This is a genomic window from Hominiventricola sp. (genome assembly GCF_057604405.1).
Genome location: NZ_DBLYVB010000001.1, coordinates 1 through 56,430, shown reverse-complemented (window position 1 = coordinate 56,430; position 56,430 = coordinate 1). Strand labels below are relative to the sequence as shown.

65 protein-coding genes and 1 riboswitch (1 of these 66 only partly in view) are annotated in these 56,430 nt (G+C 45.6%); of the genes, 61 read left to right on the top strand and 4 right to left on the bottom strand.

Annotation, left to right across the window (positions count from 1 at the left end):
• The 8 genes from ACZMB2_RS00325 to gltA form a co-directional block, all read left to right on the top strand.
• Positions 1 to 36, top strand: partial view of a cell division protein SepF gene (locus ACZMB2_RS00325; protein WP_487594997.1) — the 3' portion only. 480 nt of this gene lie to the left of the window's left edge; the window shows 36 of its 516 coding nt (coding positions 481-516); its start codon lies off the left edge, out of view; its stop codon occupies positions 34 to 36.
• Positions 37 to 137: 101 nt separating this feature from the next.
• The gene (aroB, locus tag ACZMB2_RS00320; protein WP_487594996.1) at positions 138 to 1,253 is read left to right on the top strand and encodes a 3-dehydroquinate synthase; all 1,116 of its coding nucleotides are present in this window, start codon (positions 138 to 140) and stop codon (positions 1,251 to 1,253) included.
• Positions 1,246 to 1,767 (top strand): signal peptidase II, encoded by a 522-nt coding sequence (lspA, locus tag ACZMB2_RS00315; protein ID WP_487594995.1) that lies wholly within the window; start codon positions 1,246 to 1,248, stop codon positions 1,765 to 1,767. Before aroB ends, lspA begins: the two co-directional genes overlap by 8 nt.
• Positions 1,764 to 2,672: an RluA family pseudouridine synthase gene (locus ACZMB2_RS00310; protein WP_487594994.1), complete on the top strand. Its 909-nt coding sequence runs from the start codon at positions 1,764 to 1,766 to the stop codon at positions 2,670 to 2,672. Before lspA ends, ACZMB2_RS00310 begins: the two co-directional genes overlap by 4 nt.
• A 31-nt stretch (positions 2,673 to 2,703) precedes the next feature.
• A complete protein-coding gene (locus tag ACZMB2_RS00305) occupies positions 2,704 to 5,232 on the top strand; it encodes an FtsK/SpoIIIE family DNA translocase (RefSeq protein WP_487594993.1) in 2,529 nt (842 codons plus the stop codon).
• A 24-nt stretch (positions 5,233 to 5,256) separates the two neighbouring features.
• On the top strand, positions 5,257 to 6,171 hold the full coding sequence (locus ACZMB2_RS00300; RefSeq protein ID WP_487594992.1) for a chitobiase/beta-hexosaminidase C-terminal domain-containing protein: 915 nt from the start codon (positions 5,257 to 5,259) through the stop codon (positions 6,169 to 6,171).
• A gap of 134 nt (positions 6,172 to 6,305) precedes the next feature.
• The gene (locus tag ACZMB2_RS00295) at positions 6,306 to 7,190 is read left to right on the top strand and encodes a sulfide/dihydroorotate dehydrogenase-like FAD/NAD-binding protein (RefSeq protein WP_118770021.1); all 885 of its coding nucleotides are present in this window, start codon (positions 6,306 to 6,308) and stop codon (positions 7,188 to 7,190) included.
• Positions 7,190 to 8,578 carry an NADPH-dependent glutamate synthase gene (gene gltA, locus ACZMB2_RS00290; RefSeq protein ID WP_118770022.1) on the top strand — a complete coding sequence of 463 codons (1,389 nt, stop codon included), beginning with the start codon at positions 7,190 to 7,192 and terminating at the stop codon, positions 8,576 to 8,578. Before ACZMB2_RS00295 ends, gltA begins: the two co-directional genes overlap by 1 nt.
• Before the next feature lie 22 nt (positions 8,579 to 8,600).
• Here the strand turns inward: gltA and ACZMB2_RS00285 are convergent, their stop codons facing one another.
• A complete protein-coding gene (locus tag ACZMB2_RS00285; RefSeq protein WP_487594991.1) occupies positions 8,601 to 9,200 on the bottom strand; it encodes a pseudouridine synthase in 600 nt (199 codons plus the stop codon).
• Positions 9,201 to 9,205: 5 nt separating this feature from the next.
• On the bottom strand, positions 9,206 to 9,664 hold the full coding sequence (locus ACZMB2_RS00280; protein WP_487594990.1) for a hypothetical protein: 459 nt from the start codon (positions 9,662 to 9,664) through the stop codon (positions 9,206 to 9,208).
• A gap of 183 nt (positions 9,665 to 9,847) precedes the next feature.
• Between ACZMB2_RS00280 and ACZMB2_RS00275 the strand changes: the two genes are divergently transcribed.
• The gene (locus tag ACZMB2_RS00275) at positions 9,848 to 10,453 is read left to right on the top strand and encodes an ATPase (protein WP_487594989.1); all 606 of its coding nucleotides are present in this window, start codon (positions 9,848 to 9,850) and stop codon (positions 10,451 to 10,453) included.
• On the opposite strand, the gene ACZMB2_RS00270 is transcribed toward ACZMB2_RS00275, so the two are convergent.
• Positions 10,398 to 11,231 carry a transporter gene (locus ACZMB2_RS00270; protein ID WP_487594988.1) on the bottom strand — a complete coding sequence of 278 codons (834 nt, stop codon included), beginning with the start codon at positions 11,229 to 11,231 and terminating at the stop codon, positions 10,398 to 10,400. The genes ACZMB2_RS00275 and ACZMB2_RS00270 overlap by 56 nt on opposite strands.
• Positions 11,232 to 11,454: 223 nt before the next feature.
• Here ACZMB2_RS00270 and ACZMB2_RS00265 point away from each other — a divergent pair, with 223 nt between their 5' ends.
• The 50 genes from ACZMB2_RS00265 to ACZMB2_RS00020 all read left to right on the top strand — a co-directional run bounded on the left by ACZMB2_RS00265 (position 11,455) and on the right by ACZMB2_RS00020 (position 54,933).
• The gene (locus tag ACZMB2_RS00265) at positions 11,455 to 12,015 is read left to right on the top strand and encodes a M23 family metallopeptidase (RefSeq protein ID WP_487594987.1); all 561 of its coding nucleotides are present in this window, start codon (positions 11,455 to 11,457) and stop codon (positions 12,013 to 12,015) included.
• A gap of 71 nt (positions 12,016 to 12,086) precedes the next feature.
• A riboswitch (TPP riboswitch) is annotated at positions 12,087 to 12,196 on the top strand.
• A 114-nt stretch (positions 12,197 to 12,310) separates the two neighbouring features.
• Positions 12,311 to 13,120 (top strand): bifunctional hydroxymethylpyrimidine kinase/phosphomethylpyrimidine kinase, encoded by an 810-nt coding sequence (gene thiD, locus ACZMB2_RS00260; protein ID WP_118770028.1) that lies wholly within the window; start codon positions 12,311 to 12,313, stop codon positions 13,118 to 13,120.
• Positions 13,117 to 13,779, top strand: a complete 663-nt coding sequence (tenA, locus tag ACZMB2_RS00255; protein WP_118770029.1) for a thiaminase II — start codon at positions 13,117 to 13,119, stop codon at positions 13,777 to 13,779. Before thiD ends, tenA begins: the two co-directional genes overlap by 4 nt.
• 3 nt (positions 13,780 to 13,782) lie before the next feature.
• A complete protein-coding gene (locus ACZMB2_RS00250; RefSeq protein ID WP_487594986.1) occupies positions 13,783 to 14,532 on the top strand; it encodes an ABC transporter ATP-binding protein in 750 nt (249 codons plus the stop codon).
• Positions 14,533 to 15,294: an ABC transporter permease gene (locus tag ACZMB2_RS00245; RefSeq protein WP_118770031.1), complete on the top strand. Its 762-nt coding sequence runs from the start codon at positions 14,533 to 14,535 to the stop codon at positions 15,292 to 15,294. It abuts the gene before it with no gap.
• Positions 15,295 to 15,313: 19 nt separating this feature from the next.
• The gene (locus tag ACZMB2_RS00240) at positions 15,314 to 16,372 is read left to right on the top strand and encodes an ABC transporter substrate-binding protein (RefSeq protein ID WP_487594985.1); all 1,059 of its coding nucleotides are present in this window, start codon (positions 15,314 to 15,316) and stop codon (positions 16,370 to 16,372) included.
• Positions 16,373 to 16,505: 133 nt separating this feature from the next.
• Entirely contained in the window at positions 16,506 to 19,349 is a 2,844-nt protein-coding gene (recD2, locus tag ACZMB2_RS00235; RefSeq protein WP_487594984.1) for an SF1B family DNA helicase RecD2, read from the top strand.
• Positions 19,350 to 20,321: a TAXI family TRAP transporter solute-binding subunit gene (locus ACZMB2_RS00230; protein ID WP_487594983.1), complete on the top strand. Its 972-nt coding sequence runs from the start codon at positions 19,350 to 19,352 to the stop codon at positions 20,319 to 20,321.
• A 4-nt stretch (positions 20,322 to 20,325) separates the two neighbouring features.
• Positions 20,326 to 21,516, top strand: a complete 1,191-nt coding sequence (gene gltS, locus ACZMB2_RS00225) for a sodium/glutamate symporter (RefSeq protein ID WP_487594982.1) — start codon at positions 20,326 to 20,328, stop codon at positions 21,514 to 21,516.
• Between the two features lie 64 nt (positions 21,517 to 21,580).
• Complete coding sequence (locus ACZMB2_RS00220; RefSeq protein WP_487594981.1) at positions 21,581 to 21,784, top strand: hypothetical protein; 204 nt, start codon at positions 21,581 to 21,583, stop codon at positions 21,782 to 21,784.
• Between the two features lie 16 nt (positions 21,785 to 21,800).
• Positions 21,801 to 22,070, top strand: a complete 270-nt coding sequence (locus tag ACZMB2_RS00215; RefSeq protein WP_487594980.1) for a DUF1292 domain-containing protein — start codon at positions 21,801 to 21,803, stop codon at positions 22,068 to 22,070.
• A 168-nt stretch (positions 22,071 to 22,238) separates the two neighbouring features.
• The gene (locus tag ACZMB2_RS00210; protein ID WP_487594979.1) at positions 22,239 to 23,615 is read left to right on the top strand and encodes an RsmB/NOP family class I SAM-dependent RNA methyltransferase; all 1,377 of its coding nucleotides are present in this window, start codon (positions 22,239 to 22,241) and stop codon (positions 23,613 to 23,615) included.
• A complete protein-coding gene (locus ACZMB2_RS00205; RefSeq protein WP_487594978.1) occupies positions 23,597 to 24,328 on the top strand; it encodes a pseudouridine synthase in 732 nt (243 codons plus the stop codon). The genes ACZMB2_RS00210 and ACZMB2_RS00205 overlap by 19 nt, the downstream gene beginning before the upstream one ends.
• A gap of 21 nt (positions 24,329 to 24,349) precedes the next feature.
• On the top strand, positions 24,350 to 26,314 hold the full coding sequence (locus ACZMB2_RS00200) for a YgiQ family radical SAM protein (protein WP_487594977.1): 1,965 nt from the start codon (positions 24,350 to 24,352) through the stop codon (positions 26,312 to 26,314).
• Positions 26,314 to 26,913: a hypothetical protein gene (locus tag ACZMB2_RS00195; RefSeq protein ID WP_487594976.1), complete on the top strand. Its 600-nt coding sequence runs from the start codon at positions 26,314 to 26,316 to the stop codon at positions 26,911 to 26,913. The genes ACZMB2_RS00200 and ACZMB2_RS00195 overlap by 1 nt, the downstream gene beginning before the upstream one ends.
• Positions 26,914 to 26,930: 17 nt before the next feature.
• Entirely contained in the window at positions 26,931 to 27,911 is a 981-nt protein-coding gene (locus ACZMB2_RS00190) for an RluA family pseudouridine synthase (protein ID WP_487594975.1), read from the top strand.
• On the top strand, positions 27,911 to 28,450 hold the full coding sequence (locus ACZMB2_RS00185) for a Holliday junction resolvase RecU (protein WP_118769582.1): 540 nt from the start codon (positions 27,911 to 27,913) through the stop codon (positions 28,448 to 28,450). The genes ACZMB2_RS00190 and ACZMB2_RS00185 overlap by 1 nt, the downstream gene beginning before the upstream one ends.
• A gap of 85 nt (positions 28,451 to 28,535) precedes the next feature.
• The gene (hisZ, locus tag ACZMB2_RS00180) at positions 28,536 to 29,759 is read left to right on the top strand and encodes an ATP phosphoribosyltransferase regulatory subunit (RefSeq protein WP_487594974.1); all 1,224 of its coding nucleotides are present in this window, start codon (positions 28,536 to 28,538) and stop codon (positions 29,757 to 29,759) included.
• 21 nt (positions 29,760 to 29,780) lie between these two features.
• Positions 29,781 to 30,416 carry an ATP phosphoribosyltransferase gene (hisG, locus tag ACZMB2_RS00175; protein WP_118769584.1) on the top strand — a complete coding sequence of 212 codons (636 nt, stop codon included), beginning with the start codon at positions 29,781 to 29,783 and terminating at the stop codon, positions 30,414 to 30,416.
• Positions 30,417 to 30,428: 12 nt separating this feature from the next.
• Positions 30,429 to 31,730 (top strand): histidinol dehydrogenase, encoded by a 1,302-nt coding sequence (gene hisD, locus ACZMB2_RS00170; RefSeq protein ID WP_487594973.1) that lies wholly within the window; start codon positions 30,429 to 30,431, stop codon positions 31,728 to 31,730.
• 2 nt (positions 31,731 to 31,732) lie between these two features.
• On the top strand, positions 31,733 to 32,320 hold the full coding sequence (gene hisB / locus ACZMB2_RS00165) for an imidazoleglycerol-phosphate dehydratase HisB (protein ID WP_118769586.1): 588 nt from the start codon (positions 31,733 to 31,735) through the stop codon (positions 32,318 to 32,320).
• A gap of 1 nt (position 32,321) precedes the next feature.
• Positions 32,322 to 33,566, top strand: coding sequence for a bifunctional phosphoribosyl-AMP cyclohydrolase/phosphoribosyl-ATP diphosphatase HisIE (gene hisIE, locus ACZMB2_RS00160; protein WP_487594972.1), 1,245 nt, complete (start codon positions 32,322 to 32,324; stop codon positions 33,564 to 33,566).
• Positions 33,567 to 33,660: 94 nt separating this feature from the next.
• A complete protein-coding gene (locus tag ACZMB2_RS00155) occupies positions 33,661 to 33,909 on the top strand; it encodes a hypothetical protein (RefSeq protein WP_118769588.1) in 249 nt (82 codons plus the stop codon).
• A 116-nt stretch (positions 33,910 to 34,025) separates the two neighbouring features.
• Entirely contained in the window at positions 34,026 to 35,447 is a 1,422-nt protein-coding gene (gene miaB, locus ACZMB2_RS00150) for a tRNA (N6-isopentenyl adenosine(37)-C2)-methylthiotransferase MiaB (RefSeq protein WP_487594971.1), read from the top strand.
• A 26-nt stretch (positions 35,448 to 35,473) separates the two neighbouring features.
• Positions 35,474 to 36,337: a YitT family protein gene (locus tag ACZMB2_RS00145; RefSeq protein ID WP_487594970.1), complete on the top strand. Its 864-nt coding sequence runs from the start codon at positions 35,474 to 35,476 to the stop codon at positions 36,335 to 36,337.
• A gap of 145 nt (positions 36,338 to 36,482) precedes the next feature.
• A complete protein-coding gene (locus ACZMB2_RS00140) occupies positions 36,483 to 38,798 on the top strand; it encodes an anaerobic ribonucleoside triphosphate reductase (protein WP_487594969.1) in 2,316 nt (771 codons plus the stop codon).
• 19 nt (positions 38,799 to 38,817) lie between these two features.
• On the top strand, positions 38,818 to 38,976 hold the full coding sequence (gene nrdD, locus ACZMB2_RS00135; protein ID WP_118769592.1) for an anaerobic ribonucleoside-triphosphate reductase: 159 nt from the start codon (positions 38,818 to 38,820) through the stop codon (positions 38,974 to 38,976).
• Positions 38,954 to 39,496, top strand: coding sequence for an anaerobic ribonucleoside-triphosphate reductase activating protein (gene nrdG / locus ACZMB2_RS00130; RefSeq protein WP_487594968.1), 543 nt, complete (start codon positions 38,954 to 38,956; stop codon positions 39,494 to 39,496). The genes nrdD and nrdG overlap by 23 nt, the downstream gene beginning before the upstream one ends.
• Positions 39,497 to 39,651: 155 nt before the next feature.
• Entirely contained in the window at positions 39,652 to 40,542 is an 891-nt protein-coding gene (locus tag ACZMB2_RS00125) for a carbohydrate ABC transporter permease (RefSeq protein WP_308460201.1), read from the top strand.
• Positions 40,543 to 40,551: 9 nt separating this feature from the next.
• The gene (locus ACZMB2_RS00120; protein WP_487594967.1) at positions 40,552 to 41,403 is read left to right on the top strand and encodes a carbohydrate ABC transporter permease; all 852 of its coding nucleotides are present in this window, start codon (positions 40,552 to 40,554) and stop codon (positions 41,401 to 41,403) included.
• A gap of 42 nt (positions 41,404 to 41,445) precedes the next feature.
• Complete coding sequence (locus ACZMB2_RS00115) at positions 41,446 to 42,810, top strand: extracellular solute-binding protein (protein ID WP_487594966.1); 1,365 nt, start codon at positions 41,446 to 41,448, stop codon at positions 42,808 to 42,810.
• Positions 42,811 to 42,812: 2 nt separating this feature from the next.
• Positions 42,813 to 44,342 carry a CehA/McbA family metallohydrolase gene (locus ACZMB2_RS00110; protein ID WP_487594965.1) on the top strand — a complete coding sequence of 510 codons (1,530 nt, stop codon included), beginning with the start codon at positions 42,813 to 42,815 and terminating at the stop codon, positions 44,340 to 44,342.
• Positions 44,320 to 45,081: an HAD family hydrolase gene (locus tag ACZMB2_RS00105; RefSeq protein ID WP_487594964.1), complete on the top strand. Its 762-nt coding sequence runs from the start codon at positions 44,320 to 44,322 to the stop codon at positions 45,079 to 45,081. Before ACZMB2_RS00110 ends, ACZMB2_RS00105 begins: the two co-directional genes overlap by 23 nt.
• Positions 45,068 to 46,186, top strand: a complete 1,119-nt coding sequence (locus ACZMB2_RS00100) for an ABC transporter ATP-binding protein (RefSeq protein ID WP_487594963.1) — start codon at positions 45,068 to 45,070, stop codon at positions 46,184 to 46,186. The genes ACZMB2_RS00105 and ACZMB2_RS00100 overlap by 14 nt, the downstream gene beginning before the upstream one ends.
• A 20-nt stretch (positions 46,187 to 46,206) precedes the next feature.
• A complete protein-coding gene (locus ACZMB2_RS00095; RefSeq protein WP_308460206.1) occupies positions 46,207 to 46,530 on the top strand; it encodes a DMT family transporter in 324 nt (107 codons plus the stop codon).
• 174 nt (positions 46,531 to 46,704) lie between these two features.
• Entirely contained in the window at positions 46,705 to 47,397 is a 693-nt protein-coding gene (locus tag ACZMB2_RS00090) for an iron-sulfur cluster assembly scaffold protein (protein WP_158433583.1), read from the top strand.
• A gap of 19 nt (positions 47,398 to 47,416) precedes the next feature.
• Entirely contained in the window at positions 47,417 to 48,427 is a 1,011-nt protein-coding gene (locus tag ACZMB2_RS00085; RefSeq protein WP_487594962.1) for a GGGtGRT protein, read from the top strand.
• A 194-nt stretch (positions 48,428 to 48,621) separates the two neighbouring features.
• Complete coding sequence (locus ACZMB2_RS00080) at positions 48,622 to 49,035, top strand: EamA family transporter (RefSeq protein WP_487594961.1); 414 nt, start codon at positions 48,622 to 48,624, stop codon at positions 49,033 to 49,035.
• A gap of 21 nt (positions 49,036 to 49,056) precedes the next feature.
• Entirely contained in the window at positions 49,057 to 49,647 is a 591-nt protein-coding gene (locus ACZMB2_RS00075; protein ID WP_487594960.1) for a sugar O-acetyltransferase, read from the top strand.
• A 102-nt stretch (positions 49,648 to 49,749) separates the two neighbouring features.
• Positions 49,750 to 50,184, top strand: a complete 435-nt coding sequence (locus ACZMB2_RS00070; protein WP_487594959.1) for a hypothetical protein — start codon at positions 49,750 to 49,752, stop codon at positions 50,182 to 50,184.
• Between the two features lie 69 nt (positions 50,185 to 50,253).
• Positions 50,254 to 50,634 (top strand): SMU1112c/YaeR family gloxylase I-like metalloprotein, encoded by a 381-nt coding sequence (gloA2, locus tag ACZMB2_RS00065; protein WP_008402179.1) that lies wholly within the window; start codon positions 50,254 to 50,256, stop codon positions 50,632 to 50,634.
• A gap of 195 nt (positions 50,635 to 50,829) precedes the next feature.
• On the top strand, positions 50,830 to 51,174 hold the full coding sequence (locus tag ACZMB2_RS00060; RefSeq protein WP_487594958.1) for an LptM family lipoprotein: 345 nt from the start codon (positions 50,830 to 50,832) through the stop codon (positions 51,172 to 51,174).
• Positions 51,175 to 51,227: 53 nt separating this feature from the next.
• Positions 51,228 to 51,350 (top strand): DUF6440 family protein, encoded by a 123-nt coding sequence (locus ACZMB2_RS00055; RefSeq protein ID WP_487595288.1) that lies wholly within the window; start codon positions 51,228 to 51,230, stop codon positions 51,348 to 51,350.
• An 80-nt stretch (positions 51,351 to 51,430) separates the two neighbouring features.
• Positions 51,431 to 51,841 carry a hypothetical protein gene (locus tag ACZMB2_RS00050; RefSeq protein WP_487594957.1) on the top strand — a complete coding sequence of 137 codons (411 nt, stop codon included), beginning with the start codon at positions 51,431 to 51,433 and terminating at the stop codon, positions 51,839 to 51,841.
• 324 nt (positions 51,842 to 52,165) lie between these two features.
• Positions 52,166 to 52,306 (top strand): Maff2 family mobile element protein, encoded by a 141-nt coding sequence (locus tag ACZMB2_RS00045; RefSeq protein ID WP_487594956.1) that lies wholly within the window; start codon positions 52,166 to 52,168, stop codon positions 52,304 to 52,306.
• 180 nt (positions 52,307 to 52,486) lie between these two features.
• Entirely contained in the window at positions 52,487 to 52,810 is a 324-nt protein-coding gene (locus tag ACZMB2_RS00040) for a PadR family transcriptional regulator (protein WP_097772864.1), read from the top strand.
• Positions 52,807 to 53,394 carry a DUF2812 domain-containing protein gene (locus tag ACZMB2_RS00035; RefSeq protein ID WP_097772863.1) on the top strand — a complete coding sequence of 196 codons (588 nt, stop codon included), beginning with the start codon at positions 52,807 to 52,809 and terminating at the stop codon, positions 53,392 to 53,394. The genes ACZMB2_RS00040 and ACZMB2_RS00035 overlap by 4 nt, the downstream gene beginning before the upstream one ends.
• 149 nt (positions 53,395 to 53,543) lie before the next feature.
• Positions 53,544 to 53,987 (top strand): sigma-70 family RNA polymerase sigma factor, encoded by a 444-nt coding sequence (locus ACZMB2_RS00030; RefSeq protein ID WP_097772862.1) that lies wholly within the window; start codon positions 53,544 to 53,546, stop codon positions 53,985 to 53,987.
• On the top strand, positions 53,980 to 54,177 hold the full coding sequence (locus ACZMB2_RS00025) for a helix-turn-helix domain-containing protein (RefSeq protein WP_097772861.1): 198 nt from the start codon (positions 53,980 to 53,982) through the stop codon (positions 54,175 to 54,177). Before ACZMB2_RS00030 ends, ACZMB2_RS00025 begins: the two co-directional genes overlap by 8 nt.
• Before the next feature lie 141 nt (positions 54,178 to 54,318).
• Positions 54,319 to 54,933, top strand: a complete 615-nt coding sequence (locus tag ACZMB2_RS00020) for a VanZ family protein (protein ID WP_097772860.1) — start codon at positions 54,319 to 54,321, stop codon at positions 54,931 to 54,933.
• Positions 54,934 to 55,072: 139 nt separating this feature from the next.
• Here the strand turns inward: ACZMB2_RS00020 and ACZMB2_RS00015 are convergent, their stop codons facing one another.
• Positions 55,073 to 55,198 carry a hypothetical protein gene (locus ACZMB2_RS00015; protein ID WP_272111341.1) on the bottom strand — a complete coding sequence of 42 codons (126 nt, stop codon included), beginning with the start codon at positions 55,196 to 55,198 and terminating at the stop codon, positions 55,073 to 55,075.
• Between the two features lie 284 nt (positions 55,199 to 55,482).
• Here ACZMB2_RS00015 and ACZMB2_RS00010 point away from each other — a divergent pair, with 284 nt between their 5' ends.
• Together ACZMB2_RS00010 and ACZMB2_RS00005 are read left to right on the top strand one after the other, a co-directional pair.
• The gene (locus ACZMB2_RS00010) at positions 55,483 to 55,881 is read left to right on the top strand and encodes an IME relaxosome accessory protein (RefSeq protein ID WP_109258806.1); all 399 of its coding nucleotides are present in this window, start codon (positions 55,483 to 55,485) and stop codon (positions 55,879 to 55,881) included.
• Positions 55,853 to 56,430: relaxase/mobilization nuclease domain-containing protein (locus ACZMB2_RS00005; RefSeq protein WP_487594955.1), on the top strand; the 578-nt coding region annotated here is incomplete at its 3' end. The genes ACZMB2_RS00010 and ACZMB2_RS00005, both read left to right, overlap by 29 nt.

Genomic DNA, 56,430 nt, shown 5'->3' with positions numbered 1-56,430 from the left:
ATCGTGGCAGGAGCCTTTGATGTTCCGTCTATTTAAGAAAAATAGGACGGTGAGAGAAACAGGGCATCAGATCAATGTATCCGATGCCTTTTTTATCGTATAGGGGAATTCATTTCTATTAGAGTGAGGAGATTCATATGGCAGAATGTGCAGAAAAAATACTTGATGTAAAAAAGAATGGAGTATTCAGTTACTCCATTTATCTGGAACCGGATTTTGACAGACTGCCGGATGCGCTGGAGCCGCTTCGGGTGGAAGACCGGAGACTTTGCATTGTATCAGACAGTAATGTCCATGAACGTTATGGGGAGAAAGTGAAGTCGCTTCTTGCCGGACACTGTGCCAAAGTGACATCTTTTGTTTTTCCGGCAGGGGAGGAAAATAAGACTCTGGATACAGTGAAGGCGTTGTATGAGCATTTGATTCTGGAAAAATTTGATCGGAAAGATCTGTTGATTGCCCTGGGCGGCGGAGTGGTTGGTGACCTGACCGGATTCGCGGCAGCCACTTATTTGAGAGGCATCGACTTTGTACAGATTCCGACAACCCTGTTATCTCAGGTGGATTCCAGTATCGGAGGAAAGACGGGAGTTGACTTTGACGCTTATAAGAATATGGTAGGAGCATTCCATATGCCGAAACTGGTGTATATGAATCTGGGAACACTGAATACTCTTTCAGAGCGTCAGTTTGCTTGTGGTATGGGTGAGATTATCAAACATGGTCTCATTCAGGATAGAGAATATTTTACATGGCTGAAAGAAAACAGCAAATCGGTTATGAACCGGGGATATGAGGCACTTCTTCCTATGGTAGAAGGAAGCTGTCGGATTAAACGCCATGTGGTGGAGGAAGATCCTACAGAAAAAGGAATCCGGGCATGGCTCAATTTTGGCCATACAGTAGGACATGCGATTGAAAAACTGAAGAATTTCCAGTTGTGTCATGGGGAGTGTGTGGCAATTGGTTCTGCTGCTGCAGCTTATCTTTCCATGAAACGAGGGCTGATTACGGAAGCAGAAGAAGCGGATATTTGCGAAACATTGAAGCTCTATGGTCTGCCTGTAAGTGTGGATCATCTTTCAGCAGAGGAGGTTTTGAAGACAACAAAACTGGATAAGAAGATGGAAGGTGGACACATCAAATTTGTGCTGTTAAAACGTATTGGAGAAGCAGCTGTCTATAAAGATGTGGAGGATGCAGAATTACTGGAAGCGATTCACTATGTACTGGAAGGAGAGACCCATGAATAAATATCTGTGCAAACCGTGGTTTGCGGCTATTTTAACAGTGATTCTCATTGGATTTGACCAGTGGACAAAGATGCTGGCGGTGGCATTTTTAAAAGGGAAAGATCCCTTTGTGATCTGGAACGGGGTATTTGAACTCCATTATCTGGAAAACAGAGGTGCAGCTTTTGGTATGATGCAAGGACAGAGAACATTTTTCTTGATTATGGGTATTGTGGTATTTATTGCCGTCATATATCTTTTTTCCCACATGTCAAAGGAGAATCGTTTTTGGCCGATCCGTCTGATTGCTGTCTTTATTCTGGCAGGAGCCTGGGGCAACATGCTGGATCGTATGCGCCTTTTTTATGTAGTGGATTTCTTTTACTTTAAGCTGATTGATTTCCCGATTTTCAATGTGGCAGATATCTATGTCAGCGTAGGAACGGCAGTGCTGATTATACTGATCTTGTTCTATTATAAAGAAGAAGAACTGAATCTTCTGTTGAAGGGCAGAAAAGGGGATAAGAAATCATGAGTCAGATTCGTCTGGAAGCGGATGAGTCCTACATGGATGAGCGGCTGGACAAATTTTTAAGCGCGGTGCTCCCTGACCAGTCCAGATCCTATCTGCAGAAAATTATTAAAGACGGGAGCGTGCTGGTTAATGGCAAAGCGCAGAAAGCCAGTTATCGGATGGAGGACCAGGATGAAGTACTGGTGGATCTGCCGGAATTGAAAGAACCGGAGATTGAGGCAGAAAATATACCGTTGGATATTTTATATGAAGATGATGACCTCCTGATGGTAAATAAACCGAAAGGAATGGTAGTACATCCGTCAGCCGGGCATCTGACCGGAACGCTGGTCAATGCAGTTATGTATCATTGCAAAGATTGTTTATCTGGTATTAATGGTGTGATGCGGCCGGGTATTGTACATCGGATTGATATGGATACGACGGGTGTGCTTGTCATCTGCAAAAATGATAAAGCCCACAATCATGTGGCAGCCCAGTTAAAGGAACATTCGATTACCAGAAAATATCGGGCGATTGTTCATGGGGTGATCAAGGAAGAGGAAGGAACCGTGGATGCATCTATTGGAAGGCATCCGGTGGAACGGAAGAAGATGGCAGCCGGGGTGAAGAACGGCAAGCGAGCCGTAACCCATTATCGGGTACTGCAGCGGTTCCGGAATCATACATATATTGAGTGCCAGCTGGAGACGGGAAGAACTCACCAGATCAGGGTGCACATGGCGTCAATTGGTCACCCTCTTTTGGGAGATACCGTCTATGGACCGGCAAAGAATCCTCTGCATCTGCAGGGGCAGACCCTCCATGCACAGGTACTGGGACTGATTCATCCATCCACCGGAGAATATCTGGAAGTGGAAGCACCGCTTCCGGAGTATTTCGAAAAGCTTTTGAAGAGCTTGTAAAAGACAGAATCGTAAAGGACAGAGACGAATTATGAGTGAAACAAAGCAGACAGGAAGACGAAAAAACGCATCAGCATCCGGTACGCAGAATCGGAAAACGCAGAAATCACAGACAAAGACGCGGAAGACAAAAGCAAAAGCACAGCTGAAATCACAGGAGACCGGAATTGGTGAAGAAATTGCACTGGTGGTACTTCTGGTGCTGGCAGCCTTCCTTTTTATTAGTAATTTTGGGGTAGGAGGCGTCGTTGGCAGTTTTGTCAGTGATGTTTTGTTTGGCTGCTTTGGATTATTCGCCTATGTGGTTCCGGTGCTTATGCTGCTGGTGATTTTGTTCTCCCTTGCAAATAAAGAAAGCCTGCCTGCTAAAATTAAAGTGGCAGGGTTAATTCTGGCCTGCCTTGATCTGGCAGCCTGCTTTCATCTGGTTGTGATGGGAAAGATAGATTCCACAAAAGTTGTGGATATTTATGCATATTGCAGTGACCATCGCGGCGGAGGCGGCGTGGTAGGCGGTCTTCTGGCCAATTTTTTACATAATATATTTGGATTTGCAGGAGCCTGTCTGTTACTGGCAGGAATACTGGTAATCTGTATGGTCATGATTACCGGAAAATCTTTTGTAAAGGTGATGTCCAGAGGCAGTCAGAAAGCTTATGAGTCTGCAAGAGATGATATGGTCCGCCGTCGCCAGGTATCGGATCAGAGAAAAGAGGAGCGACGGGAACAAAAAGAAGAACAGAAAAAGCAGCGCCTGGAAAAGAAAGTCAGCGGTGTGGGGGCAGATCTGCTGATTCCCAAAAATGAAGGGAACGGTCTGCAGGAAGTGGCGGCAGAACCGGAAACACAGGAAATGCCGGAAATACAGGAAATGTCGGAAATACAGGAAATGCCGGCAATACCGGAAAATGCCTGCATGCCGGAGGAGACTATTATTGGATTTGACGAGGATGACCTTCTGAAAAATGCGTTGAGCAGAAGAGAACTGGAAGCAGAAAAAGCCCAGGAAGCCAAAGCGAGAGCAGATGCGGAAGTAAAAATGCCAACGAATGAGAGTTTGCAGCCAGAGACACCTGCATATCAATTTCCACCTTTAAGTCTTCTGAAGGCACCGGATAAAGGAAATCAGCCAAAAGAAGGGAAGGCATGGCTTCAGGAGACAGCCGGACAGCTGCAGCAGATTATGGAAGATTTTGGTGTGAATGCGACAGTTACCAATGTAAGCCGCGGACCTGCCGTTACCCGTTACGAAGTACAGCCGGCTCATGGTGTTAAAGTAAGTAAGATTGTAGCATTGGCAGATGATATTAAGCTGAATCTGGCAGTGCCGGATGTGCGTATTGAGGCACCGATTCCAGGAAAAGCAGCTGTGGGAATTGAAGTTCCCAACAAAGAAAATTCCATGGTCATGTTCCGGGAACTGGTAGAATCCGAGGAATTTAAAAAACATAAGTCAAAACTGGCTTTTGCAGTGGGGAAAGATATTGGCGGAAAGATTATGGTGTCTGACATTGCGAAGATGCCCCACCTTCTGATTGCAGGAGCTACCGGTTCCGGTAAATCCGTGTGTATCAATACACTGATTATGAGTATTCTCTATAAAGCCCGTCCGGATGAGGTCAAGCTGATTATGATTGATCCGAAGGTGGTAGAGTTAAGTGCATATAATGGTATTCCGCATCTTCTGATTCCTGTTGTGACAGACCCTAAAAAGGCAGCCGGTGCTCTCAACTGGGCAGTAACTGAGATGATGGGGCGTTATAATCGGTTTGCGGAACTGAATGTGCGAAATATTCAGGGATATAATGAGAAGATTGATTCTATTGCGAATATTGAAGATGATAATAAGCCGGAGAAAATGCCGCAGATTGTTATTATTGTGGATGAGCTGGCAGATTTGATGATGGTTTCGCCCGGTGAAGTAGAGGATGCGATCTGCCGTCTTGCACAGTTGGCGCGTGCAGCAGGCATCCACTTGATTATTGCAACCCAGAGACCGTCTGTGAATGTCATCACTGGTCTTATTAAGGCAAATATGCCATCACGAATCGCATTTGCTGTATCTTCCGGTGTGGATTCCAGAACCATTCTTGATATGAATGGCGCAGAGAAACTGCTGGGAAAAGGAGATATGCTTTTTTCTCCATATGGAATCCCCAAACCGCTGCGGGTACAGGGTGCTTTTGTATCTGATGCGGAAGTGGGAGCGGTTGTGGAGTTTTTAAGCGGCCAGAATTGCGAGACGACCAGTAATAAAGAAGATATTGAAGCACAAATGAAGCAGATGCAGACAGCGATGGAGAGCGTAACTGCTCAGGATGCAGTTGGTGGCGGAAATGACAGGGATGTACTGTTTGTAGAAGCAGGAAAATTTATCATTGAGAAAGATAAAGCATCTATCGGAATGCTTCAGAGATGGTTTAAGATAGGATTTAACCGTGCGGCAAGAATTATGGACCAGCTGGCCGATGCTGGTGTGGTTGGCGAAGAAGAAGGAACCAAACCAAGGAAAGTGCTCATGTCTATGGAGCAGTTTGAACAGTATCTAGAGGAATACTAAAGGGAAAGGAGTGCATCATTCGGTATGAAATGCCAGAAGTGCGGAGCAGAGATTCCGGAAGGAAAGATTTACTGTGAAAAATGCGGACAGGCCATACAGATGGTTCCAGATTATAATCCGGTAGATGATATTTCCATTGGAACCGAAGAATCGGTGGATGAGCAGCTCCGATCCCATTTTTCAGAACAAGTTTTGGAAAAGGACGAAGAGGAAGAAATACAGGAAGAACAAAAACCGTGGTATCGAAAATGGAGTTTTCGAATAGGAGTTCTTTGTTTGCTAGGAGTTGGAGTGCTTGTTTACCAGACAGCCTATCATTTTATAAAAGCAGAGCAGGAGGTGGAGGCTGAACCGGAAGAGACAATTTTGTTGGAAAAGCCGCTGCTCAGTATGGAACCGGGAACCTACAGCCATACATTACAGCTGATTTTGTCCTATGCAGAACAGGAAGATGGAGCTATTTACTATACAACCGACGGAACAACGCCGGATGTGTACAGTTCCATGTACCATAGTCCGATTTCCATTGATGAGGGAACGACGATTATCCGGGCAGTTTTTATTCGGAGCGATGGAACACAGAGTGAGGAAGCGGATGGAACCTACAAAGTGGTTTTTGAATATCCGGATGAACCGGTCTTCAGTGTGGCAGAAGGTCAGTACGTGGGTGGATTTTCTGTAACAATCCGGGCAGGAGCAGGCAGCAAGATCTACTATACGACCAATGGGGAGGAACCAGACAGATACTCTACCCGCTATACAGGTCCTATACAGGTCAATCCGGGGTTGACTGTGTTGCAGGCAGTCGCAGTGGATGAAGATAACAGAGAAAGTGGTGTAGTGGAAGCTATCTATGATGTAAAAGAAGCGGAAATTACAGCAGATCCGGCGGCTCCGGTGGTGGATCCGGCGGCTCCGGCGGTAAATACTGCTCCGTAAATCAATTTTTCATCTTGTTTTTGGAAAGATTTTGTTAAATTTTTGTTGAAATATGCATGAATTTGCATTATCATAAGAGGTAATGATTTGTAATCTGCAGTGTATATAACACGGCAAGATATAGGAGGCTATGTATGTTCAAGATTTTAGAGGCAGAGCAGCTGTCTGCAAACGTCTACAAACAGGTCATTCTCGCTCCGAGAGTGGCAAAGTCTTGCGAGCCGGGTCAGTTCATTATTTTAAGAGTGGACGAGCACGGAGAGCGCATCCCGCTTACTATCTGTGATTATGACAGAGAAGCAGGAACAGTTACCATCGTATTCCAACCCATTGGTGTATCTACTAACAAACTGGTCGCATTGAAAGCAGGCGATTCCATCGCAGATTTTGTTGGACCGCTGGGACATCCGTCTGATCTGGTTACCGATGACTTTGAAGAAGTTAAGAAGAAAAAAGTTGTTTTCATTGCTGGTGGAGTAGGTACTGCTCCGGTATATCCGCAGGCAAAATGGCTTCATGAGCATGGCATTGAGTGCGATATTATTGTTGGTGCAAGAACCAAAGATATCCTGATCATGGAAGAAGAGATGAGTAAGGTTGGTAACCTGTATCTCTGCACTGATGACGGAAGCTACGGCTTTAAGGGCGTTGGTACTGCTATGCTGGAGAAACTGGTAAGTGAAGGACATCACTATGATCTGTGTGTTGCTATCGGACCGATGATCATGATGAAATTTGCATGTCTTACCACCAAGAAGCTTGGCATCCCGACTGTTGTCAGCATGAACCCGATCATGGTAGACGGAACCGGTATGTGCGGTGCCTGTCGTGTGATGGTTGGAGACGAAGTGAAGTTTGCATGTGTAGACGGACCGGAGTTCGACGGTCACAAGATCGACTTTGATCAGGCTATGAAGAGAGCAGCAATGTACAAGACCGAAGAGGGAAGACGTTTCCTTGCATTCAAAGAGGGAGCAACCCACCACGGCGGCTGCGGAAATTGCGGAGGTGACAAATAATGGCACAGGGACTGACAAGAGTACCGGTTAGAGAGCAGAATCCGAAGGTTCGTGCTACAAACTTCGAGGAAGTATGTTACGGTTACAATAAAGAAGAAGCAGTAGAAGAGGCAAAGCGTTGCCTTGGCTGTAAAAAACCGAAATGTGTAGAAGGATGTCCGGTTTCCATTAATATTCCGGAGTTCATCGCAGCAGTAAAAGAAGAGAAATTTGACGAAGCATTCAAGATCATCAGCCAGTCTTCTGCTCTTCCGGCTGTCTGTGGACGTGTGTGCCCGCAGGAAAGCCAGTGTGAGGGTAAATGCGTACGTGGAATCAAAGGTGACCCGGTAGCAATCGGTAAACTGGAGCGTTTCGTTGCTGACTGGGCAAGAGAGAACGGTATCAAACCGGAAGCTCCGGCTGAGAAGAATGGTAAGAAAGTTGCAGTTATCGGTTCTGGTCCTTCCGGACTGACCTGCGCAGGAGATCTTGCAAAACTTGGTTATGATGTAACCATTTTTGAGGCATTACATAAAGCAGGCGGCGTACTGGTATATGGTATTCCGGAGTTCCGTCTTCCGAAAGACCGCGTTGTCGGACCGGAAGTTGAGAATGTAAAATCTCTCGGCGTTAAAATCGAGACTGACGTTATCATTGGTAAAACAGTTACCATCGATGAACTGATTGAGAACGAAGGATTCGATGCAGTATTCATCGGTTCCGGTGCTGGACTGCCGAAATTCATGGGTATTCCGGGTGAAACTGCTTGTGGGGTTCTTTCTGCAAATGAGTTCCTGACCAGAAATAACCTGATGAAAGCTTTCGATGAAAGCTATGACACTCCGATCGTACACGGCAAGAAAGTCGTAGTCGTTGGTGGTGGTAACGTTGCTATGGATGCTGCACGTACTGCACTGCGTCTTGGCGGCGAGACTCATATCGTATACAGAAGAAGTGAGGAAGAGCTTCCGGCTCGTAAAGAGGAAGTTCATCACGCAAAAGAGGAAGGTATTATCTTTGACCTTCTGACCAATCCGGTAGAGATCATCGTTGATGAGAATGACTGGGTAAAAGGTGTGAAATGTATCAAGATGGAACTGGGTGAGCCGGATGCTTCCGGAAGACGTCGTCCGGTAGAGGTTCCGGGATCTGAGTTCGTAATCGACTGCGATACCGTTGTTATGTCCCTGGGAACTTCCCCGAACCCGCTGATCTCCTCCACAACCAAAGGTCTTGAGATCAATAAGAGAAAATGTATCGTTGCTACCGAAGATACTGGCGCTACCTCCAAAGAGGGCGTTTATGCCGGTGGTGATGCAGTTACCGGAGCAGCTACCGTTATCCTGGCAATGGGCGCAGGTAAAGCAGCAGCAAAAGGTATTCATGAGTATCTGAGCCAGAAATAAAATATAAAAAAACGAGCAGTCTTTAAATAGGCTGCTCATTTTTTATCTCTATCTCTTTATATTCTCCCGGTTTCAGTTTGGGATCCAGAATTAGATCTCCCATGGAAATACGTTTTAATTGAATGACACAGCAGCCGACCACCTTCAACATGCGGCGGATCTGGCGTTTGCGGCCTTCGGAGATGGTGATGGTGCCGAATACCACAGGATGATCAGGAAGGTTATATTTTAATTTTTCCTGCATATCCGGATGGAGATGAGGCACGACTTTAGAGAGGATGGAAGTTCCTGTCACTGTGACAGAGGCACTTGTAGTGGGACGGCCAGAGCCGATGAGCAGGACGCCTTCAGATAATTTCCTGAGTTTTTCTTTGTCCAGGGTTCCAAGAGCAGTAAACTCATAGGTCTTTGACACATGAAAGGCAGGATTGGTCATTTCCTGATTCCAGATACCGTCATCGGTAATCATAAGAAGCCCCTCGGTTTCACGGTCAAGGCGTCCTACAGGAGACAGATGCTCATTTTCCAGGGAATGGAAATAATCCATTACCACTGGAAAACGGTCATCTCTGCGGGCCGTGACACAGCCGAAGGGCTTATTGAACATATAATAGTGTTTCATAAACGCTAACCTTCCGGAAACAGTTCGTTATAATAATGCTCGGCTAATTCTTCAGCATAAGCGTCGTCCAGTTCCGGGAAAGCGAGCATCATGCGTTCTCTCATTAACTCTGTCACCATAAAATATTTCATTTCATTGGTAGTATTCTCATCCAGATCCACAGTCAGAGATTCCGGTGTCAGATTCTCTTTGGCCCAGTCGCTGATTTTTTCTTCCAGGGTAGATTCCTTTGAAATATCGTCCAACATGGATATAGCTTTTTTAAAGGAAAGTCCGGCAACAATCAGGAAAATGAAAAACATAATTTCCATAATGGCAAGAGAAAAAATGCTGAAGGGAAGTTTGATAAATCCAATCAGTGCCAGGGTAATAATCAGAAAGCCACCACTTCCAACTAAAAGAAACGTCCAGGCAGAAGACTTGGTCTCCGACTGCATATCTTTTGCAGATCTATGTGTGCTCATGTGAAATTCCTCCTCTGTATGTCATTCCTGTATTTTATTATAACCGAAAGCTTTCCGAGATTCAATCCACAAAGAGATCTTGCGTAAATTCCAGTATTCGGGTATAATCGTAAGATAAAGTACGAAAGAATTTTTGCATATTTCCGGAGGACGGATTTGAATAAATCAAAGGAGCTTAAAGGTATGAGCAACAGCAGAATTGAACAGATTATCGAGGAAATGGAAGACTATATTGATACTTGTAAAGGACCGCTTTTCTCCTCAGGAGATAAGATTGTCGTAGAGCGTGAGCGGATGGAGGAGCTTTTAAGAGAACTTCGTCTGAAGACACCGGAGGAGATCAAACGTTATCAGAAGATTCTGGCAAATAAAGATGCGATTTTGGCAGATGCACAGCAGAAAGCAGAAGCAATTATTGCGCAGGCAAACATTCAGAATCAGGAACTGGTCAATGAGCATGAGATTATGCAGCAGGCTTATGAGCAGGCAAATCAGGTGATTGAGATGGCTACGAATCAGGCTCAGGAGATTCTGGATAATGCAACCAGAGATGCTAATGAGATTCGCCGCGGAGCCATTCAATATACAGACGATATGCTGGCAAATCTGCAGGAGATGGTACAGAATGTAGTGGAAAATTCCAACAGTCGTTATACGGCATTGATGCAGAATTTCCAGGATTTCTATAATACAATTATTAGCAACCGTGAGGAGCTTGCACCGGAGACATCCGTTAAGACAGAGGAGGAAGCGTCAGTAAAAGAATCGGAGTCAGAAGCGCAAGAATAATCCGGCCAGTCAGCCAGGAACGCATAGTCAGCGTCGTGTCATGAAGAACACTGCTGGTCTGCGCCCAGATGCTGAAACCGCCAAAAGAAGCGCAGGCACAGGCACATGCAGTCATGAGTCTTGTGGAACAGCCGGTTAAGGCTGTGATCTGGTGGATTCCACAGCTGATTTCCAGAAGGGAACTGATCAGAGCAGCAATAGGAGTCGGAAGGGGCAATAGCTGCATCATTCGGACCAGGATGGAAAATAGAACAATATAGCCGCCCAACTTAGCGACTGTGGCGAAGCTGTCCATCATACAGGCATCCAGCATCGGAAATTGCATCCGGCGCAGAGGTGCCTGTTTTTTATTACCTGTATCAGAAAAATGATAAAAAGGGCGTGAACAGATACCATACAGAAGAGGCATGGCATAGAAGAAGACGCAGAGTGCCCATGGCACTTTCGTGCATCCCAGCTTTTTCAGACAAATGTAATTGATAAAAAAACTGGGGCTGACATTATTGCAGAATCCAAGGAGATAGGTGCCTTCTTCTTTGGAAATATGCTGCTCACGAACCAGATCTGCAGTGACTTTGGCACCCATGGGAAATCCACAGAGAAATCCCATAAGAACTGCGTAGCAGCCGTCTTCAGAGATACGGAAGATTTTGCGAAAAAATGGCGCGTAGAGTCGGTTCAGATATCGGAACAGCCCGGTCTTTACCATCAGGGCTGAAACGATCAGGAAGGGAAGCAAAGAAGGCAATACAGAAGTGTACCACAGAGTGAGGCCCAAGGAACAGCCTTCCGTTGTCTGCACTGGATGGGTAAAGAAAAGTAATAGGAAACAGAGAGGAAGGAAAACGGAAAGTATCTTTTTCAAGGGCACCCCATATAATGAACTAATTCTTTACAATGTATGGGGCAGGTGAAAAAATATGAATCCTTTTCGGCAAATGGCCTGCCTTGGACTGCTGATTTTGCTGCTGTGCTGCGGAATTCAATTTGAAAGAGAATGGATGGACGATGGGGAACCGGAGCAGACAGCACTGGAACAGTATCAGACCCAGGTGGAAACCGTCTGGAAAGAACTTGTTTATTTCCCGGTACCGGAATCATCGGTGAATCAAAAGGCAGTCATCCGGTTTGAAAATACCTGGCAAACGGAGCGGCATTACGGCGGAAAACGAAAGCATGAGGGGATTGATCTGATGGCAGAACCTGATAAAAGCGGATACTTTCCGGTGCTGAGCATGACAGATGGAACCATTGAGCAGGTGGGATGGTTGGAAAAGGGAGGCTGGCGGATTGGAATCCGGTCTATAGGTGGTAATTATTACTATTATGCACATTTTCATTCCTATATCAAAGACTGGAAAAGGGGAGATCCGGTGAAGGCCGGGGATTTGCTGGGGTATATGGGAGATTCGGGGTACGGACCGGAAGGAACGACGGGGCAGTTCCCGGTGCATCTTCATCTGGGGATCTATCTTCCAGCTGCGGGAAAAGGCGAGCAGGCCATCAACCCTTACTGGATGCTCCGCTATCTGGAAAACAAAAGGCTTTCATACATATATTAACGTGACGGTATAAGAAGAAAACTTGACATCCTCCCTTACTTGTCGTATAGTAAAAAAGCAAAGTGAATAGAAAATAAGTACCGGGGAGCCTGCGGAAACGGGCTGAGATCTGACTGACACCGTCAGGACCCGTATACCTGATTTGGATCATGCCAACGTAGGAAGTAACTGTGAAAAGATAGAGAAGTGGAAGTACGCTGGTATTTCCACTTTTTTTATCGCCTGCGGCGGTACATTGGGGGCACCACCTTGCATCGCCTAACAAAAGTTATTGATGCCTGAAAGGAGAATTTTTATGAAGACAGCATTAACAATCGCCGGAAGTGATTCCAGCGGAGGCGCCGGTATCCAGGCTGACTTAAAGACCATGATTGCAAACGGGGTATATGCCATGACTGCAATTACGGCTCTGACAGCACAGAACACCACCGGCGTCCAGGGAATTTTCGAGGTAACCCCGGAATTCCTGGAACAGCAGATCGACAGCGTATTTACGGATATCCGTCCGGACGCAGTGAAGATCGGCATGGTTTCTTCTGTGGGACTGATCGAGTCCATCGCAAAGAAACTGAAACAGTATGAAGCAGAAAATATCGTAGTGGACCCGGTTATGGTGGCAACCAGCGGATCAAGACTCATCAGCGAGGACGCCATTGGTGCATTAAAAGAGCTTTTACTGCCCATGGCGACGGTTCTGACTCCGAATATTCCGGAGACGGAAGTTCTCTCCGGAATGGAAGTAAAGACCGCGAATGACATGATTGCAGCAGCAAAATATATCAGTGAGACCTATCACTGTGCCGTACTCTGCAAGGGTGGACATCAGTTAAATGATGCCAATGACCTTCTGTACCGGAATGGCGATTATAAATGGTTCAATGGTAAACGGATCGACAACCCGAATACCCATGGTACCGGATGTACGCTGTCCAGCGCTATTGCCTCCAATCTGGCAAAAGGCTATGATCTGGACACCGCAGTGGAGCGCGCAAAAGCTTATATCTCCGGCGCTCTGGCAGCCATGCTTGATCTGGGACAGGGTTCCGGCCCCATGGATCACGGATTTGATTTTCGTGGAAAAGGATTTGCGGAGGAAAAGGCATGACCGTTACAGAACGTCTTTTAAAAGACACAGAATCTATCTGGGCAGAATACCATCAGCACCCCTTTGTACAGGGGATTGCCGACGGAACTCTGGATAAAGAAAAATTCAAATATTATATGATACAGGACTATCTGTATCTTCTTGATTATACGAAAGTATTTGCTATTGGCGTTGCAAAGGCGAAGGACATGGAGTTTATGAAACGCTTTGCAAATTCCACCCATGCTATTTTAGATGGAGAGATGGATATTCACAGAAGCTACATGGCACGCCTTGGCATCACGCCGGAAGAGGCAGAACATACGAAGCAGGCCCTTGATAATCTGTCTTATACCTCCTATATGCTCCGCGTGGCTTATGAAGAAGGGCAGGCAGAAGTAGCAGCTTCCATTCTTTCCTGCGCACTGAGTTATGAGGCAATTGCCCGCCAGATTGTAGCTGAGCACCCGGAAGCAGACAAACATCCGTTTTATGGAGAATGGGTATCCGGTTATGTGTCAGACAGCTATCATGAGGAAAATGAATCCCTTGTGGTTTTAGTTGATCGTCTGGCAGCAGACTACAATGAAGCACAGCTTGCACATCTTTCTGAAATCTTCACCGCATGTTCCCGCTATGAAAAAGCGTTCTGGGACATGGCATGGGAAATGAGGAAATAGTGTATGCTTACATTTGATAACGTAAGATTTCAGTATGACTGTGAAGATTTTTCCATCATTGACCATCTGTCCTTTACTGTCCAGGATGGAGAATTCGTGTCCGTAATCGGTCCTTCCGGATGCGGAAAAAGTACGATTTTTCGGCTGGTCAATAAGCTTCTCCCTCCTGCAGAAGGAAATATTCTGATCAATGGACAGAATATCAATGGTCTTAAAAACTACTGTGGGTATATGCCGCAGCAGGACATGCTGTTCCCATGGCGGACAGTAAAGGAAAATGTTATGCTTCCCATGGAAATTCAGGGGAGCATTTCCAAAGCAGAGATGGAAGAGCGGGCAGAGCAGGCATTGGAATCTGTCGGTTTAAAAGATTGGGGAAAGAAGTCTCCACGGGAGCTTTCCGGCGGTATGCGGCAGCGTGCAGCATTTGCCAGAACTGTGCTCACCGGATCAGATCTTTTGCTTCTGGATGAACCTTTCTCCGCCCTTGATTATCTGACACGCCTTTCCATGCGGGAATGGCTTTTGGAACAATGGGAACGCGAGCAGAAGACCGTTCTTTTTATTACCCATGATGTGGAGGAGGCAGTCTTTTTATCCAGCCGAATCCTGGTGGTGGAAGAAACTCCCATCACTCACTTAAAATCCATTGAAGTTCCGGCAGAATATCCGCGAACAAGGGAAGAACTGACCCGTTCTGAAATCGTGGAATTAAAAGAAAATTTAATTGAAATGCTCAGGAGGAATCCGTAGATGAATGAGACGAAAAAACGCGGGAATGCAAATCTTCCGGCCTTGATTCTCCTGGCAGTATTACTGATGTTCTGGCAGGCTGCTGCTATGGGAATTGATGCAGCCTATATTCTGCCGTCACCGACGCAGATTTTAGTCCGTCTCTGGGAACTGCGAGGTCCGTTATTTACAGCGCATCTTCCGGCTACCATGTCGGTAGTTGCCATCGGACTTTCCATTTCTATTGTTCTGGGACTGGGACTTGCCGTTCTTATGGATATCAGTGAGATTGCGGAAAAAGCATTATATCCGTTAATTATTGCTTCTCAGACGATTCCGACCACTGCATTGGCACCGCTTTTTGTGCTCTGGTTTGGTTATGGTATCTGGAGTAAAGTGCTGGTAACGGTATTGATTACCTTTTTCCCTATTACCATCACGGTATTTGACGGATTTAAATCGGTAAAGACAGAGATGGAAGAATTGTTATTTACCTTTGGCGCAAGTAAACGCCAGATCTTTTTTAAACTGAAAATTCCGGCAGTGCTTCCCTGCTTCTTTTCTGCCATCAAAATGGCTGTTCCCATGTCCATCATCGGAGCTGCCATTGGCGAATGGCTTGGCGCACAGAGCGGACTTGGATATTTCAGCAGACGAATGATGACACAGCTTGACGGAGCCGGTGTATTTGCACCGATTCTCCTGCTCTCCGTGGTAGCCATGTTCTTCACCGAACTGGTAGCGATTCTGGAAAAACGACTGATCCACTGGAGAAATGACTAAACGAAAGAGGACTACGATTGTGAAAAAAAGAATATTAGCAGCTGCCCTTGCAGCAACTTTAAGTGTAACCATGCTTTCCGGATGCGGAAAAACGGAATCAGCGTCCAATACCAATCCTTCTGAAACGGCAGAAGAGGCAGTGGAGGAGGAAACAGTCGAAGAAGATGCATTAAGAGAAGTCAATGTGGTACTGGACTGGTACCCGAATGCCATCCATGCATTTCTTTACACGGCTATCGAAAGAGGATATTTTAAAGAGGAAGGACTGGATGTACAGATCCGTTTTCCTTCCAATGCAAGCGATGCCCTGTCTTTAGTAGCAGCAGGTAAAGCTGAGATTGGCATGTATTATCAGCATGACGTAATTCAGGCCATTGCCAATCAGAAAACACCGGTGAAGGCTATCGGTGCGATCGTGCAGTCTCCACTGTGCGTTATCCTTTCTCTGAAAGATAAAAATATTACCGGACCGGAAGACCTGGCAGGAAAAACGATTGGCTATGGTGGAACTGCCCTTAGTGAAGCTTTTATTAAATGTATGATAGAAAATGTTGGTGCAGACTCTTCTGATGTGAACATGGTTGATGTAGGATTTGATCTGATGAGTTCCATGACCACCGGAAATGTAGATGCGACGATCGGCTGTCTCGTAAACCATGAAGTACCTCAGATGGAAGAAGAGGGATTTGATGTTAACTACTTTATGGTAAATGGATATGGCATCCCGAATTACTATGAAGAGGTGTTCCTTACCAACAATGATATTTTGGAAAATGAGCCGGAAGTGGCAGAAGGATTTATCCGTGCCTGCAAGAAAGGCTTTGCAGATTTCCAGGCTGATCCGGATGGATGCCTTGCGATCCTGATGGAGAACCAGAACGAGGAGAACTTCCCACTGACGCAGTCTGTGGAGGAGCAGTCCTGTGCAACCCTGCTCCCGTTGATGGCAACAGATGATGCTGCATTTTTAAGCATGACGGATGACTGCTGGCAGCAGAACATCGACTGGATGCTGGCAAACGGACTCATTGATCAGTCTGTAGAAGTATCTGATGTAATGGTAAATTTAGGTGAATAGTAAAATGAAATAGAACAGAAAGTCCCGGGATTGGATCTGGCCACCATCCCGGGATTTTTGTTTGCGCGCCATTGTTTGAGGGGTCTTAATTGTGCTATAATAAAATATACTTTTGAACATAAGGAGCAATTGGATGGCAGCCAAACGAGGAACCCAGAAAACGAAATACACGCCTGATTATGTGGTCTTTGATCTGGAGACTACAGGCATCTCCCGCGTATATGACGAAGTGGTAGAGATTTCTGCTGTGAAGGTCCGGGGAGGAAAAGTCGTGGATGAGTTCAGTACTCTGGTCAATCCGGGACGGCATATTCCGTCAGGTGCAAGTCAGGTAAACGGCATTACCGATCAAATGGTAGCTTATGCGCCGCGGTTTGTAAAAGTGCTGCAGGAATTTCTGGATTTCACGGAAGGTTATCCTCTGGTGGGCCACAATATTGCTTCTTTTGATATGAAATTTATCTGCAGGGACGCGGAGAAATACTATGGCTCTGTTCCTGTCAACGACTATGTAGACACACTCCCTCTGGCAAGAAAGCATCTTCCGAATCTTTCCCATCATAAACTGACCGATCTGGCTTCTTACTATGGTCTCACAACGGACGGCGCACACCGGGCGCTGAATGACTGCCGGATGAACCAGCAGGTCTATGAGTGTATGGTAAAAGAGATGCGGGAGGCACGGACCGGGAAATCGGCATCATCAGAAAACAATGCACCGGAAAGAAATCCTGCTGTTCCGGAGAAGCCGAAACATTCAACCATGAAACTTCGTGGCGTGGTGGAACGAATTACTTATCAGAACCCGGAAAATGGCTATACAGTACTTAAATGCGCAGTGAAGAATTATAACGATCTGGTAACAGTCATTGGAAATCTTCTGGATGTCAATGTAGGTTCGGTGCTGCTCATTGACGGCAACTGGAAGGTGGACAGTAAGTATGGCCGTCAGTTCGTGGCAGAGAGTTGGGAAGAAACGCTACCGGCGACAGTTTTTGGTATTGAGAAATACCTGGGTTCCGGTCTGATCAAAGGTGTAGGACCCAAATTTGCCAAACGGATTGTGGGGCTTTTCGGGACTGACACCATGGATGTGATTGAGTGTGATATTTCCCGGCTGAAAGAAGTGGAAGGCATCGGTGAAAAACGAATCCGGCAGATTCATGAAAGCTGGGAGCGGCAGAAAGAGATTAAAAATGTCATGCTTTTTCTGCAGGATCATGGAGTGAGTACTTCTTTCGCAGCCAAGATTTACCGTCAATATGGAAATGACAGTATTGCAAAGGTAAAGGAAAATCCATTCCGGCTGGCAGACGATATCTGGGGCATTGGTTTTAAGACGGCAGATAGCATCGCGGAGAAGCTGGGCATTGGAAAAGAAGCGTTTGTGCGTCTCCGAAGCGGTATCATGTATACGTTAAGCAGTCTGGCAGATGAAGGCCATGTTTATGCCTATAAAGGACAACTCATAAAACGGGCAACCGAACTTCTGGAAGCCGAAGAAAGCAGTATCGTCATGACCCTGGACCAGATGCTGGCGGACAAAGATGTGATCTCGGAACCGGTATCGGAAGAGAAAGGGGACGCTATTTATCTGCCGCCTTTTTACTATGCGGAGGTGGGCGTTGCTGCTAAAATCCGGAAACTGTTACAGAATCCGGCACAGGATCGCCTATGGACATCTCTGATGGAGGCGCGGAAACGGACTGGAAATAGGGATCTTTCTATTGATGTAAAGAAGATCGAAGCCAAAATCGGCATGGAATATGATGAGATTCAGGCAGATGCCATCCGACAGGCTGCAGTTTCCAAGATAATGATTCTTACCGGAGGACCCGGTACAGGAAAGACCACGACGACGAAAGGCATTATTTCTGCTTATCAGTCCTTCGGGTTAAAGATTCTGCTGGCAGCACCAACTGGAAGAGCAGCCAAGCGTATGACGGAGACAACCGGGCTGGAAGCAAAGACCATTCACAGGCTTTTGGAGTGTAAGCCGCCGGAGGGCTATCAGAAAAATGAGGAAAATCTCCTGGAAGGAGATGTGCTCATTGTCGATGAGTGTTCCATGATTGATCTGGTGCTCATGAATTCACTGCTCAAAGCCATCCCGGCGGGCATGAGAGTGGTTCTGGTGGGAGACATTGACCAGCTGCCATCGGTAGGCGCAGGAAATGTATTGAGGGATCTGATTGATTCCGGAGTGGTTCCGGTGATCCGCCTGACCCGCATTTTCCGCCAGGCACAGACCAGCCGGATTATCATGAATGCCCACAGGATCAATGAGGGACAGATGCCGGATCTCTCCAATGGAAAAGAGACAGACTTTTTCTTTACGACCAAAGAAGATCCGGAAGAAGCAGTGAGGGAGATTGTCAGTCTGGTGCAGCATAAGCTGTCCCGTTATTACCGCACGCCGTCTTCGCAGATCCAGGTATTAACGCCTATGCAGAAAGGTGTCGTTGGAGCGACGAATCTCAATCTGGCGCTGCAGGAGGCTTTGAATCCCCAGGGTGACGGATTACGGCGAAGCGGTTTTATTTTCCGGCGGGATGACAAAGTCATGCAGATCAGGAATAATTATGATAAAGAAGTATTTAACGGAGACATCGGTATCATTGAATCGGTGGATCTCCAGAACCGGACACTGAAAGTCAATTTTGATCAGCATGTGGTGGAATATGAGTCTTCCGAACTGGATGAACTGGTACATGCTTATGCCACCACCATTCACAAAGCACAGGGATCTGAATACCCCATTGTGGTGATGCCGGTGCTCATGAATCATTATGTAATGCTTCAGAGAAATCTGATCTATACGGGAATTACAAGGGCGAAGAAAATTCTTGTCATGGTGGGAACCAGAAAAGCCCTGGCCTGTGCCGTGCGGAATGTGACGGTCCACCGACGGAATACGCTTTTAAAAGAGCGGTTGCAGCAGTCGATGGACAGGATAGAAACAAGAGAGGGACGATAAATGAAGACAAAACAATTATTTGCCGTCGGAATGGCAGCGCTGATGTTGATGGGATGCGGCAGCAGTGCCGGACGCATCCGATTCGGTGCAGCAGGACTGGGCGGAATGTATCAGGCATTTGGTGATGCTTTCGCAAAGCTTTCCGAGGAAGGGGAAGGAACAGATCCAATTGAAGTGCGGACGACGGCCGGATCAGCGGCTAATATCCGGTTGCTTTCCGAGGATTATGTACAGATGGCCATTGCCCAGGCGGATATGGCGGAGGATGCATATGCAGGAACCGGTGTATTTGCAGATGGGGAATCCTATGCAAACTTCAGTGCCGTGGCCGGGCTTTATACGGAAGCCTGCCAGGTTGCAGTTCGCGCAGATTCAGAGATTGCATCCATAGAAGATCTGCAGGGAAAGACCGTGAGCATCGGAGAAGAAGAGTCAGGAACCGAGCAGAATGCCCGGCAGATTCTGGAAGCCTACGGTCTTGGTGACCGACTGGTGGAAATGAAATATTTTACGTATACAGAAGCAGCGGACGCCCTGCAAAAAGGTGAGATTGACGCCATGTTCTGTACAGCAGGTGTGCAGACGACAGTGCTGGAAGAACTGACCCGTCAGCGTGAGATTCGTTTCCTGAATGTGGATGGAGAGGGCGCCGGCCGGCTTCTGAGTGCTTATCCGGCATATGAGACGTATGTAATTCCGGCAGATACTTATTCCGGACAGGCAGAGGAAGTCTCCACGGTAGGTGTGAAAGCACTTCTTCTGGCCAGTGACAAATTGTCCGCAAAGACAGTAAAACAGATAACAGGACTTTTGTTCGGGAACAGTCAGAAATTACAGTATGCTCTTCCTCTGGATCTGGTGCTTGATGAATCTTCCTCCACCGACAGAATTTCTATTCCCTTTCACCCGGGAGCCGCAGACTATTATAAAGAATGCGGCATTGACGTAACCTCAAAGGAAGGAAACAAATAAACAAATGAATATGATACATCTTGATATGTATCAGACCATTGCCGCAGCGGTTGTGGCTCTGATGCTTGGAAAATTTTTAAGAAAACGGGTAAATATTCTGGAACGATTCTGCATTCCTGCCCCGGTCATCGGAGGCGTGGTATTTGCAGTGCTGACCTGTGTATGTTACGTCACCGGAATTGCAGAGTTTTCATTTGATGACATTTTAAAAGAAGTCTGTATGGTATTTTTTTTCACATCTGTAGGTTTTCAGGCGAACTTAAAAGTCCTGAAGAGCGGAGGAAAAGCACTGATTGTATTTCTGGGACTGGTCATTGTACTGATCGTGTCACAGAACTTCCTGGCAGTAGGCCTTGCAAAATTACTGCATATTGATGTGCTGGTGGGCTTATGTACCGGTTCTATCCCCATGGTTGGCGGACATGGTACTGCAGGTGCATTCGGTCCGGTGCTGGAAGACTTTGGCATTGAAGGCGCATCTACGCTTTGTACCGCAGCTGCTACCTTCGGTCTGATCGCAGGCAGTATGATGGGTGGCCCTATCGGAAAACGTCTGATTGAGAAAAAGAATCTTTTGTCTACGGCAGTTACAGAGGATGACAGCCTTCTGGTAGAAGAGGAGCGGAAGCATGAGCGTCATACCAGCATGTATCCGGCTGCTGTGTTTCAGCTGATTATTGCCATGGGTATCGGCACGATTCTGTCAGATCTTCTGTCCATGACCGGCATGACCTTCCCGATCTATATCGGAGCCATGATCGCAGCCGCTGTTATGAGAAATATTGGTGAATATACTGGAAAATATGCGACTTATATGGGTGAGATCAACGATATCGGTGGTATCAGCCTGTCCCTGTTTCTTGGGATTGCCATGATTACGTTGAAGCTCTGGCAGCTGGCGGATTTGGCACTTCCGCTGCTGATCTTACTGGCAGGACAGGTAGTGCTGATGTTTGTTTTTACGTATTTTGTTGTTTTCTTGGTTATGGGACGGGATTACGATGCAGCAGTGATTTCTTCCGGCGTCTGCGGTTTTGGTATGGGTGCAACCCCCAATGCCATGGCCAATATGCAGGTGCTGTGTGAGAGATACGCTCCGTCAGTCAAAGCCTACCTTCTGATCCCGCTGGTAGGAAGTTTGTTTGCGGACTTTTTGAACAGTCTGGTGATCACACTGTTTATTAATTTTCTGTAAATATCCGGGGCAAGCATATGGCTCTGAATAGTTGTAATAGTTTCATATAAGGAAGGATGAAATCATGTTCTGGAAAAAATTCTGGGAAAAACGAAAAATGAAAGAAAAAGAGCCGGATTATGATGTGGAGAGCGAAAATCTGGCCATTCCGGAGGTGCATCTTCATGGCCATCACGGCCATAAAGAAGAGGCGGATGTGCATCACCACGGAGAGAGCATTAGTTATGACAATGTAGCCATTCCGGAGATCCATATTAAGAAAAAATAGAGGAGAATTTAAAACAATGGAAGAAATGATGGAAGAATACGTGACATTTCACGTGACAGCAAAAGACGGATCCGATGTGGAAATGGCCGTCGTAGATGAATTTGATTTTGAAGACAAACATTATGTAGTCGGTGCGGTAGTAAAAGATGATACTATTGATGATGAGGGCAGATATATCTACGAATGTATCATGGATGGTGATGACTTCACCGTACAGCAGATTAAGAAAGAATTCGACTACAGACGAGTTGCCAATGCGTATATGGCGATGGATGGGGAAGAGTAAACAGTGTACTAATAAATTTACAGGGTCGGTTGCCAGCGTAGCCGACTCTGTATTGCTTTTCATGGAAAAATCCAATATAATATTATGATAGTTTCCGACAGTCATATATTGATATGGACGGAAAAGTGTAAATATAGATATCTATTCAGAAAGAATGAGGCAGCAGGAATGAATCTTCCCCAGTCATTTATTGAAAATATGAGTGAAATCTTAGGACCGGAACTGGACGAGTATCTGGAAAGTTACGAAAAACCGAAGTTTACGGGACTGAGAGTGAACACATCCAAGATTTCCGTGGAGGAATTTGAGCGGATCAATCCGTTTAAGAGTCTTCGCAGAGTTCCTTGGACACCAAACGGTTATTATTATACAGAAGAGGATGCACCGACAAAGCATCCTTATTATTATGCAGGTCTTTATTATATTCAGGAGCCAAGTGCCATGACGCCTGCCAGCGTACTTCCGATAGAAGAAGGAGAGCGGGTGTTGGATCTTTGTGCAGCACCTGGCGGAAAGGCAACAGAGCTGGGAGCAAAGCTTAATCATACGGGACTTCTGGTGGCTAATGATGCCAGCGCATCCCGTACGAAGGCACTCTTGAAAAATCTGGAAGTATTTGGTCTTCCCAATATTCTGGTGACCAGTGAGATGGGAGATAAGCTTGACCGGTATTTCCATGAATATTTTGATAAAATCCTTATTGATGCACCCTGTTCCGGAGAGGGGATGTTCCGTAAACAGGCGCATATGATTCCGGCATGGGAGCGTCAGGGTCCGGAAGTATTTTCCAAAATGCAGCGGGAGATTCTGGATCAGGCAGCGAATCTTCTAAAGCCGGGCGGCACGATGCTGTACTCCACCTGTACGTTTTCCAAATTGGAAAATGAAGGAAGTATGGATTATTTTCTTTCCAATCATCCGGAATTTCATCTGGAAGAGATTCCGTGGTGTGAAGGATTCTGCCCGGGTAAACCGGAACTGGTAGGCAGCAAATTCCCGTTGGAGCATTGCGTACGTCTGTTTCCGCATAAGATTGACGGGGAAGGACATTTTCTGGCTCTGCTCACGAAAGACGGGGAACGGACACCCAATGCCATGGAAGGTGCGGCAAAGCCTGCAAAACTTCCGGCAGAGTTGGAGGATTTCTTAAAGGATGTCTCCATGCCCCTTGAAAAAACACAGATTCAGGTAAAAGACACGAAGGTATTTCTTATGCCGGAGGGTTTGAAAGGATGTAAGGGACTCAGGTTCCTGCGTTCCGGTCTCTATATGGGAGAACTTCTGAAGAAACGATTTGAACCGAGTCAGGCCTTTGCCATGGTACTAAAGAAGCAGGAATATGCATCCGTGATTGATCTTCCGGCAGCGGATGAGCGGATTCTTCGTTATCTGAAAGGCGAGACCATCGAGATCGAGGATGGCGAGAGTACCCGCGATGCGGGATGGCAGTTGGTCTGTGTGGATGGATATCCGCTGGGCTGGGGCAAACTGATCCGCGGAACTCTTCGGAATAAATATTTCTCCGGATGGAGGATGAACGCATGATGCGTCTGGATAAATTCCTGTGTGAGACAGGATTCGGTACCCGCAGCCAGGTCAAAGAAATGCTGAAAAAAGGACAGGTGACGGTGAATGGTGTGGCGGCGAAGAAGCCGGAGCAGAAGATCGACGAGCACAAAGATCAGATAACCTGTCAGGGAAAAATAGCTTCCTATGAAAAATATGTCTATTATATGCTTCACAAACCGGCAGGAGTGGTGTCTGCCACGGAAGATAAGCGGGAGAAAACGGTGCTTGATCTTTTAAAATCGGAAGACCGACGCGATGGTATTTTTCCGGTGGGACGGCTAGATAAAGATACGGAAGGATTCCTACTGCTCACAGATGACGGAGATCTGGCACATCGATTATTATCCCCGCGGAAGCATGTAGACAAGACCTATTATGCGAAAATCGCTGGCAGCGTAACGGAAGCTCATATAGAGCGATTCCGTGAGGGACTGGATATCGGTGATGAGAAGAAGACGTTACCGGCGATGCTGAAGATTCTGGCATCAGAACCGGAGACCAGTGAAATCCGGATTACGATCCATGAAGGAAGATTTCATCAGGTAAAACGGATGTTTGAAGCGGTAGGCTGTAAAGTAACCTACTTAAAACGTCTGTCCATGGGAGCGGTTGCACTGGATGAGACACTTGCTCCAGGTGACTATCGTCCATTAAATGAGAAAGAAAGAGAGCTGCTTGGTATTTCTTAAGCAGCATGAAAGGATAATAATATGAAACATGGGTTCCTGCCGGTGAGCAGAGAAGACATGAAAAAACAGAACATTGACCAGCTGGACTTTGTCTATGTGATCGGAGACGCTTATGTGGATCATCCATCTTTTGGCCCGGCTATTATTAGCCGTCTGTTGGAAGCAAGAGGCTATACGGTAGGCATCATTGCACAGCCGGATTACCGGAAGGCGGAGAGCATTATGGCACTTGGCGAGCCACGGCTTGGATTTTTAGTCAGTGCCGGGAACATGGATTCCATGGTCAATCATTATACGGTGGCGAAAAAGCACCGGAAGACCGATGCCTACACACCCGGCGGTGAGATGGGAAAACGCCCGGACCGGGCAGTCATTGTATACTGTAATTTGATTCGGCAGAAATACAAGCATGTACCGGTCATTGCGGGAGGAATCGAGGCTTCTCTTCGAAGACTGGCTCATTATGATTACTGGTCAGACTCCATGCGCAGATCCATTTTGATGGAAAGCGGTGCAGATCTGATTTCCTATGGAATGGGAGAGCACTCCATCATTGCCATTGCGGATGCCCTGGATGCGGGACTTCCCATTCGGGAGATTACGTATATTCCGGGAACGGTATGCAAAGTGCGCTCACTGGAAGAAATCAGCGATTATACCATGCTTCCGTCTTATGATGAAGTACGTAACGATAAGAAAAAATATGCGGAAAGCTTCTATACGCAGTATTGTAATACAGATCCATTTTCCGGGAAACGGCTGGTAGAACCATATTCGGACAATTGTTTTGTGGTACAGAATCCGGCAGCAGAGCCATTAAGTCAGGAAGAAATGGACGAAGTCTACAGTCTGCCTTATATGAGAACCTGGCATCCCATGTACGATGCTGCAGGCGGTATTCCGGCATTTTCTGAGGTGAAATTCAGTCTGGTCAGCTGCCGCGGCTGCTTTGGCGGCTGTTCTTTTTGTGCGCTGACCTTCCATCAGGGCAGAATTATCCAGTCCAGAAGCCATGAGTCTCTGATCGAAGAGGCAAAGCTCATGACGGAGGAGAAAGATTTTAAGGGATATATTCATGATGTGGGCGGACCAACCGCCAATTTCCGGTTCCCAGCCTGTGAAAAGCAGATGACCAAGGGAGTCTGCCCCAACAAACAGTGTCTGTTCCCGGAGCCTTGCCGGAATCTGCGGGCGGATCATCGGGATTATATCGCATTATTAAGAAAACTGCGGGCACTTCCAAAGGTGAAGAAGGTCTTTATCCGTTCCGGTATTCGATTTGATTATGTACTGGCAGATAAGAATGATCAGTTTATGGAGGAACTGTGCCGGTATCATGTGAGCGGCCAGTTGAAAGTGGCACCGGAACATGTATCGGATGCCGTACTTTCCTGCCTTGGAAAACCGAAGGCGGCAGTCTATGAGGAATTTTGCCGCCGTTATAAGAAAATGAATGAAAAGCTGGGTCTGAAGCAGTATCTGGTTCCATATCTGATGTCTTCCCATCCGGGAAGTACCATGAAAGAGGCTGTGGAACTGGCAGAATACTGCCGTGACCTTGGTTATATGCCGGAACAGGTGCAGGATTTTTATCCGACGCCATCCACCATTTCCACCTGTATGTATTATACAGGACTGGATCCCCGGACTATGAAACCGGTCTATGTGCCGCATAATCCGCATGAAAAAGAAATGCAGCGTGCGCTGATCCAGTATCGAAATCCGAAGAACCGGGAGCTGGTAAAGGAAGCTCTTCGGAAAGCAGGCCGGGAAGATCTCATTGGATTTGGTCCCAAATGTCTGCTACGTCCGGGCGGGGGAACACCTGCACCGGAAGGAAAACATAAGGATGGTCGAAAATCCCAGACAGGTAAAAGTTCTGTAGGAGAGAACCGGAACGGAAAAGCACCGGTACGTGGAACCAAAGAAACGGTCCGTCCGAAAAAGAAAACCATTCGTAATACCCACAGAAAGAAGAACAGCTGATGAAGAAACGTTTAGAAAAAGGAACCTATGGCTACATTGACAAACTGAAAGTACAGGAGTGGAAGAAGTCGGCTGTTATGCTGGCTGTGCCGATTCTTGTATTCCTCATTGGCTGGGTAGTGATGAAGACCCGTTTGCAGATTGTGACAGTCATTGCCATTGTAGGTTGTCTTCCAGGATGCAATCAAGTGGTACATGCCATTCTGGCAAGCCGATATCATTCTATAGAGAGGAAGCTTTATGAAGAAGTGGAAGCGGAAAGAGGCAGCCGGCTGGTACTCTATGAAAATGTGTTTACCACCTATGATAAAAACTTTGTGGTGGACTGTATTCTCATTTCCGGCAGAGAGGTGCTTGGATACAGCAGTGATGAGAAGACCGATACAAAAGCGGTGGAAACCCATCTGACTGCCATTCTCAAGCAAAATTCCTACAAACAGAATGTGAAGATCATGAAGGACAAAAAGGCATATCTGACCCGTGTAAAGGAACTGGCTTCCAGAGAACCGGAGGAGGTCCCGTTCCGGGAGGATGAGCGTTGTCCGGGCATGACGAGAGATGAAGTGGTAAGCTATATTTTGCAGTCCATTTCTTTATAGAGAAAGGATTTCATTTTATGAAATTAATTACCGTCCATAAACAGGAGGAGGGACAGCGTCTGGTGAAGCTTCTGGGAGCTTATCTGAAGGAGGCTCCCAACTCCTTTTTTTATAAAATGCTCCGCAAGAAAAACATTACACTCAATGGAAAGAAAGCAGATGGCACAGAAAAGCTGAAATGCGGTGACGAGATCCGGCTGTTTCTCTCAGATGAGACCTACGAGAAATTTGCTGGAAAGGTGCAGCCGAAGGAAAAGTTCCCGATGGCAAAACTGAACATTGTGTATGAAGACAGCAATGTCATTTTTATCAATAAACCGGCAGGCATGTTAAGCCAGAAATCGGTACCTTCGGATGTGTCCTTAAATGAATATCTGCTGGGATATCTGGAAAAGAGCGGACAATGGAAACAGGAAGAGTCAAAGGCATTCCGTCCGTCGGTCTGCAATCGTCTGGACCGGAATACCAGCGGTATGGTGATCTGTGGAAAATCCATGGTGGGACTGCAGCAGATGGCAGCGCTTTTAAAAGACCGGAGCCTTCATAAATACTACCTTTGTCTGGTAAAAGGAGTTATGACAGAGAGTCAGCATCTGGAAGGGTATCTTCTGAAAGATGAGAACAGCAACCAGGTGAAGATATTTCAGAAAGAAACAGAAGGGGCAGCCCACATTATTACAGAGTACGAACCTCTGTATACAGAGGGAGAGACAACACTTTTGAAAGTGACACTTGTCACAGGTAAATCTCATCAGATCCGCGCACACTTATCCTCCATCGGACACCCGATTATCGGAGATCCGAAGTATGGAGACCGAAAAGTGAATGCATTTTTCCGGGAGACACATGGAATTAAAAATCAGATGCTCCATGCATGGAAACTGACATTCCCGGAATTAGCGGAGCCCCTTGACAATCTGTCAGAAAAAAGCTTTGAGGCAGAACCGGCGGGACTCATGAAGCAGTATCTTATGAAAGCGAAAGGAGATCTGCAGTAATGGGTACATGGAATTCCAGAGGATTAAGAGGTTCCACGCTGGAGGAAATGATTAACCGTACCAATGAAAAATATCGGGAAAAAGGACTGGCTCTGATTCAGAAGGTACCAACCCCCATCACTCCTATTAAGATCGACAAGACGCACCATCAGATTACTCTGGCCTACTTTGACCAGAAGAGTACGGTGGACTATATCGGAGCTGTACAGGGAATTCCGGTTTGTTTTGACGCCAAGGAATGTGATGTGAAGACATTTCCGCTGCAGAATGTCCACGAGCACCAGGTGAAATTTATGGAAGATTTTGAAAAGCAGGGCGGAAAAGCATTTTTGATCATTTACTATACGTCAGAGCAAAAGTTTTATTATCTTCATATCCGCCAGCTGCTTATTTTCTGGAACCGGGCAAAAGAGGGCGGACGGAAGAGCTTTCGGATGGAAGAACTGGATCCGGTTTACTTTTTTGATACAGATAAGGGCTATCTGGTGCCTTATCTGGAACCTTTAAGTTATGATCTGGAAACAGAAAGCGAAGGTTGACAATCAGGAAAGACATGATATAATACTGTTATTGATTTTAATGAATTAGCACTCTACTACAATAAAGCAAACAAGGAGCACGACGATGTACAAACAGATCCTGCACACGCCGGAGGGCGTAAGAGACATCTATAATGGAGAATGCCGACGCAAACAGTATATACAGGAAACTCTTCACCAGGTACTGACCGGATATGGTTATGAAGACATTCAGACACCGACCTTTGAATATTTTGATGTATTCAGCCGGGAGGTGGGAACCGTTCCGTCCAGGGAACTTTATAAGTTCTTTGACAGAGAAGGAAATACGCTGGTTCTTCGGCCGGATGTAACGCCTTCTATCGCCAGAGCGGTTGCAAAGTATTTTGCACCGGAAGACATGCCGGTTCGTCTTTGTTATATGGCAAATACCTTCATCAACAGTTCCGATTTTCAGGGACGTCTGAAAGAGACCACTCAGATTGGTGCAGAGCTTATCGGTGACGGCAGTGCAGAAGCAGATGCGGAGCTGCTGGCATTGGTTGTAGAATCTCTTCTGAAGACCGGTCTGAAAGAATTCCAGGTAAGTGTAGGCCATGCAGATTTCTTCAAGAGCCTTCTGAAAGAAGCGGATCTTCCTGAAGAGATGGAACTGGAATTACGGGAGTTTATTTCCAATAAAAATATGTTCGGCGTGCGGGAACTGCTGGATGCGGCAGAATTATCCGAGCAGCTGAAAGAGGCGCTGGTGAAAGTGCCGGATCTTTTTGGCTCTGTGGAGATTCTGGATGTGGCAGAGAGCTGTGCCATATCCGAGGAAGCAAAGGCATCCCTGCAGCGTCTGCGCAGGATCTATGAACTGCTGACCTTCTATGGATATGAAAAATACATTACCTTTGATCTGGGTGTGATCAGCAAATATCAGTACTATACAGGAATTATTTTCCAGGCTTATACCTATGGGACAGGAGAACCTATTGCCAAGGGCGGACGTTATGATACGTTGATGGATCATTTTGGAAAACCGGCTCCGGCCATCGGATTTGTCTGTGTGGCAGATCGTCTTCTGACCGCACTGAACCGTCAGAACATTAAGCTTGATGTGGATCGTCCGCTGACATTGCTCTTGTATTATCCGGAGGAGTCCAGAAAGGCCATTGCCTGCGCAGGAGAACTGAGAAGTCAGGGCGGCCCGGTGGAACTGTGCTGCATGGCACAGGACAGAATGGTGGATACTTACCGGGATTATGCATCCAGAAAAGGAACAAACAGACTCTGCTATTATAAAGATGGTAATCTGGTAGCAGAATTTTTAAGTACGGAACAGTAATCCGGGGGAGGAGAACAAATTATGAGATATCTGACTTTTGCCCTGGGTAAAGGGCGTCTGGCAAAGAAAACCATGGAGACCTTTGAAAAAATCGGAATTACCTGTGAGGAGATGAAGGATCCGGACACCAGAAAACTGATCTTTGTCAATGAAGAACTGAAATTGAAATTTTTCTTGGCCAAAGGACCGGATGTACCCACTTACGTAGAATACGGTGCAGCAGATATTGGTATCGTGGGAAGAGATACGATTCTGGAGGAAGGCAGAAGACTCTATGAAGTGCTGGATCTTGGCTATGGAAAATGCCGCATGTGTGTGTGCGGACCGGAATCAGCAAGGGAACTTTTACAGCATCAGGAGTTGATCCGTGTGGCAACCAAATATCCACATATTGCAAAGGACTATTTTTACAACCGGAAACACCAGACAGTAGAGATTATTAAACTGAATGGCTCCATTGAACTGGCACCTATCGTAGGGCTTTCCGAAGTTATCGTGGATATCGTGGAGACCGGTTCCACTCTTCGGGAAAATGGTCTGAAGGTGCTGGAAGAAGTGTGTCCGCTTTCTGCACGGATGGTAGTCAATCAGGTGAGTATGAAGATGGAAAATGAGCGGATCGGCAAGATTATTGCCGACCTGAAAGCAGTCTTATAGGAGGCAGAAAAGATGAGAATCGTAAAGCTGAGCCAGGAATCCAGACAGAATCTGCTGGAGAACCTGTTAAAAAGAAGTCCGGGAAACTACGGACAGTATCAGGATACGGTGCAGGAGATTGTAGACCGGGTAAAGACCGAAGGAGACAAAGCGCTCTTTGAACTGACTGCAAAGTTTGACTGGGACGGTATTTCCAAAGAAAATGTAAAAGTAACGGAAGAGGAAGTACGGGAAGCATACGATACCATTGATCCGGCTCTGACCGAGACCATCCGGAAATCTCTGAAAAATATCCGTGATTATCATGAAAAACAGAAACAGTACAGCTGGTTTGATACTACACCGGAAGGCACTATGCTGGGACAGAAGGTAACGCCTCTGGCCAGTGCAGGCGTGTATGTGCCGGGCGGAAAAGCAGTGTATCCGTCTTCGGTTCTTATGAACATTGTTCCGGCGAAAATTGCAGGCGTGGATCATGTGGTCATGTGTACACCCTGTAACAAAGAAGGAAAAGTAAATCCGGCCGTTCTGGTGGCAGCCAAAGAGGCAGGCGCTGATGAAGTTTACAAAGTAGGCGGTGCCCAGGCGATTGCAGCTATGGCATTTGGAACGGAAAGCATTCCGAAGGTCGATAAGATTACGGGACCTGGAAATATTTTTGTAGCACTGGCGAAAAAAGCAGTGTCCGGATTCGTGAGTATTGACTCTATCGCAGGCCCCAGTGAGATTCTGGTGCTGGCGGATGAAACTGCTAATCCGAGATATGTGGCAGCAGATCTTCTGTCTCAGGCAGAGCACGATGAGATGGCCAGCGCTATTTTAGTAACTACCAGCATGGAACTGGCAGAAAAAGTGTCTGCGGAGGTAGACGGATTTGTGGCGGTGCTGTCCAGAAAAGAGATCATTCAGAAGTCCCTTGATAATTATGGATATATTCTGGTAGCAGATTCCCTGGATGATGCTATCGAAACTGTCAATATGATTGCTTCTGAGCATCTGGAGATTGTAACAAAGAACCCCTTTGAGGCCATGATGAAGGTGCGGAATGCAGGTGCAATATTCCTGGGAGAGTACAGCAGCGAGCCTCTGGGAGATTATTTTGCAGGACCGAACCATATCTTACCGACGAATGGTACCGCACGCTTCTTTTCACCGGTATCTGTGGATGACTTTGTAAAGAAATCCAGCATCATTTACTATTCCAGAGAAGCACTGGAAAAAGTACATAAGGATATTGAATATTTTGCAAAAGCTGAGCAGCTCACCGCACATGCAAATTCCATTGCAGTCCGCTTTGAGCAGAGGGAGGACTAAAGTTGAGCAGACGGGCAGAAATTGAACGCAATACAAAAGAGACAAAGATCAAAATTGCACTGGAGCTGGATGGCACAGGAAAAGCAGAGCTTCACAGCGGCATCGGTTTTTTTGATCACATGCTGGATGGATTTGCAAGACACGGACTTTTTGATCTTACAGTAGACGTAGATGGGGATCTTGATGTAGACTGTCATCATACGGTAGAAGATACAGGCATCGTGCTGGGAAATGCTATCCGTGAAGCAGTGGGTGATAAAAAAGGCATCCGCCGCTATGGAAGTTGTATCCTTCCCATGGATGAGGCATTGGTACTGTGTGCTGTAGATCTGTCAGGAAGACCCTATTATGTATCGGATGCCAGTTTTTCAGCACCGATGATCGGAGATCTGGATACGGAGACGATCAGTGAATTTTTCTATGCGGTATCCTACAGTGCAGCCATCAACCTGCACTTTAAAGTATTTTCCGGCTCCAACAGCCATCATATCTGCGAAGCGATGTTCAAGGCTTTTGCAAAGGCTCTGGATGCGGCAGTAGCAGTGGATCCGCGTATTACCGATGTATTATCAACGAAAGGCAGCTTATAATATGAGAAAAAAAAGTCTGATACCGGTAATGCCGGTAAAAAACGGAAAAGTAAATGGCCAGGACGGAGCAGCACTGGCAGAATTTTACAGTGATAACGGAGCAGATGCCATTCTGGTATTTGATCTCTCAGACTCTGATGAAGAACATGATCAGAATATTGGTCTTCTGAAAGAAATTGTCCGCTGTACAGAGATTCCGGTTTATGCCGGAGGTCATATCCGCAGAGTGGAGGACGTAAAAAAGATTCTGTATGCAGGCTGTCAGATGGCAGTCCTGAATTTCGGACGTTCCAGCAATGTGGAGATGGCAGAGGAAGTGTCCAAACGTTTCGGAAAAGAGAAGATTGCATTCAGTATTTCAGATGAGTCTCAGTACAATGATAGTCTGAAAGAACTGGGCAGTCTGATTTTCTGGTCCGGATCAGATGAAATCTGCCCGGTGGCAGGAAAACTTACGGTGATCAGTATCAGTTCTGCATCTACGGATGATGCTGTAATCAATGTACTGTCCAATAAATGGGCGGATGGAATTGCCAGTGCTTATTTTTCATCCGGTGCGGCTGATTTCATGGCACTGAAAGCAAAAGCGGCAGACCGTGGCCTGCAGATGAACACATTGACCAGCAGCTATACATGGGACGATATGTGTCCGAATTCTGACGGACTGGTACCGGTGGTGGTACAGGATTATAAGACTTCTGAAGTGCTGATGGTTGCTTATATGAATGAGGAAGCCTTTGAGACAACTCTGAAGACCGGTAAGATGACTTACTGGAGCCGCAGCCGTCAGGAACTGTGGACCAAAGGAATGACAAGCGGTCATCTGCAGTATGTGAAATCCTTGTCCATTGACTGCGACAACGATACGATCCTGGCAAAAGTCAGCCAGATTGGCGCTGCCTGCCATACCGGTAATCATACTTGCTTCTACCGGGAAATGGTGAAAAAAGAATATCATGATGCCAATCCGCTGAAAGTATTTGAACATGTGTATGGTGTGATTCAGGACCGGAAAGAGCATCCGAAAGAAGGTTCCTACACCAACTATCTCTTTGACAAGGGTATTGACAAGATCTTAAAGAAGGTCGGCGAGGAGGCAACGGAGGTTGTCATCGCGGCCAAGAATCCGGATCCGGAAGAGATTAAATACGAACTGTCGGATTTCCTTTATCATGCCATGGTGCTGATGGTGGAAAAAGGAGTGACCTGGGAAGATATTACCAGAGAGCTGGCCAACAGAGAATAAACAGAACGACAACGGAACCGCCTTTTATTGCAAAGGGCGGTTTTTTTGCATGTTTCTGAAAATTGTCTCATAAGATAGTCCGGGGTGATGATCGATGGGAACATACAGAGAGCAGCTGTTAAAAGAGCGCGGTGAAATCCGGGAAGCAGAGGAACCCTCCAGGTTTTTGGCTATCTTTAAAATTCGTTTTTTCATCTGTCTTATTTTGTTTGGGGTGTTTTCCTATCTCTGGACAACCGGGCAAAGCGTCGGCCAGATATCGGCAGAGGATATCCTGGAACTGGTGACAGAGGATCAATTTTCAGAGGAACTGCATGCCCAGATGCAAAAGCTCGGACTTTAGGTGTGGACTTCATGGGTGGGTTCGTGTACAATAGTACAGAGACGAGAAAGAGGAATGAAAGGAACGAAAACGTGAATACTACTATAGATACAGAAATCAGAGCGAAAATTGCTGCGATGGACACATCCTTGCTGCCGCCGGTGCAGGAGCCGGAGCGGCAGTATTATTTTTTGAAAAAAGCAAAAGAACTGGTACAGGCAAAGTCTGAGGAGCTTGGACGGCCTCTGACTGCCTGCACTACGACCTTCGGGTGTCAGATGAATGCCAGAGATTCTGAAAAACTGGCAGGTATTTTACGGGAAGTTGGTTATGTGGAGACAGAGAATGAAGAAGCAGATTTTGTCATCTACAATACCTGTACAGTTCGTGAAAATGCCAACCTGCGTGTGTATGGACGTCTGGGGGTACTGCATGGCTACAAGAAAAAGAATCCCCACATGAAGATTGCCCTCTGCGGCTGTATGATGCAGGAAGCAACGGTAGTGGACAAGCTCCAGAAGAGTTACCGGTTCGTGGATCTGATCTTCGGAACCCATAATATCTTCAAATTTGCAGAACTTTTAGTGTCCACACTAGAGTCCGACAGAATGATCATTGACATCTGGAAGGACACGAACCAGATCGTGGAAGATCTTCCTATTGAGCGTAAATATGCGTTCAAGTCCGGCGTTAATATTATGTTTGGCTGCAATAATTTCTGCAGCTACTGTATTGTGCCCTATGTGCGCGGCCGGGAGCGAAGCCGGGAACCGCAGGATATTATCCGTGAGATCGAGGGCCTTGTAAAAGACGGTGTGGTGGAAGTCATGCTGTTGGGACAGAATGTCAATTCTTATGGAAAGAATCTGGAGCAGCCGGTGACCTTTGCAGAACTGCTGGAGGAGATTGAGAAGATCGAAGGACTGGAGCGTATCCGCTTCATGACCTCTCATCCGAAGGATCTTTCTGATGATCTGATCCGCGTGATGGCAAAGTCTAAAAAGATCTGTAAACATTTTCATCTGCCGCTGCAGTCCGGAAGTTCCCGGATCTTAAAGATCATGAACCGCCGGTATACCAAGGAACAGTACCTGGAGCTGGCACGAAAACTGCGGGAACAGGTGCCGGATATTGCACTGACCACGGATATTATTGTAGGGTTCCCGGGTGAGACGGAAGAAGATTTTCAGGAGACGCTGGATGTGGTACGCAAAGTACGCTACGACAGCGCATTCACGTTTATTTATAGTAAGAGAACCGGTACACCGGCGGCTGTCATGGAAGATCAGGTGCCGGAAGAGGTAGTAAAAGACCGATTTGACCGTCTGCTGAAAGAAGTACAGGAGATCTCCAAAGAGATGGCAGAACGTTTTACCGGTCGTGAGGAACTGGTGCTGGTAGAAGAAGTGAACGGACAGATGGAAGGTTATGTGACCGGACGTTTAAGTAATAATCATGTGGTTCATTTTCAGGGGGATGCCAGTCTGGTTGGACAGATAGTGAAAGTCCGTCTGGATGAATGCCGCGGATTTTACTACATGGGAAGCCGCATCGAATGAAAAAATAATAACTACGGGGGTATGAAATGAAGGGGAAAAGCTGGCGAATACTGAAAGATCTGGTGATGATCTTTGTGGCATCGCTGATATATGGAGCAGGAATCAGTCTGTTTCTGGATCCGAACAATTTAGCACCGGGAGGAGTCAGTGGAGTCGCAGTTATTCTGAACCGACTGAGCGGAATTGATACCGGTACCCTGTATCTGCTGGTTAATATTCCAATCATTCTTGTCGGAATCTGGAAATTTGGTCTTAGATTTATGGGAAAAACCATGTACGCAGTTATACTGACCTCGTGGGCGACAAATATACTGACACCCTATGGACCAATGACGACAGATCCTCTTCTGGCAGCATTGACAGGAAGCGTACTTCTGGCCCTTGGCATAGGGATGGTTTTTAAAGCGGGTGCCACCACAGGAGGTGTGGATATTATTGTCAAGCTGCTCAGAAAAAGATATCGTCATCTGAAGACAGGATTTTTGTTTGAGTGTACGGATCTTTTGATTGTTGCCTGTTCAGGTCTGGTTTTCCGGAATATTAATACCATTCTCTATGCGCTGATTGCTGTTCTGGTGAGCGGTGCGGCACTGGATTATGTGCTGTATGGCGGTGATGAAGCCAAGATGATTTATATCATTACAGAAAAGCCAGGAGAAATTGGCCGGCGGATCATGGAAGAACTGGACGTGGGGATTACGTATCTGAGAGGATCCGGTGGCTGGACAGGAAACGAAAAGCAGGTGATTCTCTGTGTGGTACGAAGAGTGCAGGGACCCCAGGTAGAAGAACTGGTGAAAACAGAAGATCCAGCGGCATTTATGATTGTTACCAGTGCCAGTGAGATTTACGGCGAGGGATATAAAGATTTTTTTGCAGAAAAATTATAGCCAGATTGCCCGGATTTCCGGGCAATTTTTGTGAGACAACGGATAGTTCATACAAAATGTCCTTGCACATAACGCAGTTTGGTGATACTGTATTTTGTACAGGGATTAAAAATAAAATACCAGATATAGTTTTGGAGGGAGTAACATGAAGGAAAATGCCATCGCATGTCCGGAGACCATAAAAAAGAGAAACGGAACTCCGGTACCTTTCGATGTGAACAAAATCCGCAGCGCGATTCATAAGGCAAACGAAGCTGCCCAGATTGAGGCAATCGCGCCGGTCCAGTTTGAAAAACTGGTAGATGAAGTGGTAGAATCCATTCCGGCAGGACAAGTACCGGACGTAGAACAGGTGCAGGATCTTGTGGAAGAGAAACTGATTGCCAATGGATTTGCCAAGACTGCGAAGGCATATATCCTTTATCGGGCAGAGCACACCAAGGTTCGCAAGACAGAGGCGGATCTGGTGAATATATACAGGGAGCTTACCTTCACCAGTGCCGCAGATGCGGATATCAAGCGTGAGAATGCGAATATTGATGCAGATACCTCCATGGGTACCATGCTGAAATATGGCTCCGAGGGAGCCAATTATTTTGTGGATAACTATATTCTGCCAAAAGACATTGCAGCAGCACATATCAATGGTGACATCCACATTCATGACAAAGATTTCTATATGTTGACGGAAACCTGCTGCCAGATTGACCTGGTGAAGCTGTTTCATGATGGATTCTCCACCGGACACGGATTTATTCGTCAACCGAAGTCCATTGCCAGCTACGCTGCTTTGGCCTGCATTGCTATTCAGGCAAACCAGAATGAGATGCATGGCGGACAGTCCGTACCGAACTTCGACTATGCCATGGCAGAAGGTGTGGCCTGCACTTTCCGGAAAGAATATTATGATGCAGTACAGCGTTATTTCTGGCTGGAATATGACTGCGAAAATGTGCTGGGCGAGGCATTCCGGTCTGCACTGAAAGATGCGATGCCGGACCGCATTAATATGAGCAATATTGATGACCATGAAGAATTACTGGTGCAGTGGCTTCTGGAGACCGGAGAGCAGTGGCTTGGAAAAACGCCGGCAGAAGAAGAAATACGCAGATGTCATAAGACATCCATCCGTATTGCCATGAAAGAGACGGATCAGGCAACTTATCAGGCAATGGAATCTCTGATCCACAACTTAAATACCATGAATTCCAGAGCGGGCGCCCAGGTGCCGTTCAGTTCCATTAACTACGGAACCTGTACTTCTCCAGAAGCAAGAATGGCCATGAAGAATCTTCTGAAGGTTACCGATATCGGACTTGGAAATGGTGAGACCGCCATTTTCCCGGTACAGATTTTCAAAGTAAAAGAAGGAATCAACTATAATCCGGGTGATCCGAATTATGATCTGTTCCGTCTGGCAATTAAAGTATCCACAAAGCGACTGTTCCCGAACTTCAGCTTTATCGATGCACCGTTTAATCTGCCTTACTACAAAGAAGGTGATTACAATACAGAGATTGCCTATATGGGATGCCGTACCAGGGTTATGGGAAATCATTACGACCCCACCAAGGAAGTGACCTGTGGAAGAGGAAACTTAAGTTTTACGTCCATCAACCTGCCGCGTCTGGGAATTCTTGCAAAGGGAAATATGGACAAGTTCTACAAGCTGCTGGATAAGCGTCTGGCCCTCTGCTGCAGGCAGCTGCTGCACCGCTTTGGTATCCAGAGCAGGAAGACGGTGAAGAATTATCCATTCCTTATGGGACAGGGCATCTGGATCGATTCCGATAAGCTGAATATCAATGATGAAGTTGGAGAAGTATTAAAACATGGTACTTTGAGTGTCGGATTTATCGGACTGGCAGAGACGCTGGTAGCTCTTACCGGAAAACATCATGGTGAGAGTGAGGAGAGTAGAAAGCTGGGTCTTGAGATCATCGGCCACATGAGAAAATACATGGATGATGAATCCGAGAAGACCGGACTGAACTTTACATTGCTGGCTACTCCGGCAGAAGGACTTTCCGGACGGTTCGTACGCATTGACCAGAAGCGTTTCGGCAAGATTCCGGGGGTGACGGACAGAGAGTATTATACCAACTCTTTCCATGTACCGGTTTACTATCCGATAGGCGCATTCCAGAAGATTAAGATTGAAGCTCCGTATCATGCACTGACCAATGCTGGTCATATCAGCTATGTGGAGCTGGATGGTGATACCGCCAAGAATCCGGAGGCATTTGAAGCTATTATCCGCTGCATGAAAGAAAGCGGCATCGGTTACGGTTCTGTAAACCATCCGGTTGACCGTGATCCGGTCTGCGGATTTACAGGAGTGATTGACGATGTGTGCCCGAGATGCGGACGTCATGAAGGCGAGGCAGTATCTATTGAACGATTGAATGAACTTCGGAAAAAATATCCGGATATCCCGGTATATTTTGATCCGAATCACTAATAAAAAGGAGATGTTTGTTATGGCAGGAAGAGTATTACCTGAAAACGGAATGGTTGGGGGAGATGTAAAGTTTGACAGAATCCGTCGGATTACCGGATATCTGGTAGGCACGACCGATCGTTTCAACAATGCGAAGAGAGCGGAGGAAAGGGATCGTGTTAAACACAGCCTGTCCTAAGTTACGTATTGCCGGGACTGTTCAGGATTCTATCGTGGATGGCCCCGGCATCCGATTTGTCATCTTCACCCAGGGATGTCCCCATCACTGTCCCGGATGTCATAATCCCCAGACTCACGACTTTGCAGGGGGATATGAGGTGAACTCAGAAGAGCTGATTCAGAAGATGGAGGAAAATCCCCTTTTGTCGGGAGTAACCTTTTCCGGAGGGGAACCCTTCTGCCAGGCAGAGGCGCTGGTTCCCATTGCAGAGGCAGTGAAAGCCGCCGGAAAACATCTGATGGTTTATACCGGATACTTATATGAGCAGCTGCTCGCTATGAAAGATCCATTTGTACAGCGGCTTTTGGAACTGGCCGACGTGCTGGTGGATGGTCCTTTCATTCTTGCGGAGCGGAATCTGACCTTACAGTACCGTGGAAGTGAAAATCAAAGGGTCATTGACCTGAAAAAAACAAAAGAAGCCGGAGAGATTGTTCTCTACCGGAGCGAATATGAAGAACTGGAAGACTGCTGGTAACATGGCAGTCTTCCTTTTTTCTTTCCGTCTTTTCTCTTTTTACATTTCTTTACATTTTACAGATTTACTTTACATAGTTTTGCGACTTTTTTTACGTGAAGCAGATAGTATATTTTACATCCACAGACTAGAATTGTCCAAGGAAGGAGAGAGATATGCAGACATTAGTAAATCGAAAAAACCTGAAACATGCGGCAGTCGTTCTGCTGTTCGTACTTCCCGCATTCATCCCATTATTTATTTTCTGGCTTTATCCGATCGGCCGTTCTATCTGGCTTAGTTTTACAGACTGGGATTTTATGACACCAGAATATCATTTTGTGTGGTTTAAGAACTATCAGGCCCTGCTCAAAGACAGTCGTTTTTATGCGGCTCTCTGGAACACCATCATTTTCACGGCAGGTACATTGATTCCGACCATTGCAGGTGGACTGGGACTGGCACTTCTGCTTCGGAAAAATTTTAAAGGAAGCGGATTTTTCAAATTTGTCCTGTTTTCCCCATGGATCACACCGACCGTTGCCATTTCCATTGTATGGACCTGGATTTTCAGGGAGGATGGAGGTCTTGCCAATGCAGTTCTTGGTATCTTTGGACTTCCTGCACTGAAATGGATCAGCAGTTCCCAGACAGCTATGCTGTCGGTCATCATCGTAACAGTCTGGAAGAGTCTTGGATATGCCATGATTTTTTATCTGTCCGCGCTGGAAAAAGTACCAGTAGAATATTATGAAGCGAGCAGCCTGGACGGAGCGAAGCCATTGCGGCAGTTCTTGGATATGACACTCCCAAGCATTTCACCGACGACTTTTTTTCTGATGATTATTACCATGGTCAATTCCCTGCAGGCTTATGATCAGATTCAGATTCTGACCCAGGGCGGACCAAGCGGAAGTACCCGGACACTGCTCTATATGTATTATCAGCTGGGATTCGAAGAATTCAAGATGGGACAGGCAACCTCTGTTGCAGTCATCATGATAGTGATTACCGTTCTTCTTTCTCTGATACAGTTTGTGGCATCCAAACGATGGGTACATTACTAGGAGGAGCATATGAAAAAGAAAACAATCTCTCCCGTAGATTTAGCAGGGAGAACAGCCAAATTTACAGTGCTCATACTGGTCAGCCTTTTTACGGCATTCCCGTTTTTATGGATGATTTTAAGTGCACTGAAAACAAAAACGGAGATTATGGATGTATCGGCCTTTTTTCCATCCACTCCTCAATGGAGTAATTTTATTTCCGTTGTCTTTCAGTCCCCGCTGCCCTCCTATATCTGGAACAGCTTGCTGGTTTCCGTGATTGTGGTGGCACTTCAGATCTTCACCGGAGCCCTTCTGGCTTATGCCATGGTATTTCTGGAGTTTAAGGGACGAAACCTTTTATTCCTGATTGTAATGGGAACTTATATGCTGCCGGTAGCAGCAACCTATATTCCCAGTTACATTATTTTGTCAAAATGGAATCTTCTGAATACATTGACCGGCCTGGTGATCTCCAGTACAGTCAGTATCTTTGGAATTTTCCTGCTGCGTCAGGCATTTATGCAGGTGCCAAAGGGACTGATTGAGGCGGCCAGAATTGACCGGGCCAGTCATTTCCGGATTCTCTGGGAAATTGTATGTCCCATGACAAAATCATCTTTTATTACATTTGGTTTGATGAGCTTTATTTCAACATATAACAACTACATGTGGCCATCCCTGATTACTAATGACAATACCAAATATCTGGTATCCCAGGGACTTCGAAGTTTCTTTATCGAAGGAGGTGCCTACGGAACGGAGTGGGCGCTGGTAATGGCGGGAAGTGCACTGATTGTGGTGCCGCTTCTGATTTTGTTTGCATTTACACAGAAATGGTTCATCAACGGTATCGGTGGAGACACCGGAATGAAAGGCTGATGCGAAACGCACAGCAGACTATCCTGAGGAGGAAATGAAAAAATGAAGAAAAAAATGGTATGTATGATGCTGGTATCTGCAATGTTGGCAGCAGCAATGACAGGATGCGGAAATGCATCCGAAGCTACTGGAGAAGCAGAGACTGCGAATACAACAGGCGACACCGCAGTGGCAGACAACAGCCAGGATACGGCATCTGGCACACCGGTAGAGGTGGAATTCTGGTATTCCGGCGGAAAGACAGCAGTTGGTGTGATTCAGGAGATTGTAGACAGCTTCAATGAGTCCCAGAGCCAGTATCATGTATCTACTGTAACCCAGGCAGATTACGATGAGACCTATCAGAAGCTGAAGGCAGGTATTGCCGGAAATGCAGCTCCGGATCTGGTGCTTCTGAATGTGGAGGCAGCAAGAAATCTGGACAGCAAGAGTTTGCTGGCAGATCTTCAGCCCATGATCGATGCAGACAGTGAGTTCCAGAAAGATAACTATTTATCTGTGTTTTATGATCAGGGTGTAGATGATGCAAATGTAGTATTCGGTCTTCCGGCTTATGGAACCACACAGGTGATGTACTATAACAAAGCCGCTTTTGAAGAGGCAGGCATCCATGCAGATGATATCAAGACCTGGGCAGATCTGGCAGATGCCGCACAGAAGATCAAAGCAACTGGCAACTACGAGTATGGCTGGGAGCCAATGTGGGGTGCAGATAACATGATTGATGCTGCATTCAGCAATGGTGCAAAGATTTTCAGTGATGACGGTACGCAGGTAACCATTAATACTCCGGAGTGGGTAGATGTATGGGAGTCTTTCCGTACCTGGATCCATGATGATAAAACTATGGCTATTCATTCCGGCGGACAGGGCTGGGAGTACTGGTATGCAACCATTGATGATGTCATTGCAGGAAAAGCAGGCGGATACACCGGTTCTTCAGGAGATCAGGCAGACCTTGATTTCAGTATTGTAGCAGCAATGGAGCAGCCGGCATGGAGCAGTGAAACTTCCTCCGCACCGATGGCTGAGACCAAGACTTTAAGTGTTCTGGAAGGTTCTTCCGATGAAGAAAAACAGGGTGCCTTTGAATTTATCAAATACTTCACAAACGCTGATAACCAGGCAAAATGGACCATGTCTACCGGTTATGTAGCAGTTAACCAGCAGATCAATGACAATGCAGATTATCAGGCTTATGTAGCAGAGAATCCGCAGGCAGCAGTACCTTTTGCACAGGCTGCTCATGGAACAGTATATCCCTACGATCCGACGAACGGAGCTATCAAGGATGCCCTGAAAGTAGCAGCTGATAAAGTGGAGATTGATGGAATTGATGCCCAGACTGCCCTTGATGAGGCACAGGCAACCGCCCAGGCAGCCCTTGATGAGGCACTTGGTAAATAGTGATGAAGAAAACACTTACCTTTCATATAGAGGAAAAGGCAGAGACGTTACAGGAGGGGACCTTCAAGGTCCCTTCCGGCTGTCTGACTCTCACTTTTGTTCATGATCTGGATGAAGCATTCGCATTTCTCGTATTTTTGCTGATCCGCGATCCGCAGGGAAATCTCCGGCTGCAGAAGCAGCTGGCCCATGGGGAGCCTGTGATTTCCCTGGGTCAGAATGGCATGGATACGACGATCGGCGGCGTTCCGGGTCCTATTCCTGAAGGCGAATGGACGGTACAGGTCTGTCTTTTTGCGGAACATCTGGATCGGATTATGGATGGAAAAAAAGTATGCTTTTCGGTCACCGTCTCAGATGAAAAAGCAAAGATTACGGAACAGATTGGTCCGCATGTCTGGACCAGGGGTTCTTTAGCTTATGAAAAATATGAATATGACCGATTATATAAGAAAGCATGCCGCTGGTATAAAGGAGATTTTCATACCCATACCCGTCTTTCCGATGGCAAGGAAACTACATGGAATGCTACCCGAAAAGCAGAAAAGGATGAACTGGATTATTATGTACCAACGGAGCATAACGTAGTGCATACGGGCTGGCAGGACACAGATGTGATGATTTTGCCTGGGGTAGAGATGACCACAATACTCGGTCATGCCAACCTCTTTGGACTGACTGGCCGGCCGGAAGGATTAACCAGTATTCTTAGTGATAAAGAGCCGGAAAAGCTGGAGATGGATATCGAAGCTATGATCCAGGAGTGCAGGGAAAAGGGATGGCTTTTCAGTGTGAACCATCCGTTCCTCTATATCTGGAAGTGGCTTTATGGTGACCTGAAACTGGCAGATATGAACTGCCTTGAGATTATAAATGATCCGACTTATGCGGCAGACGAAAAAGCCCATGCGGAGGAAGCCAACCAGAAAGCGGTATATTTGGCTGATTTTTTGTGGGCGGATGGATACCGAATCTGTGCAGTAGGTGGAAGTGATTCCCATAATCTTCTGGAAGAGCGATATGGAGATGCCATGGAACCATCGGTGCCGGGAGATCCGGCAACCTATGTTTACATGGATGGGATGTCACCGGAACATCTGCTGAATGCATTGAAAGCATGCCATGTCTATGTGACGAGGCACTGTTCTGTAGAAAATGTTCTGGAAGCAGATGGACGGCCTGTCCTGTTTGGAGATCAACTGCCCTACCGTACAGGAGAGATTCGGTATGAGTTCCGGTTTCTGGGACTTTCTGAAGAGCCGGATGTATTTTTTATAGAGAATGGAGAACGGCATTCATGCAGCTCTGTCATGGAAAAGGACGGCATTTACAGGGTGAAAGGAACAATCAAACTGAGCCGCTGCGATTATACCTGGATTCGGTTTGGTGCAGAGACAAAAGACGGTCAGTTTTTATTTTATGCAAATCCGGTAACGACCGGATGCAAAACAGAACATAAGTTCATAACATTTGAAGAGGTGAAAACCTGTCTGGAAGGATGCTGGAAAGATGATCAAAGGAATTCTTTTTGATAAGGATGGAACACTGATTGATTTTTATAAAGTATGGGGAACTGCCGCCGGACCGGTCATGGACCGGCTTTTGGCAGGCTGCCATATGGGAGAACGTGAATTCCTAAAAAAAGAACTGTTAGAAAGACTTGGTATTCATGATTCGGAGATCGACCCGGAAGGAGCATTCGCGTGGATGACATATCGGGAGATTACGGACGTGATCTGGAATTTCCTGAAAGAGAAACATCCGGAACTGCTGCCGGAAAAGCAGGAGTTACTGGGAAAAGTACAGAATGAATTTTGCACAGAAGTGGTGGAAAAAAGAAGGGATTATCCGGTGTTTACAGAAGTGAAGGAACTATTCCGGAAGCTGACAGAAGAATATGGTGTGAAGGTAGGGCTGGCGACAACAGATACCTATGCCTCTGCCAGAGCATGTATGGACTGCCTGGATGCGTCCGGATATGTGACTTTCTGGGGAACGGATGATGGGACCCTTCCGGTAAAGCCGGATGGAAAACTGGTGGAACTGGCTGCAGAAAGCTGGCATATAAAACCGGAAGAACTCCTGATGGTAGGGGACACCCCCAATGATATGAGATTTGCACATAACGGACATGCACTTGCACTTGGCGTTTTAAGCGGTACCGGAAAGATACATCATATGGAATGCGTGGCTGATGATCTGATAGAGTCTGTTGCAGAACTTCCTGCATGGCTGGAAGGAAAAAGAGGAGAAAATAATGGCAGAAATTGAATTAAAACATGTATGTAAAACCTATGAAAACGGATTTGAGGCCGTGAAAGATTTTAATCTGAAGATTGCAGACAAAGAATTTATCATTTTCGTAGGACCATCAGGGTGCGGAAAATCTACGACGCTTCGTATGATTGCAGGCCTTGAGGATATTTCCGGAGGAGAACTCTATATCGATGGGGTGAAAATGAATGATGTCAGTGCCAGTGACAGGGATATTGCCATGGTATTTCAGAATTATGCACTTTATCCCCATATGTCGGTGCAGAAAAATATTGCCTACAGCTTAAAAATCCGGGGTGAGAAAAAAGATGTCATCGAGCAGAAGGTGAAGGAGGCTGCAGAAATTCTGGGGCTGAAAGAAGTGCTGGACCGGAAGCCGGGGCAGCTGTCAGGAGGACAGAAACAGCGTGTGGCCATGGGAAGAGCCATTGTCCGAAATCCGAAAGTCTTTCTGATGGATGAACCCCTGTCCAATCTGGATGCTAAATTAAGAGGGCAGATGCGTGTGGAAATTGCAAGTCTCCATCATCGTTTGGAGAGTACTTTTATTTATGTGACTCATGATCAGACAGAAGCCATGACACTTGGGACCAGGATTGTGGTTATGAAAGACGGTGTTGTACAACAGGTGGATACGCCGCAGAATCTGTTCCGTTATCCGGCAAACCAGTTTGTGGCCGGATTTATCGGAACTCCACCCATGAATTTTATGGATGGGGTATTTGAATATAAAAACCAGCAGCTTGCTGTCCGGACTAATGACGGAATTGCGATTCCATTGACAGAAGAGAAAGTAAAACATGCGCTGGAGCGGGCGGACGTGGCCGGAAAAGCAGTGGTAGCAGGAATCCGTCCGGAGCATCTGCGTCTTCTGAAAGACGGAGAGGAAGAGGTTTCTTTTATTTCAGGTGAGGTGGATGTCTACGAAATGCTTGGTTCCGAGGCAATTGTCTATGTCAAACAGCCGGGAAATGAAAACAGGATTATTGCAAAAGTGGATGCAGATACACATCTGAAACCCGGTGATAAAATTCGGTTGGCATTTGATCTGGAAAAACTTCACGTGTTTGACAAACTGACCGGGCAGACGATTACGAATTAGTTATCATGAGGAGGAGCTTAATGCCTTATTTATTGCTCGCAATTGCCATCGGGTCAGAGATTGTAGCCACAACATTTCTGAAATACTCAGAAGGATTCAGCCGTCTCATACCAACATTGATTTGTGCTGTATTCTATCTGATTTGTCATGTGACATTTGGAAAAACGGTTATGAAACTGAATCTTGGAATGGCATATGCAATCTGGTGCGGTGTGGGTATTGTAGTAACCACACTGATTTCAGCAGTTGTTTTCAGAGAAAAAGTCAGCACTTTAGGGATTTTTGGAATTGTATGCATTATGATTGGGTGCGTGATTTTAAATATGAATGGAACCGGTCGATGACTGGTTCTTTTTTACTGAAAGGAATGAGCATGTTGAAATCGTCAATTTCGATTAAAATTTCACAAAATCTTACAAAATGATCTGGACGAAATGAGAAATTTGTGAGAAAATAAATCCATATGAGGTCTCCTGTCCAAAGACCTGATATGATTATTTGAAAGGAGTTTCAAACAAATGATTTATTCACGTGAAGTAGAAGAAATGTGTCCGGTAGCTCAGGGTGTACATCATGGTGCTGCTCCGATTCCGGAGGAAGCAAAATGGGTACAGGCTAAGGAAGTAAAAGATATTTCCGGTTTTACCCATGGTGTGGGCTGGTGTGCTCCGCAGCAGGGTGCTTGTAAACTTTCCCTGAACGTAAAAGAAGGTATCATCCAGGAGGCTCTTGTTGAGACGATCGGATGTTCCGGTATGACCCATTCTGCAGCTATGGCAGCAGAGATTCTTCCGGGTCTGACCGTTATGGAAGCACTTAACACTGACCTTGTATGCGATGCTATTAACACCGCTATGAGAGAGCTGTTCCTTCAGATCGTTTACGGACGTTCCCAGTCCGCATTCTCTGAGGATGGACTTGCAGTTGGTGCTGGTCTTGAGGACCTTGGAAAAGGCCTTCGTTCCCAGGTTGGTACTATGTACGGTACTCTGAAAAAAGGACCTCGTTATCTGGAGATGGCAGAGGGCTATGTAACCGGTATTGCACTGGATGCAGACGATCAGATCATTGGATACCAGTTCGTATCTCTTGGAAAAATGACTGACTTTATCAAAAAAGGCGACGATCCGAACACTGCATGGGAGAAAGCAAAAGGTCAGTATGGCCGTGTTGCAGATGCAGTCAAGATCATTGACCCGCGTAAAGAGTAATTCTGGGAGGTAGACGAAAATGGCATTATTTGAATCATATGAAAGACGTATTGATAAAATCAACGCTGTTCTGAACAGCTACGGCATCGCTTCTATCGAAGAAGCTGAGAAGATCACCAAAGACGCTGGTCTTAACGTATACGATCAGATCAAAGGCATTCAGCCGATCTGTTTCGAGAACGCTTGCTGGGCTTACACTGTAGGTGCAGCTATTGCAATCAAAAAAGGATGCCGCAAAGCAGCAGATGCAGCAGCAGCAATCGGTGAGGGACTTCAGTCCTTCTGTATTCCGGGATCCGTTGCAGATACCCGTAAGGTAGGTCTGGGACATGGAAATCTTGGAAAAATGCTCCTTGAGGAGGAGACCGAGTGCTTCGCATTCCTGGCTGGACACGAGTCCTTCGCAGCAGCTGAGGGTGCAATCGGTATCGCTGAGAAAGCAAACAAAGTTCGTCAGAAACCGCTTCGTGTTATCCTGAACGGTCTTGGAAAAGACGCAGCACAGATCATTTCCCGTATCAATGGATTTACTTTCGTTGAGACTGAGTATGATCCGTACACCAACGAGGTAAAAGAGATTTCCCGTAAATCTTACTCCGAGGGTCTTCGTGCAAAAGTTAACTGCTACGGCGCTAACAGCGTTCCGGAAGGTGTTGCAATCATGTGGAAAGAGAACGTAGACGTTTCCATTACTGGTAACTCTACCAACCCGACCCGTTTCCAGCATCCGGTAGCAGGTACATATAAGAAAGAAAGACTGGAAGCAGGAAAGAAATACTTCTCCGTTGCATCCGGCGGTGGTACTGGACGTACTCTGCATCCGGACAATATGGCAGCAGGACCGGCTTCCTACGGAATGACCGATACTCTTGGCCGTATGCACTCTGATGCACAGTTTGCAGGTTCTTCTTCTGTTCCGGCTCACGTAGAGATGATGGGTCTGATTGGCGCAGGTAACAACCCGATGGTTGGTATGACTGTTGCAGTTGCAGTTTCTGTTGAGGAAGCAGCAAACGCTGGTAAATTCTAAAAAATATTTTTTAACTAAGAAGGGGAGCCATTATGGCTCCCTTTTCTGTTTTCTTATGGGGTGATACTATGAAACGAAAATTGATTCTGATAGCAGCTGTAGTTCTGATTGTCTTATTGGCAATTGCTGTTATTTCCATTCTGGCACAGACACCGATGCCAATAGGCTGAAGGAAATACGGGAGGTGAGTCATTATGTGGTTTATTTTTGCTTTACTGTCTGCTGTGTTTGCGGCACTTACCTCAATCCTGGCGAAGATCGGCATTGATGGTGTGAATTCAAACCTTGCAACCGCAATTCGGACCATTGTAGTTCTTGTTATGGCGTGGGGAATGGTTTTCCTTACGAATGCTCAAAATACAATAACAGGGATCAGTAGCAAAAGCTGGCTATTCCTGATCCTTTCAGGTCTGGCGACAGGTGCATCATGGTTATGCTATTATTATGCACTGCAGGTTGGAAACGTATCGAAGGTTGTACCGATTGATAAACTCAGTGTCATTATTACATTGCTACTCGCATTTGCCTGCCTGCATGAGCAGTTTACAGTAAAATCGATCATAGGATGTATCCTGATCGGAGCAGGAACTTTGCTGATGGCAGTATAAAAACAGGAGGTAAACCGAAATATGACAGAAAGAGAAAAGGCTCAAAAAGGGTATTTGTATGATGCGAATTATGATCAGCAAATCATAGAAGAACGGACGCGATGTGCCGATCTGTGTTATGAATTCAATCAGTGTAGACCATCCGATACAAAAAAACAGAAAGAGCTGTTGACGAAGATTCTCGGAAGTATGAAAGAAAATCCGGTTATTACCGCACCGTTTTATTGTGATTATGGGTTCAATATTTCGATTGGGAAAAATTTTTATACCAACCATAATGTAACGATACTGGATGGAGCGAAGGTTACGTTTGGAGATAATGTATTCATTGCTCCTAACTGTGTATTTTCTACAGCCGGGCATGCAATAGACAGTGAGCAAAGAAGCCGGGGGCTGGAAATTGCATTGCCGATTACTGTGGGGGATAATGTATGGATTGGAACTAATGTATCTGTATTGCCCGGCGTGACAATAGGAAATAATACTATTATTGGTGCCGGAAGTGTCGTCAATAAGAACATTCCGGAAGGTGTGATTGCGGCAGGCAATCCCTGTAAAGTGATTCGTAAAATAACTGAAGAAGATAAGAAAAAGTATCCTGTGTGGGAATGATTATTAAACCGTGGAACAAAACAGGAAATCAGTGAGTGGGTAAAATCTTTATAAACAATAGAGATTTGAAGGGACACAGATTTGACAAAGGAGTATGATTGTATGAAGAAGAAAAACATAATTGCGATATGTGCTGTATTAGTAATTTTAGGCATGGCAATAGTCCTTGTATTGACTGGAAATAGAGGAAATGTATCAAATGTCAATCGTGTTGTTGGTTACTCCGCCCTCTATGGTGAAAATTCAATCAATGAAGCATTTGATGTCATAGAGAAAAAATTTGCAAAAGACTTTGAAGGTTGCACACTTACTGAACTTCGCTATGACGAGGATGTTGAAAACAGATTTGCAGAAGAAATTGAGAAGTATCGAAAAGAAAATAATCAAGAACTTATTGTGGTATTATCAACCTTTGATACGGACGAAAAAGGTGGAGATGATGGGTTCAATCCTAATGATACATACACCAACTGGCAATGGCATTTAGTGAAAACGGCAGATAAAAAGAGTTGGGAAATAATCAATTGGGGTTATTAATCAATTTCCAGGTTGATGAGGAGGTAGTACATGGAAAAGAAAACAAAGTAGGAGAGAGGTAAATACACCATGAATTTGAAAAAAGTTCATCATATTGCCATTATTGGGAGCAACTATGAGCAATCAAAGCACTTTTATGTGGATCTGTTAGGTTTTTCTATTATTCGAGAAAATTACAGACCAGAACGTGATGATTACAAAATTGATCTTCAACTCGATGAGATGGAATTAGAACTTTTTATCATCAAAAATTGTCCGAAGCGCCCCAGTTATCCAGAGGCTTACGGTCTCCGGCATCTTGCTTTTGCTGTAGACTCGGTCGATAATACCGTAAGAGAATTGAATAAAAGGGGTATCATAACTGAGCCGATTAGACTTGATATTTACACAGGCAAAAGAATGACATTCTTTTATGACCCTGACAATCTACCCTTGGAAATTCACGAATAAAGGATTGCAGTTAAAAGATGTGCCCTGTTTGGACTGAGATTTTATAACTTCCAGTTGTGCGCCCAGCTAAGGGTATGTAGTCAAGCCGGTGGGATTCCGGTTTATCCAAGGTTTAGCCAACCAGATAATAGCGAGTTTTGGGATGATGCCGGTAACGGCATCTGACAAGCGTAGACAGCAAGAAAGCAGGGGTGTATGAAGAAAATCGTATGTACAATGCTATGTAGTATGCTTTTATTTGGTTTGAGTGCTTGTGGTGGAGATGTCAGTGAAGTAAAAACTCATAATGTTGAATCTGAGAGCTATTCAGAAGAGGATATTAAAGCCGCTATTGACACAATAAAAAAGGAGTTTAAGAGTGACTGGAAAGGATGCACTCTCACAGAAATTTACTATGCCGGAGATGACTGCACGAAAGATCATAAAGATTGGGCAGACAGAAACAATGCAGATGAAGTCATTGTTTTATTATCTTCATTCGATGTTGATTCATCTGGTGGAGACGGGTCTTTGAATCCAAATAGTACATACAGTGATTGAAAGTGGATTTTAGTTAGAACAGATGGCGGAAAGTGGCAGCATGTTGACTATGGATATTAAGTCAAATTCTTGTAGATAAGGAGACGGGAGTTAATTACCTTTGTTGGAAGTCCGGATATGGAGCTGGTGTTACACCTCTCCTAGACTCTGAAGGAAAAGTTACAGTTACAAAGTAAAATCCAGTTTGCCACTGCATTTGCAAATGCTAGACGGAGATAAGAGAATAACAAAGACTCAAGTGAGTAGGAGAAAATCAATGAGAAAAGATATTTATAAATCCAAGAGAACAAAAAGAACAGAAATCACTTCGTGGGCACTTATAGTGGTGGTGGTGTTGGCATTGCTGTCGCCTTTTATTTATCGCAAGGTTTTGGTACGGGATTCCGTAACAGAATACAAAGAACTGCTGGTTATAACGAAAGGCAAGGCTAAAAAAGCTGACAGAGGGTACAATCAGAAGAAAAGACATTACAGTGGTGCGAGCAAAACTACAACAATGTACTATGTAAGAGTCAATGCTTCTGACCTGGATTGTGGTGAAGAAACTATGGATGTAGAAGTATCATCAAGTATTTATGATAATGTCGTGGAAGGTGAGTACCATGAGTTTACAGTTGTTACGGACACACTGATCACGGGAAAGAAACGGGTGCGGATTTATTATTAAGTGCTTTTGAGATATTGATAAAATATGTGAAGAAAAATAAGCAGATAAATGGATTTAATATAAAAATTGAGATTTAAGGCGGCAAAAATAAATGGATAAAGAAAACGCAATTTGGTGTTAAATGGAATAGCTATTCCCATTAGTGTATTTGCTTTATATACATTTATCTTTGTATTTGATAATGGTATAGGATAGCTTAACTTCTGGACATTGTGACCAAAAGTTGTTTTACAACTGAATATGGAACTTATGACATGGGAGCTTTTCTAAAAATTATAATTCAGAGAAGCTCCCTTTTTATTTTTGAAAAAAGGAGACAAACAAATGGGCTTTTTTACAACATCAGTAACAGGACTTAAAACAGTAGTAATCGCAATCGGCGCAGGTGTGGGTGTATGGGGCGTTATCAATCTTCTTGAAGAATACGGAAATGATAATCCCGTTGCAAATGCTCATGTGCGGTAAAGTAACACAATAATATACATAGGCGGACACCCTACTATTCCGAATGAGAATGGAACAGTGACATTTAATGTTGCTGTTCCAGTTTTAGTTTCATATTTCTTAAATCCTTTTGAACGCTGTTGACTTCTATTACGGTTAGTGATATATTTATTACAGTAACCGTAATAAGGAGGATAAACAATGCGGGACAATGTGAAAGGTGGTGCGCTTACAGAAGTGACATTTTACATTCTACTTTCCCTCTATACTCCAAAACATGGATATGCTGTCATGCAATTTATTGAAGAAAAAACAGGTGGGCGGCTTTCATTGGGAGCTGGCACTTTGTATGGTGCATTGAACTCTTTGCAGGAAAAAGAATGGATTAAGCCCTGCGGAGATTGTGAAGGTAGAAAAAAAGAATACATCATTACTTCACTGGGGAAAGAAGTCGCAGAAAAGGAACTTGTAAGGCTTGAAGAACTTGTAGGGGTTGCAAGTGGAATTATTGGAGGTGCAGTATGAGCAAAAAATGTTATCATTTTTTTGGTGGTCTATTAAATGCACAGGCAAATTGGCTTAATAAAATGTCGGAGAAGGGCTATCGCCTTATTCGAGCTGGGAAAATGCTATATGAGTTTGAAGAATGTAAGCCTAATGAAGTAAAATACTGTGTAGAATTTATTGGAGAAAAATCGAAAGAGAATGCAAACGACTATTTTCTTTTTTTAGAAGATATGGGTTATAAGGTGTTTTTCAAAAATATCAATCTTAACTATTCTGTTGGTAAGGTGCGTTGGCGACCATGGGCTGAAAAAGGTGGACGCATTGCGACCAACGCTACAACTTTCAATCGTGAATTGCTAATTGTAGAAAAAGAGAATGACGGAAAACCGTTTGAACTTCATACTTCCTATGATGATAAAGAAAACTATTACAGAAATCTGCGTAATCCATGGTTGTTAATACTGCTTATGTTTGCAATATTTGCAGTTATAAATCATTCGGTTGTTTTTGGTGTGCTTGCTTTGATTTCTCTGATTCCCGTTCTTGTATATCAAATACAAATCATGCACAATAGGAAAGAAGCGAAAACGCAAGAATTATAAATAGCAAACCCAGCCGAGCCAGTCAACGGCAAGTAAATGGGCTGCGCCCACCGTTGACAGCCCCGACCGTCCTTGCTGGTGGGTAATCAAGGGGCGACAGCAGAAAATGCTGCCGCCCTTTCCCATAATCGAAGAAAGGGGGATTTTCCATGACCGAACAGGAAGCCTATCAAGAACATATCCGCTATACCCATGATACCTATTGCCGGATTGTTATTCGCCATGCGTCCTTTGACGCCGCCCGTATGCTGGCAGCGAGGTGGAAACGGGAAATCTCCCTTGAATATTTGACCGAAGAAAAGTTTGTCCCACTAAGCACCACAGACGAGTATTTTCAAGTGCCGGACTATGGCGAAACTTATCCATTCTCTGTCCGAGGGCAGACGATACTTTTAGATAGCTGTTCTCTTGCAGCTGCTCTTGCCGGGCTGCCGGAACAGACACAGGAGGAAATCTTTTTATATTACTTCCAGCGCTTGACGCAAAAAGAAATCGGAGAACAGAGCGGCTGGACACGCAGCACAATCGGGCGGCATATCCAGCTTGCCTTGAAGCGGCTGAAAGAGGAAATGGAGGTGCTGTCCCATGAGTGATCGGCTTCTCCCCTATGACACGATTATAAAGGCACACGAGGGCGACCCCATAGCGATACAAGCCGTCCTTGACCGTTACGCCGGATATATCCGCTACTTCTCCAAGATGAACGGCTATTATAACTCTGATATGGAGGACTACATCAGAACAAAGCTGATAGAAAGTCTGTTTAAGTTCCGGCTTGGCTGATAGTATAAAAGCAGAATAAACGACACCTATGTTATTATTCCTAAAATTAAAGAAAAACTTAATAAACTTTACCTATATTTTTGATGTGCGGTACTGTATAATAAAAATAAAAACTACATCAGCACGATAGGAGAAATCAATATGTCAATCACAGATATTTTAATCCGTTCAATAAGCGGATATGTTTTTATAGTTCCTGGACTTTTGCTATATTTTATTATATTCAAAAAAACCAATAAAAACCAAATGCCACTTCATATTGCAACGGTATTTGTATTTTGCTATTATCTTATTGGCGTTCTAACGATGACAGGTATTGGAAAACTGAAAGTATTTGAGCCAACAATAGTACTTATTCCATTTCGTGATATGATAAGCGGACCAATAGACACCATACTAAATGTCGTTCTGTTTGCCCCACTGGGATTTTTCCTACCACTACTGTATAAGAAATATAGCCACATTAGCACTGTTGCATTGACTGGTTTTCTTTTTTCACTATCTATTGAAATTGTCCAAATGTTCGGCAGAGGGGCAACAGATATAAATGATTTAATAACGAATACAGTTGGGGCGTGTTTAGGATTTTTTATTTATCAGTTACTTAATAAACTAATTCCAAAAGAAATATGTGGGAAGTTTCAAGCTTATAAAATAAATGATAGAATAGAGGTATTGTTCCTTATAATTTACTCATTTGTAATTATGGTCACAATTCAGCCTCTTGTTATCAGCCGCTTGTTTAGACTGGGATAAATTCTTAATTTGAATAACTGATTAGCTATTTTAGAACTGAATAACCGCCGCACCGCAGCGGCACACGAAGCAGTAAATCCGAAAAAGATTTGCTGCTTTTTTTTGCGCCCATTTTTGGCAAATTTCCAAAAGTTCCGTATTAGATAGTGAAGTCAAAAAAGGCTGCCGTTTTTTTCAGACAGCGGGCAAAACGCAGCTTCCGAAACGCCTTATTGTCGGGAAAGACCGAGCCGCCGGAAAAGTTCTTGCCGGAAAGTCCGTCCATTCTGCTCTTTTGTGGTTTGTAGGGAGTAAGGGGGAGAATGCCAGCCTGCCGCCTTTTATGAAAAAAGCTGGTTATAGATTTCTCAAAAAAGTGGCAGTAGGAAGTGAACAGCAGTCCGGCAGTTTCTTAGAGCAAGATTCTACCGCAGTACCAAAATTCGCTTACCGCTCCTTTTGTCCCTGCGGGAATCTTGTTGGGGAGTGCCTTCCCCAAACCCTGCTTATGCGGCATATGCCGCTTATCACAGCCGCAGCTATGCGGCAACAGAAAGGAGGTCTTGCACCATGCGAAAAAGATACAACACGCCCCACCGCAGCCATGTTATTAAGACCCGGCTGTCTGATGAAGAATACGCCGACTTCACGAAGCGGCTTGCCCCTTATGGTATCAGCCAGTCGGAGTTTTTACGGCAGGCAATCCGGCAGGCAGCCATACGCCCCGTTATCCATGTGTCGGCGGTCAATGATGAACTGCTTTCCGCTGTCGGGAAGCTGGCTGCGGAGTACGGGAAAATCGGCGGCAACCTAAATCAGATAGCCCGCTGCTTAAACGAATACGGCGCACCCTATCCCCAGCTTGCAAAGGAACTAAGGGGGACGGCGGCGGAACTGGCAGCCCTCAAGTATGAAGTCTTGCAGAAAGTAGGTGGAGTGGTTGGCGATACTCAAACATTTCAGCTCTAAAAATGCAGACTACGGGGCAGCCGAAAAGTATCTGCTGTTCCAACACGACGAATTTACCATGAAGCCCGTCCTTGATGAAACCGGGCGGCTTATACCGAGGGAGGACTACCGCATTTCTTCCCTCAACTGCGGGGGCGATGATTTTGCTGTCGCCTGTATGCGGGCAAATCTCCGCTATGGGAAAAACCAAAAACGGGAGGACGTAAAGAGCCACCACTATATCATTTCCTTTGACCCAAGGGCCGGCACAGACAACGGCTTGACCGCAGACCGGGCGCAGGCGTTGGGCGAGGAATTTTGCCGGGAACACTTCCCCGGACACCAAGCCCTTGTCTGCACCCACCCGGACGGGCATAACGGCAGCGGGAACATTCATGTGCATATCGTCATAAACAGTTTAAGGATTGCAGAAGTTCCGTTCCTGCCCTACATGGAGCGACCCGCCGACACAAGGGAGGGCTGCAAGCACCGCTGTACGGACACCGCCCTGCGCCATTTCAAAGCCGAAGTCATGGAGATGTGCCACCGGGAGGGGCTTTACCCAATCGA

Bases quoted from the DNA above. Each gene is read 5' to 3' on its own strand.
- lspA (WP_487594995.1), top strand. From the start codon at position 1,246: ATGAATAAATATCTGTGCAAACCGTGGTTTGCGGCTATTTTAACAGTG.
- gloA2 (WP_008402179.1), top strand. From the start codon at position 50,254: ATGAATTTGAAAAAAGTTCATCATATTGCCATTATTGGGAGCAACTAT.
- ACZMB2_RS00155 (WP_118769588.1), top strand. From the start codon at position 33,661: ATGGGAACATACAGAGAGCAGCTGTTAAAAGAGCGCGGTGAAATCCGG.
- ACZMB2_RS00050 (WP_487594957.1), top strand. From the start codon at position 51,431: ATGAGAAAAGATATTTATAAATCCAAGAGAACAAAAAGAACAGAAATC.
- ACZMB2_RS00195 (WP_487594976.1), top strand. From the start codon at position 26,314: ATGAAGAAACGTTTAGAAAAAGGAACCTATGGCTACATTGACAAACTG.
- ACZMB2_RS00045 (WP_487594956.1), top strand. From the start codon at position 52,166: ATGGGCTTTTTTACAACATCAGTAACAGGACTTAAAACAGTAGTAATC.
- tenA (WP_118770029.1), top strand. From the start codon at position 13,117: ATGACCGTTACAGAACGTCTTTTAAAAGACACAGAATCTATCTGGGCA.
- ACZMB2_RS00030 (WP_097772862.1), top strand. From the start codon at position 53,544: ATGACCGAACAGGAAGCCTATCAAGAACATATCCGCTATACCCATGAT.
- ACZMB2_RS00085 (WP_487594962.1), top strand. From the start codon at position 47,417: ATGGCATTATTTGAATCATATGAAAGACGTATTGATAAAATCAACGCT.
- recD2 (WP_487594984.1), top strand. From the start codon at position 16,506: ATGGCAGCCAAACGAGGAACCCAGAAAACGAAATACACGCCTGATTAT.
- ACZMB2_RS00250 (WP_487594986.1), top strand. From the start codon at position 13,783: ATGCTTACATTTGATAACGTAAGATTTCAGTATGACTGTGAAGATTTT.
- aroB (WP_487594996.1), top strand. From the start codon at position 138: ATGGCAGAATGTGCAGAAAAAATACTTGATGTAAAAAAGAATGGAGTA.
- ACZMB2_RS00060 (WP_487594958.1), top strand. From the start codon at position 50,830: ATGAAGAAAATCGTATGTACAATGCTATGTAGTATGCTTTTATTTGGT.
- ACZMB2_RS00215 (WP_487594980.1), top strand. From the start codon at position 21,801: ATGGAAGAAATGATGGAAGAATACGTGACATTTCACGTGACAGCAAAA.
- ACZMB2_RS00025 (WP_097772861.1), top strand. From the start codon at position 53,980: ATGAGTGATCGGCTTCTCCCCTATGACACGATTATAAAGGCACACGAG.
- ACZMB2_RS00200 (WP_487594977.1), top strand. From the start codon at position 24,350: ATGAAACATGGGTTCCTGCCGGTGAGCAGAGAAGACATGAAAAAACAG.
- ACZMB2_RS00015 (WP_272111341.1), bottom strand. From the start codon at position 55,198: ATGGACGGACTTTCCGGCAAGAACTTTTCCGGCGGCTCGGTCTTTCCC.
- ACZMB2_RS00205 (WP_487594978.1), top strand. From the start codon at position 23,597: ATGGAGGATGAACGCATGATGCGTCTGGATAAATTCCTGTGTGAGACA.
- ACZMB2_RS00110 (WP_487594965.1), top strand. From the start codon at position 42,813: ATGAAGAAAACACTTACCTTTCATATAGAGGAAAAGGCAGAGACGTTA.
- ACZMB2_RS00185 (WP_118769582.1), top strand. From the start codon at position 27,911: ATGGGTACATGGAATTCCAGAGGATTAAGAGGTTCCACGCTGGAGGAA.
- ACZMB2_RS00100 (WP_487594963.1), top strand. From the start codon at position 45,068: ATGGCAGAAATTGAATTAAAACATGTATGTAAAACCTATGAAAACGGA.
- hisD (WP_487594973.1), top strand. From the start codon at position 30,429: ATGAGAATCGTAAAGCTGAGCCAGGAATCCAGACAGAATCTGCTGGAG.
- ACZMB2_RS00125 (WP_308460201.1), top strand. From the start codon at position 39,652: ATGCAGACATTAGTAAATCGAAAAAACCTGAAACATGCGGCAGTCGTT.
- hisZ (WP_487594974.1), top strand. From the start codon at position 28,536: ATGTACAAACAGATCCTGCACACGCCGGAGGGCGTAAGAGACATCTAT.
- hisG (WP_118769584.1), top strand. From the start codon at position 29,781: ATGAGATATCTGACTTTTGCCCTGGGTAAAGGGCGTCTGGCAAAGAAA.
- ACZMB2_RS00010 (WP_109258806.1), top strand. From the start codon at position 55,483: ATGCGAAAAAGATACAACACGCCCCACCGCAGCCATGTTATTAAGACC.
- ACZMB2_RS00300 (WP_487594992.1), top strand. From the start codon at position 5,257: ATGAAATGCCAGAAGTGCGGAGCAGAGATTCCGGAAGGAAAGATTTAC.
- ACZMB2_RS00210 (WP_487594979.1), top strand. From the start codon at position 22,239: ATGAATCTTCCCCAGTCATTTATTGAAAATATGAGTGAAATCTTAGGA.
- hisIE (WP_487594972.1), top strand. From the start codon at position 32,322: ATGAGAAAAAAAAGTCTGATACCGGTAATGCCGGTAAAAAACGGAAAA.
- ACZMB2_RS00145 (WP_487594970.1), top strand. From the start codon at position 35,474: ATGAAGGGGAAAAGCTGGCGAATACTGAAAGATCTGGTGATGATCTTT.
- ACZMB2_RS00295 (WP_118770021.1), top strand. From the start codon at position 6,306: ATGTTCAAGATTTTAGAGGCAGAGCAGCTGTCTGCAAACGTCTACAAA.
- ACZMB2_RS00040 (WP_097772864.1), top strand. From the start codon at position 52,487: ATGCGGGACAATGTGAAAGGTGGTGCGCTTACAGAAGTGACATTTTAC.
- ACZMB2_RS00280 (WP_487594990.1), bottom strand. From the start codon at position 9,664: ATGAGCACACATAGATCTGCAAAAGATATGCAGTCGGAGACCAAGTCT.
- ACZMB2_RS00090 (WP_158433583.1), top strand. From the start codon at position 46,705: ATGATTTATTCACGTGAAGTAGAAGAAATGTGTCCGGTAGCTCAGGGT.
- ACZMB2_RS00245 (WP_118770031.1), top strand. From the start codon at position 14,533: ATGAATGAGACGAAAAAACGCGGGAATGCAAATCTTCCGGCCTTGATT.
- ACZMB2_RS00190 (WP_487594975.1), top strand. From the start codon at position 26,931: ATGAAATTAATTACCGTCCATAAACAGGAGGAGGGACAGCGTCTGGTG.
- gltS (WP_487594982.1), top strand. From the start codon at position 20,326: ATGAATATGATACATCTTGATATGTATCAGACCATTGCCGCAGCGGTT.
- ACZMB2_RS00310 (WP_487594994.1), top strand. From the start codon at position 1,764: ATGAGTCAGATTCGTCTGGAAGCGGATGAGTCCTACATGGATGAGCGG.
- ACZMB2_RS00230 (WP_487594983.1), top strand. From the start codon at position 19,350: ATGAAGACAAAACAATTATTTGCCGTCGGAATGGCAGCGCTGATGTTG.
- ACZMB2_RS00075 (WP_487594960.1), top strand. From the start codon at position 49,057: ATGACAGAAAGAGAAAAGGCTCAAAAAGGGTATTTGTATGATGCGAAT.
- ACZMB2_RS00095 (WP_308460206.1), top strand. From the start codon at position 46,207: ATGCCTTATTTATTGCTCGCAATTGCCATCGGGTCAGAGATTGTAGCC.
- gltA (WP_118770022.1), top strand. From the start codon at position 7,190: ATGGCACAGGGACTGACAAGAGTACCGGTTAGAGAGCAGAATCCGAAG.
- ACZMB2_RS00265 (WP_487594987.1), top strand. From the start codon at position 11,455: ATGGACGATGGGGAACCGGAGCAGACAGCACTGGAACAGTATCAGACC.
- ACZMB2_RS00105 (WP_487594964.1), top strand. From the start codon at position 44,320: ATGATCAAAGGAATTCTTTTTGATAAGGATGGAACACTGATTGATTTT.
- thiD (WP_118770028.1), top strand. From the start codon at position 12,311: ATGAAGACAGCATTAACAATCGCCGGAAGTGATTCCAGCGGAGGCGCC.
- ACZMB2_RS00080 (WP_487594961.1), top strand. From the start codon at position 48,622: ATGTGGTTTATTTTTGCTTTACTGTCTGCTGTGTTTGCGGCACTTACC.
- ACZMB2_RS00220 (WP_487594981.1), top strand. From the start codon at position 21,581: ATGTTCTGGAAAAAATTCTGGGAAAAACGAAAAATGAAAGAAAAAGAG.
- ACZMB2_RS00305 (WP_487594993.1), top strand. From the start codon at position 2,704: ATGAGTGAAACAAAGCAGACAGGAAGACGAAAAAACGCATCAGCATCC.
- ACZMB2_RS00115 (WP_487594966.1), top strand. From the start codon at position 41,446: ATGAAGAAAAAAATGGTATGTATGATGCTGGTATCTGCAATGTTGGCA.
- ACZMB2_RS00070 (WP_487594959.1), top strand. From the start codon at position 49,750: ATGAAGAAGAAAAACATAATTGCGATATGTGCTGTATTAGTAATTTTA.
- ACZMB2_RS00020 (WP_097772860.1), top strand. From the start codon at position 54,319: ATGTCAATCACAGATATTTTAATCCGTTCAATAAGCGGATATGTTTTT.
- ACZMB2_RS00140 (WP_487594969.1), top strand. From the start codon at position 36,483: ATGAAGGAAAATGCCATCGCATGTCCGGAGACCATAAAAAAGAGAAAC.
- ACZMB2_RS00285 (WP_487594991.1), bottom strand. From the start codon at position 9,200: ATGAAACACTATTATATGTTCAATAAGCCCTTCGGCTGTGTCACGGCC.
- ACZMB2_RS00035 (WP_097772863.1), top strand. From the start codon at position 52,807: ATGAGCAAAAAATGTTATCATTTTTTTGGTGGTCTATTAAATGCACAG.
- ACZMB2_RS00275 (WP_487594989.1), top strand. From the start codon at position 9,848: ATGAGCAACAGCAGAATTGAACAGATTATCGAGGAAATGGAAGACTAT.
- miaB (WP_487594971.1), top strand. From the start codon at position 34,026: ATGGACACATCCTTGCTGCCGCCGGTGCAGGAGCCGGAGCGGCAGTAT.
- nrdD (WP_118769592.1), top strand. From the start codon at position 38,818: ATGGCAGGAAGAGTATTACCTGAAAACGGAATGGTTGGGGGAGATGTA.
- ACZMB2_RS00120 (WP_487594967.1), top strand. From the start codon at position 40,552: ATGAAAAAGAAAACAATCTCTCCCGTAGATTTAGCAGGGAGAACAGCC.